Source organism: Arthrobacter sp. Y3221048, assembly GCF_059092685.1.
The window spans coordinates 114,030-170,356 of record NZ_JBNHHX010000006.1 but is presented as its reverse complement, the minus strand read 5'-3'; the positions used below and the strand labels follow the sequence as shown (position 1 = coordinate 170,356).

The following is a 56,327-nucleotide window of genomic DNA, read 5'->3' as shown; positions in this document are numbered from 1 at the left end:
GCATGCTCCATCCTAGGCAGAGCAGCACCCAGCTCGGCCGATTGGCTCCGGCCTGCTGGTGAGACTAGGCTCACAGACGTGCGATCTGAAGACATTGCTTTATTTAATTCCGTGTCCGCCCCCACGCTCCACCCGGACGGCGGCCGCGCCGCAGTATCGGCAACGCATCCCGACTTCGCGTCGGACAGCTACGTGGGGCAATTGTGGGAAGTCCCGCTGGACGACGGCGGTGCCCCGCCACGCCGCCTCACGCGCGGTTTCAGGGACACCGAGCCTGCCTATTCGCCCGACGGACTCTCCTTGGCGTTCCTGCGGGCGGCCGGCCCGGGGGAACGGGCGCAGCTGATGGTGGTGGACAGCCGGGGCGGGGAGCCGGTCGCCGTCACCGACCAGAAACTGGGTGTTTCCTCCTTCGTCTGGTCCCCGGACGCACGCCGCCTGGTCTTCGCGGCCCGGGTCCCCGCCGAGGGGCGCTACGGCACGGTGGACGGCGTCGGCCCCGGTGCCGAGGACGCCCGGCTGGTCACCGGCTACAAGTACCGCCTGAACGGGATCGGCTACACCGGCGACAAGCGCGCCCAGCTGTTCGTGGTGGACGCACCGGATCTGCAGGCCGAACCGCCGGTCGCCCCGGTGGGCCGCGCCGCCCAGAAGGCGGGCGGCGACGCCGAAGCCGCCTTTTCTGCCGTGCCCGAAGCTCGCCGGCTGACGTTCGCGGACGCCGACCACGACAGCCCGGCTTTCAGCCCGGACGGCCGCACGCTCTACTTCACGGCCGCCCTCCACGAGGGAGCCGACGAGGACCTGCGCCGGGATGTGTACGCGCTGGAGCCCGACGCCGTCGCCGGCAGCCCGCGGCTGATGTCCAACCTTTCGGGCCCGCTCCTGGCCGCCGCCTCGCCGCAACCCAGCGCCGACGGCAGCTGGCTGTTCTACCTGGGCGGCCTGATCGGCGGCGGGAGGGACTTCGTCGCCCAAAATACCGCGCTGTACGCGGCTCCGGTCTCCGCCCCCCACGAGGCGCGCCGCCTGACCGATCCGGAGGCGATGGACCTGGCCGACGGCACGCTGGCGACCGCCGGTCCGGATGCGGTGCTGGCCCTGAACCGGCACCGCGGCGCCGCGCAACTGGTGGAGGTCTCGGCAACCGGCAGCATGACGGTCCTGGTCGACGGTCCGCTGAACGCAGCGGCGGCCGCCCGGGCGGCGGGTCGCACCGTTCTCAGTTTCTCCGACGCGTCGACCGCCGGCGACCTGGGGCTCGTGGCCGGCGGCGGACTGACCCGCCTGACGGACTTCTCCGCGGCGCTGCGGGACTCCGGCATCATCCAGCCGCGGGAAGAGACCTTCGCTTCGGCGGACGGGTACTCGGTGCACGGCTGGGTGCTGCTGCCCGAGGGCCAGGGGCCGCATCCCGTGCTGCTGAACATCCACGGCGGGCCGTTCGCGCAGTACGGCTGGGAGCTATTCGACGAGGCACAGGTCTATGCCAAGGCCGGCTACGCCGTCGTCATGTGCAACCCGCGGGGTTCCGCCGGCTACGGGCAGGCCCACGGCCGCGCCGTCAAGGGCGCGATGGGAACCCTCGCCATGGCCGATGTCCTGGCGTTCCTGGAGGGTGCCATCGACAAATACCCCCAGCTGGACGGTGAGCGGCAGGGCATCATGGGCGGATCCTACGGCGGCTACCTGACCGCCTGGACGGTGTCCCGGGACCACCGGTTCACGGCGGCGATCGTGGAGCGGGGCTACCTGGATCCGCCGTCGTTCGTCGGCTCCTCGGACATCGGTTGGTTCTTCTCCGACGAATACACCGGCACGGATCCGGAGCAGGTCCGCGGCCAGAACCCGTTCGCCCAGCTGGATTCCGTTCGCACGCCGGTATTCGTCATCCACTCCGAAGACGACCTGCGCTGCCCGCTGGAACAGGCCCAGCGCTACTACGTGGGCCTCAAGCAGCGCGGCGTCCCCACGCAATTGCTGATCTTCCCCGGGGAGAACCATGAGCTGTCCCGCACCGGCACGCCGTGGCACCGGAAGCAGCGCTTCGACGAGATCCTGCGCTGGTGGGCGGCGCACCTTCCCACGGCACGGAACAACGACGGCGAACCCGCCGCAGCGGCAGAAGCGGACACCGCAGCCCGGGCGTAGTCCGGGTGCCGGCTAAAAGGCCAGGCCGGCGCGTGCCCGGTCAATTGTCGGCTGCGCCCAGTACCGGGTGTACTCGTCATTGCCGCACAGGGACCGGGGATGCATCTTGTCCACATAGATCGTGCCGGAGAGGTGGTCGGTTTCGTGCTGCACGATTCTGGCCTGCCAGCCCGAGAACGTCTCGCGTGCCCGGCCGCCATCGGGCCGTTCGAAGTCGAGGTCGACGCTGCGGGGACGCTCCACCACCGCCTGGTAGCCCGCGAAGGACAGGCACCCCTCATAGAACGCGGCTGTCTCGTCGCCGCGGGCACGGTAGGACGGATTGATGATGGCGAAGTAGGGGAGCGGGGCTCGTTCCCGGGTTGCGGCCACCTCGGGCGCCGCTTCGAATGTATCCTCGAGGACCGCTATGCGCAGCGGGATGCCGATCTGCGGCGCCGCCAGTCCGACTCCGGGCGCCGCGTGCATGGTCCGGCGCAGGAGCGCCAGCAGGGCGTTCAGCTCCGTGTGGTCCAATTGCCCGTCGAACGTCGCGGCGGGCTGCCTCAGCACGGGCTCGCCCACCTGCAGGATCGGGGCCGGGCCGCCGGAGGCGGCCAGCGAATGGACCAGATCGCGCAGGTGTTCTGCAGAGTAGTCGGTCACAGCTGCCAGTGTAGGGCGCGGGCCGGTCCGGCGCCCTAGCCGCTCCGGTCCGCGGAGGAGCAGGCTTCGGTGATAAACCGGTACACCTTCCGCATGAAATCCTGTCCGCCGTCCAGCCGGAGTACGCCGTGTCCGCCGGCGGTCCTGATGGTCACCGGTATCTTGGTGCCCACCTTATCTTCGGCCAGGGCATGGGGATCGCAGCGGGTCGGCACGACATGCAGGGCCAGCCGCGACGCCGGGTCCGTTCCGGCCACGTGGATGTTCCTGGGCCACGGGTGCTCGGCGTCTTCGCTGAGCAAGGTGGTGGTCCCGAAGGACTCGATCACCAGCGACCCATTCCGGCCGGACGGCTGGACATCAATGTCGACGACGGCCGCGTTGTTCCCGGCCAGTACCTCCAGCCCTGCATTGACCCGCAGCTCGGCCACAGAAGCCGCCGCCTGCGCCAGGCAGTCCCCGGAGTAGTTGCGGGAGAGCACACCGTGCGGATCGGCGACGGGGACGTCCACCGTGCCGGGCGCGGGCCCCTCGCCGTCCAGGGTCACCGTGATCCGATGCGCCGCAGCCTCCGGGGAGCTCCCGTCCGAACACCGGGCCGCCGGCAGTTCCGCCGGCAGGCTCACCGTTGCACCGGCAGCAATCCTGGTCCCGCCGGTGCGCGTCGGCTTCCAGTCCGCGGCGCCGTCGTAAAGGGGCGAATGCAGCGCCGCGGACGTGACCAGCAGGGGCTCCTCGGAGGTGTTGGTGATCATGAGGTTGACCACCCGGTCCGTGTAGTGCGCACGGCTCTGGTCCACGGCAGCAGAGACCGATTCCCGGGCGCTCGGGGAGGCGGGGGAGAGGCTCCCGGGAGCGTCCGAACATGCGGACAGCAGGGCTGCCGACACCAGCAGCAGCACCGAGCCGTTGCGGTACCGCAGGGGACCGGGAGCCATGCCACTAAGGTAGTACCAACTTCAGTGGACGTGATCCTCACCTGCAGCGAAAGGGCAACTTGTGGCCGAACGACTGATGCTCCTCGACACCGCGTCGCTGTACTTTCGGGCCTTCCACGCCCTGCCGGACACGATCAAAGCCGAGGACGGCACGCCCGTGAACGCCGTCCGCGGGCTGCTCGACATCATGGCCCGGCTGATCACCGACTACCGTCCGACCCGGCTGGTGGCCTGCTGGGACAACGACTGGCGCCCTGCCTGGCGGGTGGACCTGCTTCCCACCTACAAGAGTCACCGTGTGGCCAGGCTGGTTCCGGACGGCCCAGATATCGAGGAGACCCCACCGGGCCTGGTGGCCCAACTGCCCCTGATCCGCCAGGTGCTCGACGCGCTCAATGTCACCGTCATCGGAGCGGACCACCATGAGGCCGACGACGTCATCGGCAGTCTCGCGGCCCAGGCCGCCGTGCCGGTGGACATCGTCACGGGGGACCGGGACCTGTTCCAGTTGGTGGACGACGACCGCGGGGTGCGGGTGATCTACACGGCACGGGGCATGAGCAACCTCGAGGTCATGACCGACGTGGCGGTGGTGCGTAAGTACAGCGTGCTGCCCAGCCAGTACGCGGACTTCGCCACCTTGCGCGGCGACACGTCCGATGGCTTGCCCGGAGTTGCCGGCATCGGCGACAAGACGGCGGCCGGGCTGCTGAAGGATTACGGCAGCCTCGACGGGATTGTTGCCGCGGCAGCAGATCCGACGGCTTCCATGGCGGCACGGATGCGGGCGAAGATCACGGAGGCCGCCGGTTACCTCAGCGTCGCGCCGGCCGTTGTCGGCGTCGTCCGCGATCTGGATCTCGGGGTATTCGATGCCACCCTCGGGCCGCTGGACACCGAACAGGCAGAGCGGGTCGAACAGCTCGCGACGGACTTGAACCTGGGCGGACCGTCCCGCCGCATCCTGCAAGCGCTCGAGTCGGCTGGCGAGGCGGCGGAGTGACCGCCGGCCGTCCGTGGCCAACAACTTCCAGCGCGGGTTTTGGGCCAGTCCATTAAGGTAAATACGTAATCGATGCCGCGGCGGGGCGAGGGGCGCCCGCAGGGCAGGCACCCCGACGCCGATCGGACGGTCTTCCGGCAGGGTTGGGCGGTGCCGGCGAGGAACCCAAGAGATGGAGACACCATGAGCACGGCCACAACGGGGGACCTGCAGCCCGCGTCGCTGCATTCCGCGGACAGCCATGACCTGATCCGGGTACAGGGCGCGCGGGTGAACAACCTCAGGGACGTCAATGTCGAGATCCCGAAACGACGGCTCACGGTGTTTACCGGGGTCTCGGGATCGGGCAAGAGTTCGCTCGTGTTCGGCACCATCGCCGCAGAGTCGCAGCGCCTGATCAACGAGACCTACAGCGCGTTCGTCCAGGGCTTCATGCCGACATTGGCCCGTCCCGAGGTTGACTTCCTCGCGGGCCTGACGACCGCCATTATCGTGGACCAGGAGCGGATGGGCGCCAATCCGCGCTCCACCGTCGGCACGGCCACCGACGCCAACGCCATGCTGCGGATCCTCTTCAGCAGGCTGGGCGACCCGTACATCGGGTCGCCCAACGCCTTTTCCTTTAACGTCCCGTCGGTGAAGGCCAGCGGGGCCATCACGGTAGAGCGTGGCGGCAAGACCAAGGCGGAGAAAGCGACCTTCAACCGCCTCGGCGGAATGTGCCCGCGTTGCGAGGGCATGGGCTCGGTCAGCGATTTCGACCTGTCCGCGCTCTACGACGACACGAAGTCGCTCTCCGAAGGCGCGCTGACGGTGCCCGGCTACAGCATGGACGGTTGGTACGGCCGCATCTTCAGCGGCGCCGGCCTGCCCATGGAGAAGCCGATTGCGAAGTTCACGAAGAAGGAGCTCCACCAGCTGCTCTATTCGGAACCGACCAAGATCAAGGTGGAGGGGATCAACCTCACCTATGAGGGCTTGATTCCCAAGATCCAGAAGTCGATGCTCTCCAAGGACCGGGAGGCGATGCAGCCGCACATCCGGGCCTTCGTGGACCGGGCAATCACCTTCGCCACCTGTCCCGAGTGCAACGGGACCCGGCTGGCCCAGGAGGCGCTCTCGTCGAAAATCCGCGGCAAGAACATCGCAGACCTTTGCCAGATGCAGATCAGCGACCTGGCCGACTGGATCCGCGGTCTGGACGAGCCGTCGGTCGCCCCGCTGCTCACCGGCCTGCAGCACCTGCTCGACTCGTTTGCGGAGGTCGGGTTGGGTTACCTGTCGCTCGACCGGCCGGCGGGGACGCTGTCCGGGGGAGAGGCGCAGCGCACCAAGATGATCCGCCACCTGGGCTCATCGCTCACCGACGTCACCTATGTCTTTGACGAACCCACCATCGGCTTGCACCCCCATGACATCGAGCGGATGAACCAGCTGCTGCTCCAGTTGCGGGACAAGGGCAACACGGTGCTGGTGGTCGAGCACAAGCCCGAGACGATCGCGATTGCCGACCACGTCGTGGATCTCGGGCCGGGCGCCGGCACGACAGGCGGGACGATCTGCTTCGAAGGCAGCGTGGAAGAACTACGGGGGAGCGACACCACCACCGGCCGCCACTTCGACGACCGGGCGTCCCTCAAGGAGTCGGTCCGCCCGTTCACCGGTGCCTTGGAGGTCCGGGGCGCCTCGACGCATAACCTGCAGGACGTGGACGTCGACGTCCCGCTCGGAGTGCTTGCGGTGATCACCGGCGTCGCCGGCTCCGGCAAGAGCTCGCTGATTAACGGCTCGGTCGCCCGCCGCCCCGGGGTCGTGGTGATAGACCAAGGCGCGATCAAAGGGTCCCGGCGCAGCAATCCGGCCACCTACACCGGATTGCTCGAACCGATCCGCAAGGCATTCGCCAAGGCAAACGGCGTCAAACCGGCTCTTTTCAGCTCCAATTCCGAGGGCGCGTGTCCCGTCTGCAACGGTGCCGGCGTCATCTATACGGAGCTGGGCATCATGGAGACCGTCGAGTCCACCTGCGAGGAATGCGAGGGAAAGCGGTTCCAGGCGGCGGTGCTGGAATACAGGCTCGGCGGCCGGAACATCGCCGAGGTGCTGGCCATGCCGGTCAACGAGGCCGAGGAGTTCCTCGGCACCGGCGACGCGCGCACACCCGCCGCCCACAAGATCCTGGAGCGGCTCGCCGACGTGGGACTCGGCTACATGACGCTCGGCCAACCGCTCACCACGCTGTCCGGCGGCGAGCGGCAACGACTCAAGCTGGCGACCCAAATGGGCGAAAAGGGCGACATCTACGTGCTCGACGAGCCAACGACGGGACTGCACCTGGCCGACGTCGAGCAGCTGCTCGGCCTGCTGGACCGCCTCGTTGACTCCGGCAAGTCGGTCATCGTGATCGAGCATCACCAGGCAGTCATGGCGCATGCCGACTGGATCATCGACATCGGCCCCGGAGCCGGGCACGCCGGCGGCCGCATCGTCTTCGAGGGGACGCCGGCCGAGCTCGTCGCCGATCGTTCCACGCTGACGGGCAAGCACCTCGCGGCGTACGTCGGGGCCTGAGCGGACGTTTCCGCCGGTGTCCGAATCCGGCGGCAACGGGCGGGTGCAGAGTTATGTCAACCTACGCCGCTTACGGGGCCCGCGATCATAGGGGCATGGTTGCGGCTGCAACGGTTCCTCCAGCCTTCAGCCCGCCGCCCCTGAGTGTGTCTCCGAACGGACTGCTGGCTGCCTGCACCCAGCCGACGTGCCGCGTTGAGCCTCTGAGTCAGTCTGCAAACGGATCCGGCAACGGATCAGCCGCACGCAGGTAACCAGCCAATGAGATTCACCAGGGAGGCTGCGCATGTTGCCGAAGACAGCTTGGTGCAGTGCGCAGCCGACGACCCGAGTGGACTCCGCTGCGGCAGGACCAGAACAGTCTCAAATCGGCCCCCCGCTCGAGCCATTTCGTAACGCCGATAATCCACATTATGTCAAGTAGGACAGAGATTGCCCCCTTCCCACATGCGCACAGGCAGCATGATGCCCGGCAAAGTCAAAGAAACTCTACCTACCAAGGCAAGCCGCGCAGATCAATAATCCCTTTGGGCCAGGCCTCTACCGGCTTGGTTCCCGCACAGATTAAGGTCGGGCCACCGCTCTCCATCACACTCATGGCATCGCGCGGCGAAACATCTCGAATGCGAGATTCAATGAGCGTGAAGCGGCATGACTGATAGAAGGCCACGACTTCTTCGCGGCATCCGAGCAAACCGAAGTCGGCAGGGGCCAAACCACGCATGGCTTCTTGCAGCGCGAAAATAACCTTGCGCCCGACACCTTGGCCACGGGAAGCTGCACTCGTCAGGACACCGCCCACGCCTGCGACGACAACCTCATCATTGCCCACGCCTACAAAGCGGCGTGCTGACGCAGCATATCCAACGAGTTCGCCACCGGCACGCGCAAGGCAGTGCAACTCGCCTCTGGCATAACCGTAGCCGTGCTTCGCATTCCAGGAACCCCAGTCTTCCGCGTATTCACTGTCAAAGAGAACGGCGATTTCTCCGTAGTCACAGGCGGAGAGTTCAGTAGTCCACCGAAGTTCAACGGAAGTCATCTGCCCACACTAACAATCGCCCACCACCAGACCTGCCGACTGATGCCAGAGACTCAGCACCTTCATACGCATTGATTAGTCCTCCCCTGTCCAAGGTTCCCGGGGCCTTCCCGGACGGATGCGCTTAGCGGAACTGAGCGAAGACACGAACCGGGCCTGCTTCAAAATCTGATCCCTCGGTCAGTCCCATGGATTGGTAGAAGGCGCGTTGCCGAGGTTCATCATCGGTGATGAGTACCGTTTGCCGAACGTGCTGGTACCGCTCCCTCACGTGATCAAAAAGGGCGCGTCCGACGCCGGTTCCCTGAAACGCCGGGTGCACCAGGATGTCTTGCACATAACAAATTGTCGCATCGTCCGAAACGGCCCGAGCGAGGCCTATTAGCTGGCCGGGTTGAGTCCGAGCCGCTGCTACGAAGGACGAGTTCCTTATCGCACGATAGAGCAGGTCCGGGTTGTTGGTATAGGCCGCCCAACCAACAGACTCATAGAGCGAAAGCAGTTCGGCATCGGATACTGGCAGGGCGGTCGATATCGTGAAAGCAGCCACTGACCTAGTGTTGCACTGGGCCTTCACCTCGCGGTTCGGGACCCGCCTTCGGCAGGTTCTTACCGTTCGCTGGAGGCATCCAAGAATCACTGAAGCGGGCGAGGAGAGGACCGGCGACCGCCAGTATCATCACATATGCTGCAGCGATGGGCCCCACCACGGTGTAGCCTGCCGCAACCGCCAAACCGGCAATGACGACAGAAAACTCACCGCGGGTGACCAGAGCGGCCCCCGCCCGGAGGCGTCCACGCTGCCGCACTCCTTCTTTTCCTGCTGCCCACCAGCCTGTACCCAGTTTCGTAGCAGCGGTCACGACGGACAACAGCAGGGCTGCAGGCAGGATGGGCCACATGTCCGCAGGATCGATGGCCAGGCCAAAGGTCACGAAGAAGATGGCTGCAAAAAGATCGCGCAGCGGGCTCAAAACGCTCCGGGCACGGTCGGCAAAGTGCTGGGGAATGGCTATACCCACCAGGAAGGCGCCCACTGCTGCGCTGGCGCCCATACCTTCGGCCACCCCGGCAACGGCCAATGTAATGCCCAGGAGGCGCAACATGACCTGTTCATTCTGGGGATGAGACAGCAGACGTCCCATCCGGTACCCGGCTTTACGTGCCGCGACCAGGGCGAGCGTCACAGCGCTCGCGGCCAGGGCAACTCCCCCGGCTGCTTGCCAGGCTCCGCCGCCCGCAAGGACGACAACCAAGATTGGAAGGAACAACGCCATGGCGATGTCTTCCAGGACCAGTATCGAAAGCACCGCCGGCGTCTCCCGATTTCCCAAACGGCCCAGGTCGTCCAGCAACCGGGCGATGATGCCTGACGAGGATATCCAGGTGACTCCCCCAAGTGCCAAAGCCGCCTGCCACGGCAGCTGCAGCACCAGTCCCAGCAGGAACCCGGGTACCGCGTTCAGCAGGAAATCGATCAAACCCGAGACACGATGCCGCTTGAGGCTGTACACCAGCTCTGCCGCGGAGAATTCGAGTCCCAACAGGAGCAGCAAAAGGACGACGCCGATCTCCCCCGCGGTTTCCACAAAGGGCCCCGCTGCATGCACCGGCAGCAGCCCGTCCTCGCCGAACGGCAACCCGGAAAGGAGGTAAAACGGGACCGGTGAAAGGCCAAGCCTGTGTGCTAGAAGCCCGAGCCCGGATAGGACGGTGAACAGCACTCCCAGTTCGATCAGGAGGAGCGACAGGTGTGTCACGTTCAGGTGGCGGTCGGCGCATTGATGAGAGCTTCGAGTGCGGCAAGCCCATCGGCCGACCCCAGGGCTATCAGGTCGTCGTCGGCCAGGAGTTGCTCTTGTGGGGTGGGGCCAGTGATCACCCGCTCCCCGCGGATGATCGCCACGATGGAGCACCCCGTCCGGCTGCGGGCCTTGCTCTCACCCAGCGGCCGGCCCGCGTACCGTGAGTTGGGCCGAACTGTGAAGCGGCTGGTTTCCAGTCCCGGGACCTCCCTGGAAAGATCCGCAAAGCGCTGCATGATCCGGGGCGCGCCCAGAAGCTCGGCCAGCTGTAAGGCTTCTTCCGGTTCCAGTTGGAGCTTGCTCACTGCCCGGTCCGGATCGTCCTCGTCAAAGGTGAGGATGTCGGCCCCGCCATTCCGATCTATCACCAGGGAGAAATTGACGTTGGTCCTCGTCTTAAGGTCATATCGCATGCCGACGCCGGGGAGCATGGTTTCGACAATTTCCACAGGACGCTCCTAGGTTGGAGGCCGATATAAGCCGACACAACGGCACAGACCCCGGAGCTGCAAAGCGGCCTTGCCGAGGATCAGGCCGAGAGGTTCTGATCGGTTGCGGGCCCGGGTACGCAATCGTCCCCGTGACGGCAACGGTATCCCGTTTTGCATCCCGGCGGGACCCCTGAATGCAGGCCTCACCGCAGGCGAACCTGATCGACTGGGATGACTTCCCGCAAACGTGCCGCGCCCGCCCCCACGGAATGCCCTGCACGCCGCGACGGTCTTTCGCCAAGCCCGCCTGTGGTGAACACTAAACAGCATGCGAACCTTTGGCGTGGAGGAAGAGCTGCTCCTGGTGGACGCCAAGACCGGCGCCCTGGCCTCCGTCTCGGAACAACTGCTCCGGGATCAGGCCGACTCTGCGACGCTGGATCCAGCCCCCGATACCGCTTCCCACAGCGGTTACAAGGGCAGCCTGATGTCGGAGGTCAAGCAGGAACAGCTCGAAGCAGTGTCGGCCCCGTACAAGGATCTGCAGGACCTGGCCGCGGGTATCAGGGCCGGACGGGCCGAGGCCGACCGGCAGGCGCGGCGCTTTGGCGCCAGGGCTGCAGCTTTGGGCACCTATCCCCTGCCTGCCACTACCAGCATCGTGCCGCGCCCGCGCTACCAGGCAATGGAATCCCGATTCGGGATGACCCTGCGTGAACAACTTACGTGCGGGTTCCACGTGCACGTTTCCGTTGCCTCCGATGAGGAAGCCGTTGCCGTGCTTGATCGGATCCGCGTCTGGCTGCCGGTCCTGCTCGCGCTCAGCACCAACTCCCCCTTCTGGCAAGGCGTGGACAGTGGCTACGCCAGCTTCCGGTACCAGGTCTGGAAACGCTGGCCCACCGCCGGGCCGACCGGCATCTTCGGCTCCCCCGATGCCTACCACCAACTGTTGGGGATGCTGCTCGAGTGCGACGTACTGCTGGATAAGGGGATGATCTATTTCGATGCGCGGCTGGGTCAACAGCATCCCACGGTCGAAATCCGCGTGGCCGATGTCTGCCTCCAAGCAGAACATGCCGCCGCCGTGGCCGCTTTGTGCCGGGCGCTGGTAGAGACGGCGGCCCGCCAATGGAGCGACGGCGGCCCGCCGCCTCCGGTACCGGCAGAACTGCTGCGCCTGGCTTCCTGGCGGGCCAGCAGGTCAGGACTGGAAGAAGAACTGCTCCACCCCTTGAAGAGCGACCGCACCCCGGCCCGAAACGTGGTCGGCGCCCTGCTCGAACACGTCGGCCCCGTGTTGGCGGAAACGGACGATCTGGAATCCATACGGACCGTCGTCGATGGAATCCTTCGGGACGGGACCGGCGCGGCAAGGCAGCGGGGAGTCCTCGCGCGCCAGCACAGACTCACTGACGTCGTCTTTGATGCCGTCAGGAACACGCACCTCCCGGCCGGCATCCTCTGAGCTTCCAGCCGGCGGAACCGCCTGGAAGTGGCAGCCGAAGGCGCTATCCGGCGTCGTAAGCGCGCTGCAGTTCGCCGATGTCGATCTTTTTCATCTGCAGCATGGCTTCCATAGCGCGTTGGGCCTTTTGCGGATCCGGCCCGGCAATCAGCTGCGGCAACACGGAGGGAATGATTTGCCAGGACAATCCGTACTTGTCCTTGAGCCATCCGCATTGGCTCTCGGCACCGCCGTCGGCGGTCAACGCGTCCCACAGCCGGTCGACCTCTGCCTGGTCGTCACAGTCCACCTGCAAGGACACCGCCTCATTGAACGTGAACTGGGCTCCCCCGTTCAGCGCAGTGAAGGACTGGCCGTCCAACTCGAACTCTACGGTCAGCACCTCACCTTCCAATCCGGGACCGCTCTCGCCGTAGTGCGTCACGTCGAGGATCTTGGAGTTGTTGAACAGCTGGACGTAGAACTGTGCTGCTTCTTCGGCCTCGCCGTCAAACCACAGGCACGGTGTGATCTTCTGCATGATGGGCTCCTCCCCTGCGTCAGTCGTACCAGAACCACCCCACGGGTGTGTGAACGGAGCGCCCGCGGCATTCAACGCCACGCAGGCCTCCCTGCTCAGCGCGCGGCGGCCAGCTCCAGGTCCGTGGCGTCCGGGCCATCCGGGTCTATCACCTGCAGGCGGCACCCCACCCCTTCGGGCGCCGCATAGCCGGGAAGCCGCTTGCTCTCACTGCAGCGGTGAAGCTCCTCGAGCGCCGCAACTTCAATCCGTGCATGCTGGAGGTTGATGGTGACACCGCGCCCGGGCGCAAGGGCGCTGGTGCGGCGGACCAGCGAATACAGCGCCACAATGTTTCGGATTGTCACGTGTCCGCGCACTTCGATGTTGGCGGATTCCCTATCGATATCCAACCGGACGACCACTCGCAGTTTGGGATCCATACTTTGTCCCCTCAAGAGTTCCCCATGGCCGCTCCTTGACCGGTGATCATCATAAAAGGACGAATGTGGCGTGGGCAACAAACACCGTGGAATATTTCGCGGGACGGAACGCGGGCTCTGCGCGGGCGGCGGCGGCGGCACCGGGTGGTCCGGTGCTTCATGTTACGGGCCGTGCCCCGCTGGCCGGCCCGCGCCGATTCGCTTCGCCGACTGGAGAGGCGCGCCTGCGCTCAGCGCACGAGCACCGCGATGCCGGTGGCGGCCGCCGCCCACAGCACGCTCGCGAACGTGCCCAGGATAAACCGCTCGGCCGCCCCGGACTGGCCGAGCTCCGAATACCGGCCCAAGCCTTTCACCGCCAGGACAACGGCCAATCCTTCCGGCCAGCCGGCCAGCAGGGTGGCCGCGATGGCCGTCCGCTCTAGCACCCCGATCCAGGCGCCTCCGCGGAGTACCGGGGATGCTTCGGGATCGGTGGTGTTGTCCGGGTGCGAGGCATTGAACGACAACCGCAGGATGGTCACGGTGGCCGGGCCACCGCCGATCGCCGCCGCAGCCACGCCCAACGCATAGGCTGCCGGACCGAGACCGCCCGAACCCAAGACCGCCAACAATCCCGCGATACCCAAGAGCAGCAGCGACACGGCGCTGGCGGCATACAGCCAGCGGTTGCCCCGGCCCTGGAACCGCTCGAAGTACATGGGCGCCGCCACCGCCGCCGCCATGCACAGCGCGACCAGTGCCATGACGCTCATCGGTCGGCCCCTTCCAGCAACGCTTGTGCCGCCAGCCGCGCGCGGCGCCACTCCTGCCAGAGTCCACTATGCAGCCTGCTCGAGACAGCCTGCTGGGTGATGCCGAGCCGGTCGGCGATTTGCTGCTGGGTGAGTCCTTCGTCACTGAGCACCCCGGCTTCGGTCGCCTGCCTGCTGCGCTTCCGTGCGACGGATACCAGCAACTGCAGCACCGCCTCGGCGTGGCCGGCCTCCGCACGGGCCCCGGAGACGGCGACGTTGCCCGGCGACACCTTGGCCGCGGTCACCGCTTCGCGGGCGCGCTCGAATGCCTCGCCGGAGCCCGCCCGCGTAGACTCCGGCAGCGGACTGACGACTCCGCCCACACCTATTCCCACACTCCAGCGGTTGCTGACGGCCAAATCCAGGGCAAGATCCGCCGCCACGGCGGCATCGGCGACCACTGCCTGCATCTCGTCGCCGGCGGTGCGTTCGAAACCGCGCACCAGCGGACGGGCAGGGTCATCATTCAAAGTGCCGAGCGCGCCCTCGACGAGGTCCAACTGGCGGCGGGACCGCCGCTGGTCCACCGTTAACACGTACATACAAACCTGCTTCCTTGTTGCTCCGATGACAAGTATGCAGGCTTGTAGGCCGCAACACAACCCTTGCTAGTCCCCCCGGTGGTGGCTCACCAGCCCCAGCAGGTTGCCTTCGGAGTCGCGAATGAAGGCCATCCACTCGTCCATGCCCGCAGGCCCCAAAGCATCGTCGGCATGCCGGAAAATGATGTGTGGTTCTTCGACAATCGGTGTTCCGGCGGCGCGCAGCTCCTCGACCCGGTCCCGGACCGACTCGACCTCCAGGTACAACAGGGCGGCTGGCGCGCCCACCTCCAGCAGGAGGCGCACGCCGTCGAGATCGAAGAACACCAGGCCCGGCGGGTCGAACACCCCGGCCGGCGGATAACCGAGCAGGTCGGTGTAGAAAGCGGTTGCCCGCTCGAGCTCATGCACGCCGAGCGCGACCTGTGCCAACTTCATGAATGCCGTTCCTCCCCCTCGGCCGCGGGCTGCGGCCCCTGCCCGACTGCGCCGAGTTCCAGCCCCTGACCGGCTCGTCCCTCGAATCGTACGCCCGCCCGCGCCCGATAGTGTGGAGGGGTGACTGAAACATCGCCCCGGCTCCGCACCGGCATCCCGTTGGCGGCAGCATCGCTGGACCTGGCCGCCGTCGTCATTTTTGCGGCAGCGGGCCGAAACACGCACGAACACGGACTGGCCCTGGCCGGAATCCTGATCACCGCGAGCCCGTTCCTGGCCGGCGCGCTCGTCGGCTGGCTGGCCTCGCGGGGCTGGCGCCGCCCGGCCGCCCTCTGGCCGACCGGAGTCGCCGTCTGGCTGGCCGCAGTGGTCTTGGGACTCGCCCTGCGCGGCCTCGCCGGGGGCGGGCTGGCCCTGTCCTTCCAGATCGTCGCCCTCCTGGTGCTCGGCGCCCTCCTGCTGGGTTGGCGGGCGGCGGCCGCGCTGTTCATCAAACTACGTTTCGCCCGGCGGGTGGAATAACCTCGGTTATAGGGAAGAACACCCAGTTCCAGCAGAAAGGCAGTGCAGTGGCTACAGCATTCGTTCTCATCCGGACCGATGCGACCCGGATTCCGGAGTGCGCCCAGGAGATCTCCGAGATCGAGGGCATCAGCGAGGTCTATTCGGTCACCGGCGAATGGGACTTGATCGCTGTGGCCCGCGTCGCCAAGCACGACGAGCTGGCCGATGTCATTGCCGACCGGCTCTCGAAGGTCCAAGGCGTGCAGGCAACGACGACCCACATCGCCTTCCGCGCCTATTCGAAGCACGACCTGGACGCGGCCTTCTCGCTCGGATTCGAGCACTAGGCTTCACAACCGTGCAGGAGTGCCCCGGACATCCTGTCCGGGGCACTCCTGGTTAAGCTGCGCCGTCCGAAGGCGGGCCCTGGGTCAGCGGGTGGCGTCGATCCAGCGCTGCAGCGCCTCGGCGGCCGCACCGCTGTCGATGGCTTCCTCGGCCCGTCCCAAACCTACGGCCAGCCGTTCCAGCAACGGCGCGTCGGCTGTTGTGTCGTTGGCCACCAGGGCTGCGGCTGCATTGAGGACGACGGCGTCGCGCACCGGTCCCTTGTCCCCCGCGAGCACGCGGCGCACGACGTCGGCATTCGCGGCGGCGTCGCCGCCGCGCAGGTCGTCCAGCGTGGCCCGGGGGATGCCGAGGTCCAGCGGGTCCAGCTCGTGTTCCGTCACGCCGCCGTCACGCACCTCCCAGACCGACGAGGGGCCCGTGGTGGTCAGCTCATCCAGGCCGTCCCCGCCGCGGAAAACGAGCGCGCGGATCCCCCGGGTAGCCAGCACGCCGGCGATCAGCGGCGCCAGCCGGGCATCGGCAACGCCGATGGCCGCCGCCGTGGGATTCGCCGGGTTGGTCATCGGACCCATGAAATTGAAAGCGGTGGCCACACCGAGTTCCGCGCGCACCGCGCCCGCATAGCGCATGGACGGGTGGAACACCTGGGCGAAACAGAACGTGATCCCCGCTTCGACGGCGGTCTGAGCCACCCGCTCCACCGGGAGGTCAAGGCGCACCCCGAGGGCTTCGATCACATCGGCCGAACCGGACGACGACGACGCGGCGCGGTTTCCGTGCTTGACGATCCGGGCGCCGGCCCCCGCGCAGACCAGGGCGGCCATGGACGAGATGTTCACGGTATTCTGCCGGTCCCCGCCGGTACCGACGATGTCCAGCTTCTCCCCCGGAATGTCGATCGGCCGGGCGTTGCCGACCATGGCCGCCACCAAGCCGGTCAGCTCATCGACCGTCTCCCCCTTGGCCCGCAGCGCGACCAGGAAGCCGGCCATCTGCGCGTCGGAGGCCCCGCCGGACATGATGGTGTTCATCGCCCACTGGGTTTGGGCCGTCGTGAGGTCCTGCTGCGAGATCAGGGCCGAGATCAGTTCGGGCCAGGTGGGTGTGTTCTGAGCGTTGGGTTCGGTCGTCACTTCACTAGGTTATCTACGTTTTGTAGAAACTTCCGGATTGTTAACTTCCGCGCCGTTCCGCGGAATCCAGCGGTTCAGGAACCGAAACGCGGCGCCACGCGTTCAAATGCATTGGTGAAGTGGGCAGATTTATAGACATAATGGCCTTGTGACAACTGCAACCCATGCCCCCAGTACCCCGGCGCATCCAACGCTGAACCGCCCCAATCTGGTTTCCGTCGGAACCGTTGTGTGGCTCTCCAGCGAGCTGATGTTCTTCGCCGGCCTTTTCGCTATGTACTTCACGCTCCGCGCCACCTCAGGCGACATGTGGGCGATGGAAACCGCGAAGTTGAATGTCCCGTTTGCGCTGGCCAACACCATCATCCTGGTGTCCAGCTCCTTCACCTGCCAGTACGGCGTCTTCGCCGCAGAGCGCTTGCAGGCCCGCCGTTCCGGCGGGCTCTTCAATGTCGCCAAGTGGGGCATGGTCGAATGGTTCCTGCTGACATTCCTCCTCGGCGCCATCTTCGTCTCCGTCCAGGCTTACGAATATGCGGTGCTCGTCTCCGAAGGCGTCTCGCTGTCCTCCAATTCCTATGGTTCGGCGTTCTACATCACCACCGGCTTCCACGGCCTCCACGTCACAGGCGGCCTCATCGCTTTCCTGCTGATCATCGGCCGCGCCTACGTCGCCAAGAAGTTCGGCCATTTCGAAGCCACATCGGCCATCGTCACGTCGTACTACTGGCACTTCGTCGACGTCGTGTGGATCGCTCTCTTCATCATCATCTACTTCCTCAAGTAGACGGCAGAAAGGTCCGCGCCTCGCTGCGGACCCAGCCGGCCGAACATCTACACAAACGCACCGCAAAGTTAGGAACCAACAAGTGAAGGCACTCTCCCAGAGGCGACGACATCCCCTGGCGGCCGTTGCCCTGCTGCTCATGGGACTGCTCGTCACCGGCGGACTGTACGCCGTTGCCGGCAACGTCAACGAGGCCAAGGCCCAAACCACCACCTTTTCCGCGCAGGACATCGAAGAGGGCGAGAAGCTCTTCGTGGCCAACTGCGCAACTTGTCACGGAATCGGTGCTGTCGGGGCCCCGGAGGGTGCGCACGGCAACCAGGCCGGTCCGTCGCTGATTGGCGTCGGCGCGGCCGCCGTCGACTTCCAGGTAGGAACCGGCCGCATGCCCATGCAGATGTCCGGCCCCCAGGCAATGGAAAAGCCGAACCAGTTCAACGAAGAGCAGACCATGCAGCTGGCGGCATACGTAGCCTCCCTCGGCGCCGGTCCCGCGATTCCGGCGGACGAATTCCTCGACGTCTCCCAGGGTGATCCTGCCGCCGGCGGCGAGATCTTCCGGGTCAACTGCGCCATGTGCCACAACGCTGCCGCAGCGGGTGGGGCCCTGACGCGCGGCAAGTTCGCGCCGGCGCTGAGCGGCGTCAGCGAAGCGCACATCTACGAGGCCATGGCCACCGGTCCGCAGAACATGCCGGTATTCAGCGACGCGAACATCTCCCCCGAGGAGAAGCGCGACGTCATCGCCTTCCTGAAGACCATCGAAGAGCAGCCCTCCCCCGGCGGGTTCGCGCTTGGGGGGCTCGGCCCCGTGTCCGAGGGCCTGCTGATGTGGACGCTTGGATTGGGCGTGGTCATCGCGTTCACCATCTGGCTGACCCAGCGGTCGTCCTAACCTTCGCTTCCGGCGGCCCCAGCGGGCCGCCGGAGAAGCGCCAACAGTCATTATGAGTTTTGAACTATTTAGAGAAGGATGAGAGGGATCATGGGCGACCATAGTCACGGCAGTCCGAACACCTCGGGCACCGTTGCTACGGCTGGTCAGAGCGACGTGGAGAAGTTTCAGGATCCTGGACTCCCCCCGCACCGCCCGCGCCTTGCCGACAAAGATCCCCGGGCGGAAAAGCGAGCCGAACGCCAGGTTGCGATACTCTTCGTAATCTCCATCATCGGCACCGTGCTTTTCTTCGTCGGGTACTTTGGCATCCGCTTGGATGACACCACCGCAACGCTGCGACTGCAGAACTTCACCCTCGGCATGGGCACCGCCTTTGCCATGCTGGGCATTGGCGTGGGCATTGTCCACTGGGCCAAGACCCTCATGCCGGACCACGAAATCGTGGAAGAGCGCCACGAGGTCCGCACCGAGGAAGACCGCAAGGACGCCGAGCAGATCATCGGCCAGGTCCTCGACGAGTCGGGCATCTCCCGCCGTCCGTTGATCCGCAACACCCTGATCGGCGCCGGCGTGCTGGCGATCCTGCCGGCCATCGGCATCTTCCGCGACCTGTCCAAGGACCTCAACCCGGACGTGCTGCGGCACACCATGTGGGACGCAGGCGTCCGGTTGACCCGCGACCCGAGCGGCACCCCGATCAAGGCCTCGGATGTCACCATTGGTTCGGCGTTCCACGTCATCCCCGAGGGGCTCAACGAGGCCGAGCACAAGCTCGAGGAGAAGGCCAAGGCCGTCGTCCTCTTGATGCGCCTGAATCCCGACGTGCTCCAGGTCTCCCCAGGCCGTGAAGACTGGAACTACAATGGCATCGTTGCGTACTCCAAGATCTGTACCCACGTTGGCTGCCCGGTGGCGCTGTACGAACAGCACACGCACCACCTGCTCTGCCCTTGCCACCAGTCGACCTTCGATGCAGCCCAGGAATGCAAGGTTGTGTTCGGCCCGGCCGCACACGCCCTTCCCCAGCTGCCGATCAGCGTCGACGACGAGGGCTACCTGATCGCCACCAGCGATTTCCATGAACCTGTTGGACCGAGCTACTGGGAGCGTGGCTAAGCATGAGCGCTTCAACTGATACCTACGTACCCAAGACGCGGGCCGGACGGATCACCAACTTCGTCGACACCCGCGTCGGCGGTTCAGGGATCGTCAAGGAATTCGGCCGGAAGATCTTCCCGGACCACTGGTCCTTCATGTTCGGCGAAGTGGCGCTGTACTCCTTCGTCATCCTGCTGCTCACCGGAACGTTCCTGACGTTCTTCTTCGATCCTTCGATGGCTCATACGCACTACGCCGGACCGTATGTGCCGCTCAAGGGCGTCGAAATGTCCGTCGCCTACCAGTCCACCCTGGAGATCTCGTTCGAGATCCGCGGCGGCCTGTTCATGCGCCAGCTGCACCACTGGTCTGCGCTGCTGTTCGTTGCCTCGGTTTCGTTCCACATGCTTCGGGTGTTCTTCACCGGTGCGTTCCGCCGCCCGCGTGAGCTGAACTGGGTTGTCGGCTGTGTCCTGTTGATCCTGGCCCTGGCTGCCGGCTTCACCGGCTACTCCCTGCCGGACGACCTGCTTTCCGGCAACGGCCTGCGCATCATCGACGGCGTGATCAAGGCAATCCCGCTGGTCGGTACCTACATTTCGCTGCTGCTCTTTGGCGGCGAGTTCCCCGGTACGGACATCGTGGGTCGCCTGTACGTGCTTCACATCCTGCTGGTCCCGGCCTTGATCCTCCTGATGATCGCCATCCACCTGTTCATGGTTGTCGTGCACAAGCACACCCAGTACCCCGGCCCCGGCCGTTCCGAGACCAACGTCGTCGGCTTCCCGATCGGCCCGGTCTATGCGGCCAAGGCAGGCGGCTTCTTCTTCGTTGTCTTCGGAATCCTGGCCGTCATTGCGGCGAACTTCCAGATCCTGGCGATCTGGGACTACGGGCCCTACGACCCCTCCCCCGTCTCGGCCGGTACCCAGCCTGACTGGTACATCGGCTGGGTGGACGGCGCGCTGCGCCTGATGCCCGGTGTCGGCGAGTTCGTGATCTTCGGCCGGACCATTTCGCTCAACGTGCTCCTCCCGGCCCTCGGCCCGGCGGCCCTGCTGTTCACGGTGATGTTCGCATGGCCGTGGATCGAGAGCTGGATCACCAAGGACACCCGCGAGCACCACATCCTGGACCGCCCGCGCAACGTTCCGTTCCGCACCGCCACCGGCGTCGCCGGCATCGTCTTCTACTCGGTGATGTGGGCAGCTGCCAGCTCCGACTTGATCGCCACGCACTTCCACGTGTCGCTCAACGACGTGACGTACTGGCTGCGCGCGCTGTTCTTCCTGGGCCCGATCCTCGGCTTCATCGTCACGCGCCGCATTTGCCTGGCGCTGCAGCGCAAGGACCGCGAGATCGCCCTCCATGGCCGGGAGACCGGACGCATTGTCCGCCTGCCGCATGGAGAGTTCATCGAGGTCCACGAGCCGCTGAACGAGTACAAGCAGTACCGGCTGGTCAGCTACGAGTCGCCCGAAGTGATCCCGGCGCAGCCGAACCGGGCCGGGCACATCAAGCGCTCCGAGAAACTGCGTGGCGCCCTGTCGCGGTTCTTCTTCGAAGACCGTGTGGCACCGGTTACCCCGGCCGAGCTGGAGGCTGCGCACAGCCACCACGCTGAGGTTGAGGCACCTGCCGAGAAGGCGGAAGTCAGCGCCCGCTAAGGCAACGACTGCAAAAAGAATGGCCCCGGACCTGGTCCGGGGCCATTCTTTTGCCTGCACCCGCCCGTTAGCCCCTGCCCGGGCTGAGCCACGGCGACGGGCGGCCGCGCCGCCGCGCCGCTGGCGCGCTCCCCCGGTTGCGCAGGGGGTTCAACATGCTGACCGGTGTTGCAGCCGGGTACCGCGGGCCACGGGTGATGTCCGACGCTGCTTCGGCCGGTCACTGGGGCAGGTGCGGCACGGGCGGGCAGGGTGCGCGGGCGGGCTAGTGCGGCCGGCCACAGGCGAGTCTTGCGGCCGCAGACCTGCATTGCCCAACTGCCGGCGTCCTCGGCCGGCGGTACCATAGCGGCCAGACAGCCTGCAGCGGCGCCGTGGCGCCCCTAAAAACGCTTGACGTTGTAGGAACGCGGGACGCGTCCCCCGGGCCGCTGCAGGGGGACCCACAGCTTGTAGCGGTCCGCGCGGTAATAAGAGATCGAGAAGTCAACCATGGTCTTGGAGACGTAGGCATGCCGCTGGATCTTCAGCAGCGGCGATCCAATGTCCACACTCAGGAGCCGCGCGATCGAGGGCTGGGCAGCGGTTGCCTCGATGGTGTCCTCTCCCCACTCCATGATCAGTCCGTAGCGTTCGCTCAGGACGTTGTACAGCGACGACGGCGGTCCCTCGTCGAGGATCCCCGGCACCCGCTGCGCCGGGATGAAGTTCTCGTCCACGCTCATCGGTTCGGCGTCCGCCAGCAGCAGGCGGCGGAAGCGCACGACCGGCTGGCCCTCCTCGATCTGCAGCTCGCGGGCCACCAGCGGAGTCGCGCCGATCTGCTCGAAGCTGAGGACACGGGCATCGGGAACCATGCCGCGGCGTTGCATCTCTTCGCTGTAGGAGGTGAGCTTGACCTGCAGGTCCAGCTTGGGCTGCCGCACAAACGTTCCCAGACCGACAATGCGTTCGAGCACCTGCTCGGCGACGAGTGAGTCGATCGCCTGGCGCACGGTCATCCTCGCCACCCCGAAGCGTTCTGTCAGTTCCCTCTCCGAGGGAAAAGCCGCTCCGGGTTCGCAGCGCTCCTGGGCATGCCTCCGCAATATGTCCCTGAGCTGGACGTGTTTCGCGGTGCGGGAGGAGCCGTCGAGCTCACCCTCGATCGCGGCGGCGTTCACGGACATGCGGCCTCCTGCTCAGCCGGTTGAATTCCTCCCATTCTAGCGGTCTAGACCAGCGAGCCCGCCCACGGCCGGTGCGCGGGGACACGGAAAGGGTCCGGAACCATTGCGGTTCCGGACCCTTTTCGCTTGCAGCTGCGGGAATTAGTGCGCGTGGTCTCCGCGGCTGTATTCGTAGACCCATCCGATGATGGCCACCGTGGTGAGGCCGGCTGCGATGTAGACGATCCACCAGCCAACCGCCAGGCCCATGAAGCCGGTGGCGGCACCGAGGCCCAGCACGATCGGCCACCAGCTCCACGGGCTGAACATGCCCTGCTCGCCGGCACCCTCATGGATTTCCGCGTCGACCCGGTCCTCAGGACGGGCACCGATGCGCCGCGCCGTGAACCAGAGGTAACCGCCGATCATCACGGACAGTCCGGCCGTCAGATACAGTGCCAGCCAACCGACGGGCTCTTCCCAGTTGCCCATGAACCCGTAGACGGTGGCAACGAGGGCGAAGAACGGCGCAAGCGCAATGAATAGCCAGGCTTCAATCTTCACAGTTATGCGTCCTTCTGGTCAGCGGGACCGGCCAACTGGGCCACCGGCGCCGGAGTCGTCGGGGTGTGCCGCGGTGCCAGCTCCGGGTGGTGCAGGTCCAGCGCAGGACGCTCCGACCGGATGCGGGGCAGCGAGGTGAAGTTGTGCCGCGGCGGCGGGCAGGAGGTCGCCCACTCAAGCGAACCACCGAAGCCCCAGGGGTCGTCTACCTCCACCTTCTTGCCGTTGCGCCAGGTGATGTACACGTTCCAGAAGAACGGGATCATCGAGGCGCCGAGCACAAAGGATGCAACGGTGGAGAACTGGTTCATCGCAGTGAACCCGTCTTCCGGCATGTAGTCCGCGTAGCGGCGGGGCATGCCCTCGACGCCGAGCCAGTGCTGGATGAGGAAGGTCCCGTGGAAGCCCAGGAACAGCATCCAGAAATGGATCTTACCGAGGCGCTCGTTGAGCATCTTGCCGGTCCACTTGGGCCACCAGAAGTAGAAGCCCGCGAACATCGCGAACACGACGGTACCGAAGACCACGTAGTGGAAGTGCGCCACCACGAAGTAGGTGTCGGAGACGTGGAAGTCCAGCGGGGGCGAAGCCAGGATGATGCCGGTCAGGCCGCCGAACAGGAAGGTGGCCAGGAAGCCCAGGCTCCACAGCATTGGCGTCTCGAAGGTGATCGATCCGCGCCACATGGTGCCGATCCAGTTGAAGAACTTCACGCCGGTGGGCACCGCGATGAGCATCGTCATGAAGGCGAAGAACGGCAGCAGCACGGAGCCGGTGACGTACATGTGGTGGGCCCAGACCGTCACGGACAGCGCGGCGATGGCGATGGTGGCGTAGACCAGGCCCTTGTATCCGAAGATCGGCTTGCGGCTGAACACCGGGAAGATCTCGGAAACGATGCCGAAGAACGGCAGGGCGATGATGTAGACCTCGGGATGGCCGAAGAACCAGAACAGGTGCTGCCAGAGGATGGCGCCGCCGTTCTCCGGGTTGAAGATGTGCGCACCGAAGCGCCGGTCGGCACCCAGAGCGAACAGCGCCGCGGCCAGGGGCGGGAAGGCCATCATGACGAGGATGGCGGTGACCAGCGTGTTCCAGGTGAAGATCGGCATCCGCCACATCGTCAGGCCGGGAGCGCGCATGGTGATGATCGTGGTGATGAAGTTGACCGAACCGAGGATGGTGCCGAAGCCGGACAGCGCCAGGCCAAAGACCCACAAGTCCCCGCCCACTCCCGGGGAGAAGGTGGTGTTGGACAACGGCGCATAGGCGAACCAGCCGAAGGACGCTGCGCCCTGCGGCGTGATGAACCCGGCCACGGCAATCATGCTGCCGAACAGGAAGAACCAGAAAGCCAGCGCATTCAGGCGCGGGAACGCAACGTCGGGTGCGCCGATCTGCAGCGGCATGATGACGTTTGCGAAGCCGGCGAACAGCGGCGTGGCGAACATCAGCAGCATGACCGTGCCGTGCATGGTGAACAGCTGGTTGTACTGTTCCTTGGTCTGCAGGATCTGCATACCGGGCTCGAACAGTTCGGCGCGGATGACCAGGGCCATCACGCCGCCGAGGCAGAAGAAGATGAACGACGTGATCAGGTACATGTACCCGATGGTCTTGTGGTCCGTGGAGGTGATCCAGTTGACGACGATGCGCCCCTTGGATACCGGCACGACGCGCGGAGCTACCGTGGTAGCCCGGTCGTCAGCTGTGTATTCGTACGTTGACACTTGTGGCCCTCGCTCCTTTACTCAGACGCTTCAGCGTAGGGGTTGCGGTCGTACTCTTCGCCGAGCTGGCCGTCCTTGAGCCGCGCCATCTGAGCGTCGAATTCAGCCTCGGAGACCACCGCGACACGGAAGAGCATTTCGGAGTGGTACTCGCCACAAAGCTCGGCGCACTTGCCGTCGTAGATGCCCTCACGGGTGGGGGTGAAGTTCAGGAAGTTGGTCTTGCCCGGGATCATGTCCACCTTCTGCAGGAAGGCGGGGACCCAGAACGAGTGGATGACGTCGCGGGAGTTGATCTGCAGCTCCACGCTCTGGTTGACCGGCAGGTACAGCGTAGGCAGCGTCTCCGGGACGCCGGTCTCGCCGGTCAGGTGGGCCTGCACGCCGGCAAAGTACTTGTCCTGCTTGACGTAGTTGAAGTCCCAGGCCCACTGCTTGCCGCGCACGTCGACGACGACGTCGGGGTTGTCCACGCGCTCGGTGATGTTGGAGGTGGTCTTGTCCGTGAAGTAGAAGAAGACCATGACCATGACGACCGGAATCGCCGTGTAGAAGATCTCCAGCGGCAGGTTGTAGCTCAGCTGGCGCGGGTAGCCCGTCTCCCCCTTGCGGCGGCGGTAGGCGATGATGCACCAGAGGATCAAGCCCCAGGTCAGGACACCGACGGCCAGCGCGGCGATCCATCCGTTAACCCACAAATCAATGATTTCGGGCGTGTGGTTGGTAACGTCCCGCTCGGTGGGCAACCAACCCAAACGGACTTCTTCTGAACATCCCGTCAACAACAACGCACCGAGTGCACCCAGACCTGTAGCCTTGGCGATTCTGGCGCGTCGACTGCCGGTTCGAACCTGCGAACTCACAGACGGCCCTTCCTCTTTGTTTCGTGCAAGTGATGCGGCCATGGCAGAGCTGAGCCTGGCCGCATATCCAGTTTTACTACTCACTGTAGAGCTTACCCGCACACATGACTTTCATGTGACAGGCTCCCCCGTGCGTCGGCCGTTCCGGCGGCCGGAGAGCGCCCTGCAGGCCCTTAGTGGAAGGAGTCTCCACAGGCGCAGGAGCCACCGGCATTCGGGTTGTCGATGGTGAAGCCCTGCTTGGAAATCGTGTCCTCGAAGTCGATCGAGGCGCCCGAGAGGTAAGGAACGCTCATCTTGTCGACGACGACCTCGACCCCGTCGAAATCACGGACAGCGTCCCCGTCGAGCATCCGCTCGTCAAAGTACAGCTGGTAGATCAGGCCGGAGCATCCGCCCGGCTGTACGGCAACGCGCAGGCGCAGATCCGTGCGGCCTTCCTGTTCCAGGAGGCTGCGGACCTTTCCGGCGGCGACGTCGGTCAAGGCCACTTCATGCGTGGGCAGTTCTGCCGCTTCGGGTGCCGTGGTGGGGGCGGACGAGTTGGTCGTTGCGCTCATTGCACTTCCTTATCTATTTCGGGCCGTCCGGTGACCTGCTGCTATTACTCAGTGGTGCGTCGGGCTTCCCATCCATCGTACGTCTGGTCAGCCGAAATGGGATAACTCTCCCCCGCCTCGGCATAGCCCCGAACAAGCCTCAGAGTCCCTCGGTGTTCAGCCGTGCCAGCAGCAGGGCCTGGGCCAGGACCGCGTTGCGGAAGTCCCCCAGATGCAGCGACTCATTGGCCGAATGTGCCCGCGAGTCTGGGTCTTCGACGCCGGTGATCAGGATCTGGGCCTCCGGATAGATCTCCGTGAGGTCGGCGATGAACGGGATGGACCCGCCCATGCCCGCCTCCACCGGGCGCGTGCCCCAGGCCTGTTCCAGTGCCCACAACGCCGCCTGGGCCGCCGGCGCGGAGGTGTCGGTGGCGAACGCGTGGCCGCGTTCGCCCGGCACGAAGGTGGCGGCGGCGCCGAAGGGCGCGTGGGCGGCCACGTGCGCGGCCACCGCTTCCATCGCCTGGTCCGGGTCCTGTCCCGGCGCCAGCCGCAGGCTGATCTTCGCGCGGGCGGCGGGGATCAAGGTGTTGGACGCGAGTTCAACGCTGGGAGCGTCGAAGCCGATCACCGATAGGGCCGGCTTGTTCCAGAGCCGGTCGGCAATGCTGCCGGTGCCGGCAAGCTGCACGGACTCGAGCACCGACGAATCGCGGCGGAAGTCCGCTTCCGGATAGTCCACTGCGGCGGCCGGAGCCGAAACGAGGCCCTTGATGGCGACGGACCCGTCGTCGTCATGGAAGGTGGCGATCAGCCGGGAAAGCAGCGTGGGGGCATCCAGCAGCGGCCCGCCGAACATGCCCGAATGGACGGCGTGTTCCAGCACGCGCAGCTCCACGGTGCCGTCCACCAGGCCCCGCAGGCTCGTGGTCAGGGCCGGGATCCCGACCTTCCAGTTGCTGGAGTCGGCAACGATGATGGCGTCTGCCCGCAGCAGTTCGCGGTGTGTTTCAAGGAACGGGCGGAAGCTGGGCGAACCGGCCTCCTCCTCCCCCTCGATGAACAACGTGATGCCGACCCCGAAATCGTCACCGACGACCTCCAGCAACGCCCGCAACGAGGCCAGATGGACCATGATCCCGGCCTTGTCGTCCGCAGTTCCGCGTCCATAGAGGCGGCCGTCGATCTCCGTGGCCTTGAACGGTTCCGTCCGCCAGAGCGCCGGGTCTCCCGGCGGCTGCACGTCGTGGTGGGCATACAGCAGGACGGTCGGCTTGCCGGCGGCGGCCGGGCGGCGGGCCACGACCGCGGGGCCCCCGTTGGCCTCGCCGTTTGCCACGCTGAGGATCTGCACGTCCTCCAGGCCCAGCTCCCGGACCATGCCGGCCACGGCGTCCGCGCTGCGCGCCAGGTCATCCGGATCAAAGGCCGGCCAGGCGATCCCCGGAATGGCAACCAGCTGTTCCAACGAGGAGATGGTGCGCCCCATGCCGACGTCTACCGCGGCCGCAAGTTCGTCTACGTTCACATTGGTCATAGTCGACACCCTATCGCCCGGGCTCCGCCGCGACGATGCCGCAATGGCTGCCCCCGCGGCGCGGGTCCAAACGGGGACAATGGCCGCACGCCGTCCGGTATTCTTGACTGGTGTTCGGACGTAAAAAAGAGGCTCCCACGCCCCAGGAAATCATCGACCAGGCCAACGACGCCCAGCAGCCGCGGAACGGCAAAGGCTCGCCCACGCCCCGGCGAAAGGACCAGGAAGCCGCGCGCAAGCGCCCCCTGGTCCCGAACGACCGCAAGGCCGCCAAAGAGGCCAACCGCACCGCCATGGCGGATCAGCGGCTGAAGATGCGCGAGGCCATGAACACCGGCGACGAGCGCTATCTGCCGCTGCGCGACAAGGGCCCACAGAAGAGATTCGTCCGCGACTTCGTGGACGCCCGCTGGGTGCTGGGCGAATTCCTGATCGTCTTCGCCCTCATCTTCGTGCTCCTCAGCTTTGTCCGCGACCTCAACGTCCAGGCCTTCATCCTGGTCGGCTTTTGGGTGCTGCTGGCGCTGGTGGCCATCGACGCCTTCATCCTCGGCCGGCAGCTCAAGAAGCGCCTGGCCGCCAAGTTTGGCGACGTGGAGCGCGGGGCAGTCTGGTACGGCGTCATGCGCGGGCTGCAGCTGCGCCGGATGCGCCTGCCGAAGCCGCAGGTCAAGCGCGGCGAATACCCCGGCTGATTCCGCCGGGACGGGAGCGTCCGAAGGGTCGGGAGCAACGCGGCTCCCGGCCCTTTTGCATGCCCGCCGGCCCCGGCCGGGGCCGCGCACGGCGCCCGGGCCGGGCGGTTCAGCGCCGGCGCTTGGCCAGGTCGCGGTTGATGCGGCCGGCCCAAAAGGGTCCCTCGTAGAGGAAGGCCGTGTAGCCCTGCACCAGGGTGGCGCCGGCGTCCAGCCGCCGCTGCACCTCGTCGGCCGTCTCGACACCGCCGACGGATACCAGCGCCAGGTCGTCCCCGACGGCGTTGCGCAACCGGCGCAGCACGTCGAGGGAGCGCTCCTTCAACGGGGCACCGGAGAGGCCGCCTTCACCGCAGGCCGCGATCTTGGTTTCGTCCGAGACCAGGCCGTCGCGGGAAACCGTCGTGTTGGTGGCGATGATGCCGTCCAGGTTCAGTTCCAGCGCCAGCCGGGCGACGTCGTCGATGTCCTCGTCGCTGAGGTCCGGGGCGATCTTCACCAGCAACGGGACGTGGCGGCCGGCCACGGAATCGGCGGTCTCCCCCACTGCCTGCAGCAGCGGACGCAGCGTGTCCACGTTCTGCAGCAGCCGCAGCCCGGGCGTGTTCGGCGACGACACGTTGACCACGAGGTAGTCCGCGGACCGGGCCAACAGCCGGGTGCTCTTCAGGTAGTCCTCGGTGGCGTCGTCCAGTTCCACCACCTTGGTCTTGCCGATGTTGACGCCGATGACGGGCCGGAGCGTGCCGTATTTGGCGGCGAGGCCGCGCCGGGCCGCGGCGATCCGGGGCGCGACGGCCGCTGCGCCGTCGTTATTGAAGCCCATCCGGTTGATCACGGCGCGGTCCTCGATCAGCCGGAACAGCCGGGGCTGCGCGTTGCCCGGCTGCGCGCTCCCGGTGATGGTGCCGACCTCCACCGCGCCGAAGCCCAGGTCGGCCAGCGCTTCGATGCCGTGACCTTCCTTGTCGAAGCCGGCTGCCAGGCCGAACGGTGAGGGAAAGGTCAGGCCGAGTGCCTCGGTCGCCAGCGACGGATCCGGGCGGGTGACGCGGCGCAGCACTGCCCCGGCCCCACACCTGTGCGCGGCGCGGATGAGCTGGAAACCGATTCGGTGTGCACGCTCGGCGTCCATCCAGGAGAACGCGGCGCGGAAGAAGGCTGGGTAGAGGCGCATGGTCCTAGTTTTCCGTGCGGAGGCCGCCGCACCAAACCGTGTCCACCCGGCGATAACATGGGGGCAGCGACCGGACAGAGAGGAAGGACCACCGTGGCGATGGCAGCCGACTGGCAGGAAGACATACTCGGTCCGGAGTTCGAGTCCACGGTCCTGCAGGTGCCGGCCCCCGGCGGGCGGGAGCAGCGGGCGACGCTGATCCGCTACCTGCCCCACTCCCCGCAGCGCTCCCCCGGCGGGCACGCCGTCCTGTACGTGCACGGTTGGAGCGACTATTTCTTCAATACGGAACTGGCGGAGTTCTGGCACCGCCAGGGTGTGGCGTTCTTTGCGCTGGACTTGCACCACCACGGACGCAGCCTGCAAAAGGGCGACCCGGCCGGCTTTGTGACCGACCTGCGCCAGTACGAGGACGAGATTTCGCTGGCGCTGGACCTGATCCGTGAGGAACGGGGGCAGGAGGAAACGAAGGTCACGCTGATGGGACACTCCACCGGCGGACTGGTGGCGTCCCTGTGGGCGGCGGAACATCCGGGCGAGCTGCGCGCCCTGGTCCTGAACAGTCCCTGGCTGGAAATGCACGGCAGCTCCCTGGTCCGCCGCGCCGCGGGCGCGGTGCTGGAGCCGTTGTCCCGGCTGAAGCCGGAAACCGAGATCAAGTTGCCGGTCCGCGGCTTTTACTACCGCAGCATCAGCAGCACCGCCGACGGCGAATGGGACCTGGACCCGAAGCTGCGGCCGCCGGAGTCCTTCCCCGTGCGCGCCGGGTGGCTCAGCGCCATCTGGGACGGACAGTCGAAGGTCGCCAAGGGCCTCAAGCTCGAGATCCCGGTACTGGTGATGTCTTCGACGCGCAGTATGAACGGCTCGGTCTGGCACGAGGACATGAGGAGCACGGACGTGGTGCTGGACATCCGCACCATGACCGAGCGGGCGGTCCGGCTGGGATACAGCGTGTCCATCGAGCAGGTGCAGGACGCCCTGCACGATGTGTTCCTGTCCCGGGCAGACGTGCGCCGGGACGCCTACGCCCGGCTGCAGCGCTGGGCCCAGGCGTACGTGTTGCAGGACGACCGGACCGAGGACCTCACGGGCACTCAGCAACCTTAGGGCTAGGCCCCGCCGACCGCGGCGGCGTCCACCGCGCCCCCGTACCGCCGGTCGCGGCGGGCATAGATGTCGATGGCTTCCCAGAGCGTGCGGCGGTCCACGTCCGGCCAGAGGGTATCCATGAACACCATCTCCGCGTACGCGGACTGCCAGAGCATGAAGTTGGAGAAGCGCTGCTCCCCCGACGTGCGCAGGAACAGGTCGACGTCGGGCAGGTCCGGCTCGTCAAGGTAGCGCTGCACGGTCTTCTCCGAGACCGACGACGCCCGCAGCCGGCCGGCGGCGACGTCGGCGGCGATGGCGGCGGCGGCGTCGGCAATTTCCGCCCTCCCCCCGTAGTTCACGCACATGGTCAGCGTGCAGGTGGCGTTGCCGGCCGTCTGGCGCTCGGCGACCTCCAGTTCGTTGACCACCGACTTCCACAGCCGGGGCCGGCGGCCGGACCAACGGATGCGCACGCCCCATTCGTCCAGCTGGTCGCGCTGGCGGCGCAGCACATCCCGGCTGAAGCCCATCAGGAAGCGGACCTCTTCCGGGGACCGCTTCCAGTTCTCGGTGGAAAAGGCGTACACGCTCACGTGTTTGACGCCGATTTCGATCGCACCGGCCATCACGTCCAGCAGCGCCGCTTCCCCGGCACGGTGCCCCTCGGTGCGCGGCAGCCCGCGCTGGTTCGCCCAGCGGCCGTTGCCATCCATCACGATGGCCACGTGTTCCGGGACCAGCGCCGGCGGAAGGGCGGGCGGTCTGGCGCCGGAGGGGTGCGGCCATGGCTGCTGCGGTTGCCGGGAATTAGGGGTCACACTCGCTCCACGTGCTTGAGGGATTTCAGGGTTCGTTCAAGGTGCCACTGCAGGTAACTGGCCACCAGGCCGGCGGCCTCACGGCGCGGACCGGCGGCGGAGGCGTCCGCTGCCGGCCAGTCGCCCGAGAGCAGGGCCGCCAGCAACTGCATCGTCTCCGGTGCGGGCGAGGCCGATCCGGGCGGACGGCAGTCGTGGCACACCGCGCCGCCCAGCGGGGCCGCGAAGGCGGTATGCGGGCCCTGCGCGCCGCACCGGGCGCACTCGTCGAAGCTGGCGGCCCAGCCCGCCGTCGCCAAGGCCCGCAGCAGGTAGGAATCAAGGATCAGCTCGGGCGCGTGCACGCTGCGGCTGAGCGCCGAGAGCGCGCCGATGACCAGCCCGTACTGCGCTCCTGCTGATTCGCCGTCGACGTCGGTGAGTTTTTCCGCCGTCTCGCAGATGGCGGCGGCGGAGGTGTACTTGGTGTAGTCGGCGGCGATGTCCCGGCCGTACGGCCCGATCATCTGGGCCTGCGTGACGATGTCCAGGCTCCGGCCGGAGACCAGCTGCAGATCCGCGACCATGAAGGGTTCCAGCACGGCGCCGAACTTGCTGCTGGTGCGGCGGACGCCCTTGGCAACCGCCCGGATCTGGCCGTGCTGTTTGGTCAGCAGCGTGATGATCCGGTCGGCCTCGCCGAGTTTGTGGGTCCGCAGGATGACGCCCTGGTCCCGGTACGTGCGGGAGGCGAAGGATCTGTTGGACACCGTTCCATTCTCCCACTAAAGCGGGCTTCCCTCCGCGTACGGCAGGGAAGCCCGCTGAACGGTTTCCTAGAGCGAACCTGCGTTCTTGGCGCCCTCGTCGCGAATGGCGCGGTTCACCGCAGACACCACGGCCTTCAGGGAGGCCATGGTGGTGTTGGTGTCGATGCCTATGCCCCACAGCACCCGGTCGCCCACGGCGCACTCGACGTAGGCCGCGGCCCGGGCGTTGCCGCCCTCGGAGAGCGCGTGCTCGGTGTAGTCCAGTACCCGGACATCCACGCCGTCCTGCCGGAAGATCTCCAGCAGCGCGGCGATGGGGCCGTTGCCTTCGGCCGTGCGGCGGCTCTGGACGCCGTCCACGCCCATGGTGGCCGTCAGTTGGAAGGAACCGTCGTCGGCGCTGTCGGTCTTGACCGATCCCAGGGTGTAGTGGCCCCACCGGTTGTCCGGGGTCGGCAGGTACTCGTCGTTGAAGGTTTCCCACAGCTGCGCCGGGCTGACCTCGCCGCCCACGGTGTCCGTGCGGCGCTGGATCACGCCCGAGAACTCGATCTGGGCGCGACGCGGCAGGTCCAGGTTGTGCTCATGCTTGAGCAGGTAGGCCACGCCGCCCTTGCCGGACTGCGAGTTCACCCGGATGACGGCTTCGTAGCTGCGGCCCAGGTCCTTGGGATCGACCGGCAGGTAGGGCACCGCCCAGACCAGGTCGTCCACCGTCTTGCCCTGGGCGGCCGCGTCGGCCTCCATGGCCTCGAAGCCCTTCTTGATGGCGTCCTGGTGGGAGCCGGAGAACGCGGTGAAAACCAGGTCGCCGCCGTACGGCGAGCGTTCGGGCACCGGCAGCTGGTTGCAGTATTCGACGGTGCGGCGCACTTCGTCGATGTTGGAGAAATCGATCATCGGATCGATACCCTGGCTGAACAGGTTCAGCCCCAGCGTCACCAGGTCCACGTTGCCGGTCCGCTCCCCGTTGCCGAACAGGCAGCCCTCGATCCGGTCGGCGCCGGCCAGGTAGCCCAGTTCCGCCGCTGCCACCCCGGTACCGCGGTCGTTGTGCGGGTGCAGCGAGAGGATCACGTTCTCACGGTTGTTCAGGTTCCGCGACATCCACTCGATGGAATCGGCGTAGACATTCGGGGTCGCCATCTCCACCGTGGCCGGCAGGTTCAAGATGACGTTCCGGTCCGCGGAGATCTCGAAGACGTCGGTGACGGCGTTGCAGATGCGGGCGGCGAATTCCAGCTCCGTGCCGGTGTAGGACTCGGGCGAGTATTCGTAGGTGATCTCGGTGCCCTTCAGGCCCTCTTCGTACTTTCGGCACAAGCGGGCGCCCTGCAGGGCGATGTCCACGATGCCGTCCTGGTCCTCGCGGAACACCACCCGCCGCTGCAGCACGGAGGTGGAGTTGTACAGGTGCACGATGGCGCGGCCGGCGCCGGTGATGGACTCGTAGGTGCGCTCGATCAGGTGCTCGCGGGACTGCGTGAGAACCTGGATCGTCACATCATCGGGGATCCGGTCGCCCTCGATCAGCTGGCGGACAAAGTCGAAGTCGGTCTGCGACGCGGACGGGAAACCGACTTCGATCTCCTTGTAGCCCATTTTCACCAGCAGGTCGAACATCTTGTGCTTGCGTTCCGGGCTCATCGGATCGATCAGCGCCTGGTTGCCGTCGCGCAGGTCCACGGCGCACCAGCGCGGGGCCTTCGTCATCACCTTGTCCGGCCAGGTGCGGTCGGGCAGTTCTACGGCGATCTGGTCCTGGAAGGGAATGTACTTATGGATGGGCATTCCGGAGGACTTCTGTGCGTTTCGCATTTTGGTGTGTGGCCTTTTCTCATGAGAGCTAATCGAAAAATTTTGGCCGGGCAACACAAACTCCGCAGCGAGGGTTCGGCCTGTCAAACAGAAGTTCGCGTGGCCTCGCCGCGGCAGCTAAGAAGGAGCATTCCTGCGCGCACAATTTCACACTAGCACGGTGCGTAGGATGTGAGGGAAAAGATGAATGCAACTATGAAATGAGGCGCCCATGAGCCGCTCCGGCATCGTTTTGTCCAACGTCGACCCGGCCGTCCGCCCGCAGGACGACCTCTTCCGGCACGTGAACGGGAAGTGGCTTGCGGAGACCGCCATCCCCGACGACCGGGCGCTGGAAGGCTCCTTCACCGCCCTGCGCGACGCCTCCGAAGAATCCGTTCGGGCCATCATCGAAGACGCCGCCACACACCCGGATCCCACCAGTCCGGCGGGAAAGATCGGCGTACTCTACGCCGGTTTCATGGACACCGACGCGGCCGAGGCCAAGGGCTTCTCGCCGCTGGCGGAGCAGTTCGCGGCGATCGCGAAGATCTCCGACCGGGACGGGCTGCGCGAGGTCATCGGAGCCTTCAGCCGCAGCGGCGCCGCGTATCCGCTCGCGTTCTTCGTTAACAACGACGCCGGCGACCCCACCCGCTACTTGATCTACCTGTACCAGGCGGGGCTGGGCCTGCCGGACGAGGCGTACTACCGCGAAGACGATTTCGGCCCCATCCGCGAGGCCTACCGGGAATACGCCGGGAAGATGCTGCGGCTGGCCGGCTTCGATCCGGTGCAGGCGGACGCCGCACTGGACCTGGAGCACAAGCTGGCGGCCGGGCACCTGGACAAGGTCTCCTGCCGCGACCCGCAGCAGACCTACAACCTGCGCACCGCCGGGCAGGTGGCAGCCATCGCGGACTGGATGCCGGAATGGCTCGCCGCGCTGGGTCCCGAAGCCGGCGGCGCGGCCGAGATGGTGGTCTGCCAGCCCGGGTTCCTCAGCACGCTGGACGCCCTGCTGGAGAGCGAGCCGCTGGAGGCCTGGCAGGCCTGGCTGCGGCTCCAGGTGCTGACGACGGCGGCGCCCTATCTTCACGACGAAGCGGTCCAGACCCACTTCGGCTTCTACGGCCGCACCCTCAGCGGCACCCCGGAACTCAAGGAGCGGTGGAAGCGCGGCGTCGCCCTGGTGGAGGGCGCCCTCGGGGAAGCCATCGGACAGGAATACGTGGCGCGCCACTTTCCGCCGGCGCACAAGGAACGGATGGAGGAACTGGTCGCCAACCTGCTGGCCGCCTACCGGGAGAGCATTTCGGCCCTGCCTTGGCTCAGCAGCGCCACGATCGGGAAAGCCCTGGAGAAGCTGGCCGCGTTCCGCACCAAGATCGGCTACCCGGAGAAGTGGATCGACTACTCCAGCTTCGTGCCCGGGGACGATGTCTGGTCCAACGTCCTGGCCGCCAACGAGTTCGAGGTCCGCCGGAACCTCTCGAAGCTGGGCGGACCCATCGACGAGGCCGAATGGCACATGACGCCGCAGACGGTCAACGCCTACTACATGCCGACCATGAACGAGATCGTCTTCCCCGCAGCGATCCTGCAGCCGCCCTTCTTCGACGCCGACGCCGACGCCGCGGCCAACTACGGCGCCATCGGGGCGGTCATCGGCCACGAGATCGGCCACGGCTTCGACGACAAGGGATCGCAGTACGACGGCACCGGTGCGCTGCGGAACTGGTGGTCCGACGAAGACCGGGCCGCCTTCGAGCAGCTCACCGGCCAACTGGTGGCCCAGTACGCCGCGCTCAGCCCCGCGGAGGCTCCCGGCAACACGGTCAACGGCGAACTCACCCTGGGCGAGAACATCGGCGACTTGGGCGGGCTGGCCATCGCGTACCGTGCGTACCAGCTGAGCCTGGCGGGCCGGGAGGCCCCGGTGGTCGACGGGCTGAGCGGCAGCCAGCGGTTCTTCTACTCTTGGGCCGAATGCTGGCGCCAGAAAATCCGTTCCGAGGAGGCGGCGCGCCGGCTGGCTATCGACCCGCATGCCCCGAACGAATTCCGCTGCAACCAGGTGGTGCGCAACCTGGACGCGTTCCACGAGGCGTTCGGTACCGCTCCCGGCGACGGGCTGTGGCTTTCCCCGGCCGAGCGCGTCAGGATCTGGTAGCGGCCGCTAGAAGGCGCCGGGCTGCTGGCAGGTGACCTGGTCGGCGGTCTGGCCCTTGAAGCCGCCGGCCACACCGCCGGTCTCCGCCAGCTGCGCGCCGCTGGTGAAGTCCCGGCCGACCGAAAGCGCGACGCCGTAGTGGTCGCCGGAGGCGAGGACGTTGGCCCGGGGAACGTTCAGCTCTTCCGCAAGGGCGAGGGCCACGTGTTCGAATCCGGCCGAATAGTACAGCTGCGTGGTGGTGCGTTCGGATCCGGCGTCGCCCGGGGCCGCCAGCAGGTAGCCCAGCGCCTGCAGTTGTTCGGAGAGCTCCTCGTCGCGGCCGGCCGCACCGGAGGCGTTGATCACCTTGACGGGCTGCTCGGCCGGGTCGAAGGACGGCACGCCGGCCGTCGGGTCCTCGCCGGGCGCCTTCGTCGCGCCGGCCGTCGCCCCGCCGTCGTCGGTTTCCTTCGGGGACGGGGTCCCGCCCTCTCCGGCACCGGCCGTGGGCTCCCCGCCGGCTTCGCCGGTGGCCGTCGGGTCGGGCGGCGTCCCCGCGGTGTTGACCTCCGGTGCGGTGACGTCGCCGTCCTCGCGCAGGATCTGGAACAGGGCCTGGCCCGGCTCCTCGTCCAGGACCAGGCGGTTCTCGTCCATCGGGGCGCTCTGCGTGGGCAGCGCGACGAACGCGACCTTCCCCAGGTCCACGCCCTTGACCCGGTCCGCCAGGGCCAGCAGCCGGGGAACCTCCGCCAGGCCTTCGTCCACCGTGAGGTTGTTGACCACGGCCTCGGCAATGGAGTAGAGGCGGGGCACGTTGGTCAGCGTGCCTTCGGACTGGACCTTGCGGGCCATGGAGGCCAGGAAGCTCTGTTGCGCACGGATCCGGCCGCGGTCTCCGCCGTCGCCGAAGGAGTGCCGGGTGCGCAGGAACGCCAGCGCCTGCTCGCCCTGCACGGTGCTCACACCGGCCGGCAGCCGCAGCTTCGAGTAGCTGTCGTTGATGGGCTCGTTGACGCAGACTTCCACTCCGCCGATCACCGTGGAGAGCTCCTTGACCGCGTTGAAGTCGGCCATCATGAAGTGGTCGATCTCCAGGCCGGTCATCTCGTTGACGGCTGCCACGGTGCAGCCGGGGCCGCCATAGGTCAGGGCGGCATTGAGCTGGGCATCCTGCTGCTCCGGATAGACCTCGCCGGTCTCCGGATCGGTGCAGGTGGGGATGGTGGTGAGCAGGTCGCGCGGCAGGCTGACCACGGTGACCCGCTCGCGGTCCGCGGACATGTTCATCAGCATCATCACGTCCGATTTGCCGAAGCCGGCGGAGGGGCCGTCCGAGCCGTAGCGGCCGTCGCTGCCCACCCGCGTGTCGGTTCCCAGGATGAGGATCTGCACCGGATCGCGGCTCAGGTCCACCGGAAGCCCCGGGGCGCCGGTGCCCAGGTTCAGCGGCGAGGTGGCGATGCTGTCGCGCAGGCCCACGATTTTGTACACGACGACGCCGACACCCGCCGCCAGGGCCAGCGCCAGGGCGCCGGCCACGACCTTGAGCCACAGCAGCCTGGGTCCCCGGCCCATGTGCCTGGGGTTGGGTTGCCGCCGCGGCGTGCCCGGACCGGCCGGGGATTGCCCCGCGCGAGCCTGCCCGGCCGGCGGCTGTTCCGTCGGGGTCTGCGGGTCATCACCGAAACTGCCGCGATGAGCCACGGGATACCCCTCTGCACGGTTGTAAGTCAGATGAAAAGACGCGGCCAGCCCAATCACTGGCCGCTAAGTATTCTACGGGTTGCAGCCGGGGAAAGTTCCCTGCTGCCCCCGCGGCTCAGAAACCGAGCCGCACCAGTTGCTTGGGGTCGCGTTGCCAGTCCTTGGCGATTTTCACGTGCAGATCCAGGTAGACGCGGGTGCCCAGCAGGCCCTCGATCCCCTTGCGTGCACGGGTGCCGACGTCACGGAGCCTCTCCCCGCCCTTGCCGATGATGATGGCCTTCTGCGACGGACGTTCCACGAAGAGGTTCACCCGGACATCCAGCAGCGGGTTGTCGGCGCTGCGGCCTTCGCGCGGCACGATCTCCTCGACCACCACGGCCAACGAGTGGGGCAGTTCGTCGCGCACGCCCTCCAGCGCCGCCTCCCGGACCAGTTCGGCCACCATGACGGCTTCCGGCTCGTCCGTGAGCTCGCCGTCGGGATAGAGCGGCGGCGACAGCGGCATCTGCTGGACCAGCACATCGGCGACGGTCTGTACCTGGTCCCCCTTGGCGGCGGAGACCGGCACGATGTCGGCGAAACCGTCCGGGCCGAAAATCTCCTCGCCCAGCGCCGCCACCGCCAGCAGCTGCTCGGCCAGCGCCTGCTTGTCCATCAGGTCGGTCTTGGTCACCAGTGCCACCACGGGCTTGCCGGACAGGGCGGCCAGCTGGTTGGCAATGAAGCGGTCGCCGGGGCCGATCTTCTCGTTGGCCGGCAGGCAGAAGCCGATCGCGTCCACTTCCGAAAGCGTGTCCGCCACCAGGTCGTTCAGCCGTTGCCCCAGCAGGGTCCGGGGCCGGTGCAGGCCGGGCGTGTCCACCAGCACCAGCTGGGCGTCCGGCCGGTGCACGATGCCGCGGATGGTATGCCGGGTGGTCTGCGGTTTGGCGGAGGTGATGGCCACCTTCTGCCCGACCAGCGCGTTGGTCAGGGTCGACTTGCCCGCGTTCGGGCGGCCGACCAGCGACACGAAACCGGCGCGGTAGTCCTCCGGCCAGCCGCTGGAGGGCATGGCCATGGCCTTGTCGGTGCTGTTTTCGCCGGTGGCGTTTTCGGGGTTGGTCATCGTTCCCTCTCCGTCCCGGGCATGCGGGCGGGGTCATCGGCGGCGGCAGCGCCGTCGTCGTCGTTAGCGTATTGGTCCCGGGCGGGCGTTTCATACCAGGCCAGGACGTGGCTGACGCGGTTGCGCCGCCCCTCCAGCCGTTCGGCACGCAGATGCAGGCCGTCCAGCACTACTTCGCTGCCGACGATCGGCACCCGGCCGAGGCTCTTCGCCAGCAGTCCGCCGACGGTGTCCACCTCTTCGTCGTCCAGCTCCAAGTTGAACAGCTCGCCGACGTCGTCGATGCCGGTGCGGGCGCTGACCCGGTACAGGCCGTCCGGCAGCGCCTCGATTTCCGGGCGCTCGGTGTCGTATTCGTCGACGATCTCGCCGACAATCTCCTCGATGAGGTCCTCCAGCGTGACCAAGCCGGCGGTGCCGCCGTATTCGTCGATCACGATGGCCACGTGCGTGGACTCGCGCTGCATCTCCTGCAGCAGCTCGCCGACCGACTTGGACTCGGGAACGTAGCGGACCTCGCGGCAGATCTGGTCCACCAGCATGCCGGCGCCGTGGTCGGCCCGGCCGTGGAGCCGGGCGGCCACGTCCTTCAGGTAGACGATGCCGCGGATCTGGTCCGCGGTGTCCATGATCACCGGGATCCGCGAATAGCCGGACTGCAGGAACAGCGTCATGGCCTCCTGCAGCGTGGAGCCGGAGTCGATGCTGAGCATATCCGTGCGCGGCACCATCACCGACCGGACCTTGGTGTCGCCCAGCTCGAAGACCGAGTGGATCAGTTCCGCCTCGGTGTCCTCGATCATGTCTGATTCGTTGGCCCGGTCCACCAGTTCGCGGAACTCCTCCTCGGTGAAGAAGGCTGCGTCGGCGCGCGGCGCGTTCGGGGCCACCGCGCTGCCCACCCGGACCAGCCATTGGGGCACGGGACCGAGCACCGAGCACAGCAGCCGGACCGGCAATGCGGTGGACAGCACGACGGCGCTGGCGTGCATCCGGCCCAGTTGCCGCGGAGAAACCCCGACCAGCACGAACCCGACGGCGGCCATGGTGACGGTGGCGAGCAGGCCGGCCAGCCAGATGTTGTCGAGCAGATCGTGGAACAGCAGCGCGATGGCGACGGCGGCGGCCATCTCGAACCAGACGCGCCAGAACCGCAGCCCGTGCATGTGTGCCGCCGGCGAGGCCAGGATGAGGCGCAGGCTGCGGCTCCGCCCGGAACGCAGCAGGTTTTCGGCGTCGTGCCGCGGCAGGTAGGTGAAGGCGGCCTCGGCGGCGGTCAGCACCCCGGCGAAGAGCGTGAAAGCCAGCGTCATGCCGGCCAGTATCCAGAGCATCGCCGGTCTCTACAGGGTGGTTTCGGTGGGGGCTGCCTTGCCCGTGAAGGACGACAGCAGCTGGCGCTGCAGGCCGAACATTTCTTCCTTCTCGGCCGGCTCGGCGTGGTCGAAGCCGAGCAGATGCAGGATGCCGTGCGTGGTCAGCAGCAGCATTTCGTCCAAGAGGCCGTGCCCGGCCTTCTTCGCCTGCTCCTGCGCTACCTGCGGGCAGATCACGATGTCGCCCAGCACACCGGGCGGGCCCGGCTTCATCGCGGTACCGGGACGCAGCTCGTCCATCGGGAAGGACAGCACGTCGGTAGCGCCCGGCTCGTCCATCCACTCAATGTGCAGCCGTTCCATCGCTTCGGTGTCCACCATGATGATGGACAGTTCCGCTTCGGGATGGACGTAGAGCGAATCCAGCACGAACCGTGCCAGCCGCACCAACTCTTCCTCGTTGGCGGGGACGGCTGATTCGTTGTTGACCTCGATGCTCATGCTCCACCCTCCGGGCCGGCTTCCGCTTCCGTCTTCCGCCTGGCCGCGGGCGAGCGGCGCGGCCCGCGGGCGCCATCGCCGCGGCCGCCACCGCCATGTCCGGCATCGCCGCGGCGGGACTCGTCCCAGCGGCTGTATGCCGTCACAATGTCGCTGACCAGCCGGTGGCGGACCACGTCCGTGGCGTCCAGCTGGGAGAAGCGGACATCCTCCACGCCGTCGAGTATCTCGCTGACGATCTTCAGGCCCGAGCTGGTGCCGCCGGGCAGGTCGATCTGCGTCACGTCGCCGGTCACCACCATCTTGGAACCGAAACCCAGCCGGGTGAGGAACATCTTCATCTGTTCGGGAGTGGTGTTCTGCGCCTCGTCCAAGATGATGAACGCATCGTTGAGCGTGCGCCCGCGCATGTAGGCCAGCGGCGCCACCTCAATGGTGCCCGCGGCCATCAGGCGCGGAATCGACTCCGGGTCCATCATGTCGTGCAGGGCGTCGTAGAGCGGGCGCAGGTACGGGTCGATCTTGTCGCTGAGCGTGCCCGGCAGGAAGCCCAGCCGCTCCCCCGCCTCGACGGCGGGACGGGTCAGGATGATGCGGTTGACCTCTTTGTGCTGCAGGGCCTGGACCGCCTTGGCCATCGCCAGGTAGGTCTTGCCGGTGCCCGCCGGGCCGATGCCGAACACCACGGTGTGGTTGTCGATGGCTTCGACGTAGTTCTTCTGGTTCAGGGTTTTCGGCCTGATGTTGCGGCCGCGCGAGGAGAGGATGTTCAGCGTCAGGACCTCGGCCGGCCGCTGCGCCGACTGTTCGCCGAGCATGCGCAGCAGCTGGGCGACCACCTGCGCGGTGATCCTCGTATCCTTCGCTGCCAGGGCGCGGATCTCTTCCACCACATTGAGCGTGAGCTGCACCGCGTCGGCGGGGCCGGAGATGGAAAGCTCGTTGCCGCGTACATGCAGGTCCACATCGCTGAACTCCGACTCGATGACCCGCAGCACCTCGTCGTGGGCACCGAGCGCCCTGACCATGTGTTCCGACGAATCGAAATGGACGGAACGGCTGCTTGATCCCAGCGGATCGACATCCAGGCGTGATTGGGACATAGTCCGGCCGATATGGCCTTTCATCGCTCCTTCGGTGGGCGCTTGCTAGCGGTAAGCCGGAACGGATCCGGTGCTGACGGTACACGTCCATGCTACGGCACGAGCCGCCGCACAGTCCTCTGCGGGGACGAAAAACGCCTTGGTATCGATCCTGCATCAATCGTGCATCAGTCCGGTTGAGCGCTGGTTAAAGCAGCCATCAGCCCCCCCACCGTGTGCCAAGCTAGTGGGGCAGGAAGGGCGGCAGCCGCCCGTTCCCGCCCCACCTCCGCCCAGTCATTCCGCACGCCAGAAGGGATCGAAAGCATCACCAGCAACCAGCTCCGGCAGCCTGCAGGCCCGGTCCCAACACGCCGCTTCGGTGCGTGGTTGGCCCTGGTCACTGCCTCGTCGCTGGTGCTGCTCGGATGTTCGCCGCAGGCCGCCGGCGGTGGCGGCGGCGGACAGACCTCAATGCCCAATCCCACCGACCCCGGTTCGGCCAGCAGCCCCCTGGTCTCCAGCGTGCCGGTCGAGACCCTGCGCTCCTCGGAGCTCTCCCCCATCTATTGGCTGGGCACCAACGCCGAGAACGTGTTCCTGTACCGCGAGTACCGCCAGGCGGAAAACCTGGGTGACCCCATTACGACGGCGGTGGCCGCGCTGACGCGGCTGCAGCCCCTCGATCCGGACTACTTCAATCCGCTCAGCCCCGCGGGCAAGGTGGGCGCTTCCATCACCAACGGTTCGGTCATCACGCTGGACATCTCCTCGGACGCCTTCAGCCGCCGCGTGGACGCCGGCATCGCCGAACGGGCCGTGCAGCAACTGGTCTACACCGCCACGGCCGCGGCGGCGAACGCCGGGCTGAGCACGTCGGACAATCCCCTGGAAGTGGTCATCCTCGTGGACGGGCACCACGGGTATGAAGCCTTTGGCCATGTGCCGCTGGGCGAGCCGATGGTCCGGAACAGCAGCCTGGCGGCCCCGGTGTGGATCATCGATCCGGCCGAAGGTGCCACCTCCGCCGGACGCGTGGAGGTGTTCGGCCGCGGCGTCGCCTTTGAATCGGAGCTGAGCTGGCAGATCTACCGCATTGCCGACTCCGCGGACACGTCCGAAGGCGAACTGGTCAAGGACGGCACGGCCCGCGTTGATGCAGACGCCGGCCAGATCGGCGAGTTCAGGTTCAGCCAGAAGCTGGATCCGGGCACCTACCGGCTGTACGTGTTCCAGAAGGACCAGGGTGGGCGGACCGAAGAACGGCAGAATGTGGACAGCAAGGTCTTCACCGTCACCTAGGCAGTTCTGCCCGCCCGGTCAGCGCCAGCGGCCCAGCAACTCGCTGAGCAAGGTCAAGGCCGCGGGTCCGGCCGTGGAGGAACGCAGGACGTGCGGACCCAGCCGAACGGCCACCGCCCCGGCGTCGAGCATCGCGTCCACTTCGGCCCGGCTCATCCCGCCTTCCGGACCCACAATCATCAGCACGCGCGCCGCGCCGCCGGTACGCCCTTCGGGTGAGGCACCGCCGTCGTCGATTCCGCCGCGCTCCCCGGGGGATGGGCCCGCACGCAACCCTGCGCCGTCCAGGGCGTCGGCCACGCTGCGCTCGGCGTCCTCCTGCAGCAGCAGCGACAGCCGGCTGTCCCGGATCAGGGCACAGAGCCCGGCCCGTTCCACCAGCGGCTCCACCTCCGGAACACGCGCCCGCCGCGACTGCTTGGCGGCCGCCCGGACCGCCAGCTGCCATTTCGCCGCGCCCTTGGCCGCCTTGTCCGCCTTCCAGCGCACGATGCTGCGTTCGGCCTGCCACGGCACCACGGCATCGACGCCCAGTTCGGTGGCTGCCTCGATGGCAAGTTCGTCGCGGTTCCCCTTGGCCAGGGCCTGCACCAGCACCAACTCCGGGTCGGGGCTGGGCTCGTGCAGGACCTGCAGTGCCCGGACGGTGAGCTGTCCGGAGGTGCCGGCGACGGCCTCGCCGACCAGCCGGCGGCCCCGCCCGTCGGCCAGATCGACGGCTTCGCCGGGCTCGATACGCTTGACAGTGACGGCGTGCCGCGCCTCGTCGCCGCCCAGGGTGAAGCTGTCGCCCGGGCCGACTGCGTCGAGCTCGCCGGGAGCGGTGAAGAACAGGTGGCTGGTCACGCCTAAAGGTTACCGAGCCGGTCCCGCAGGCGGGCGAAGACGCCCGTGCCGGAGGACGCCAGCTTGCCCTCGGTGTATTCCTCGCCGCGGGCCCGGGCCAGCCGGCGCAGCAGGTCCTCCTGCTCCGCATCCAGCTTGCTGGGGGTCTCCACATGCACGTGCACCTGCAGGTCGCCGCGACCGTAGCCGCGCAGGTGGGTCACGCCCAGGCCGCGCAGGGTGAGGGTCTCGCCCGCCTGCGTGCCGGGCTTGATGCTGATTTCCTGTTCACCGTCGAAGGTGTCCAGGGTCAGGTCGGTGCCCAGCGCGGCAGCGGTCATCGGCACCGAGAGAGTGACGTGCAGGTCGTCGCCCTCGCGGAGGAAATTCTTGTCCGGATTCACCCGGATTTCCACGTACAGGTCACCCTGCGGGCCGCCCGCCGGGCCGGCTTCGCCCTGGCCCGCCAGCTGGATCCGCGTTCCGGTCCCGACACCCGCCGGGAGCTTGATGGTCAGCGAACGGCGGCTGCGGACGCGGCCCTCGCCGTTGCACTCGTTGCAGGGGTCGGGAATGATCGTGCCGAAGCCCTGGCAGCTGCCGCACGCGGCAGTGGTCATGACCTGGCCCAGGATGGACCGCACCGCACGTTGGACCTGGCCGGAGCCGCCGCAGATGTCGCACGTGCGCGGGCTGGTACCGGGGCGGCAGCAGCTGCCGTCGCAGGTGGGGCAGACGACGGCGGTGTCCACCTCGATCTTCTTGTTGACCCCGAAGACCGCGTCCTTGAGGTCGATCCGCACGTTGATCAGGGCGTCCTGGCCCCGGCGGGTCCGGGAGGCCGGGCCGGCGCCGCCTGCTCCGGCGCCGCCGAAGAAGCTTTCGAAGATGTCCTGGAAGGCGAAGCCGGACCCGGAGAAGCCGCCGCCGAAGCCGTTGTCGGTGCCGTTCTCGTTGCCGGTGGTGTCGTAGATGCGCCGCTTCTGCGGGTCCGACAGCACCTCGTAGGCGTGGCTGACCTGCTTGAACTGTTCGGCTGCCTCCGGGCCGGGGTTCACGTCCGGGTGCAGTTTGCGGGCCAGTTTGCGGTAGGCCTTCTTGATTTCCTCGGTCGAGGCGTCTTGGCTGACACCGAGGGCGTCGTAGTGGTTACTCACCTTAGTAGTACTTCACTTCCTGGGGATCGGTTCACCGGCGACGACGGCCGGTGCGGACACTGCGCGGCGTGTGGCTAGCCGGCGAGGATCCGTGACAAATAACGTGCGACGGCGCGCACTGCGGCCATGGTGGTGGGATAGTCCATCCGGGTGGGGCCGAGGATGCCGACCTTCGCCGTCGCGCCCGGGCCGTACCCGGTGGCCACCACGGAGGTTTCGGCCAGCGAACCGTAGGGGTTTTCACTGCCGATGCTCACCGACATGCCTCGGGCGTCCTGGTGCAGCTCGGAGAGCAACTGCAGCAGCACCACCTGTTCTTCGAGGGCCTCGAGGATGGGGCCGATGCTCAGCTGGAAGTCGACGGTGGAACGGGCCAGGTTGGCCGTGCCGGCCATCAGGATCCGCTCCTCGTTCGTGGCCGCGGCAAGCTGTGCAAGCTGCGACGCCAAGGCCTCGGCCGTGCCCGCGGGCGCGGCCTCCGCCGGCACCGGGAAGGTCTTCAGCAGGCCCGGCACTGCCGCCAGCGGTTTGCCGGACAGCGCGGACAGGAACGCGGCGCGCAGCGTGGCCAGCGCATCCTCGGTGACGTCCGCGGGAAGCGCCGCGACATGCTGTTCCACTTTGCCGTTGTCCGCGATCAGCACCGCCAGGACCCTGCGCGGACCCAGCAAGATGAACTCGATGTGCCGCACCCTGGCGGCACCCAGCTGCGGATACTGGATCACGGCCACCTGATTGGTCAGCTGGGACAGCAAACGCACGGTGCGTTCCATGACATCGTCGAGGTCGTCGGCGCCGTCCAGCAGTTTCTGGATGGCGCGGCGCTCGGGAGCAGAGAGCGGCTTGACGTCCGAAATCCGGTCCACGAACAGGCGGTAGCCCTTGTCCGTGGGAATCCGGCCGGCACTGGTGTGCGGGGCAACGATCAACCCGTCTTCTTCCAGCGCCGCCATGTCGTTGCGGATGGTGGCTGACGACACGCCCAGGCTGTGCCGGTCGACCAGTGCCTTGGAGCCCACCGGCTCGCGCGAGTGCACATAGTCTTCGACAATGGCGCGGAGCACTTCCAGCCTCCGGACCTCGCTCACTGCACTCCTCCTGTCTCCAACTCGTCTGCGGACAGACTGTTAGCACTCAACACGTCCAAGTGCTAAGTCTAATACGTCGCCGCCGTTGTTAGCATTGTCGGGCGGCCGTGCCGTGAGGACGACAACCAGCAGAGGACTTAAAGCTTATGAGCAGCTACGGCTGGGGCCCCCAGGATCTCACCGCCCCCAAGGCCCGGGCACTGCGCGAAATCGGCGCCGAACCGGGCCTGGTGCTGGAGGACGCACAGAGCGGCTGGGTCGGCGCCGTCGTCCGGGTGGAAAAGTCCGGCGGCGTGCATCTGGTTTCGCTGGAAGACCGCCGGGGCAAAGTCCGCTCGTTCCCGCTGGGCTTCGGCTTCCTGTTCGAGGGCGAGCCGGTGAAGGTGGTGCCGGCGGCGCCCGCCGCGAAGGCTCCCGTCCGGCAACGGACGGCATCCGGTTCGGTCAAGGTCGAGGGACAGCGGGCCAGGGTGGCGCGGGCCAGCCGGATCTGGGTCGAAGGCAAGCATGACGCGGAGCTCGTGGAGAAGGTCTGGGGAGACGACCTCCGGGTGGAGGGCATCGTGGTCGAGCCCCTGCACGGCGTCGACGATCTGGCGGCGGCAGTGGCGGACTTCTCCCCCGGGCCGCAGCGCAGGCTCGGCATCCTGGTGGACCACCTGGTCCCCAATTCCAAGGAGTGGCGGATTGCCGAGGCCGCCATGGCCGTGCCCGCAGCCTCGGGCAACGTACTGATTGTGGGCCACCCCTATGTCGATGTCTGGCAGGCGATCAAACCCTCCGTGATCGGACGGACCCAGTGGCCGGTGGTGCCGCGCGGCACCGATTGGAAGACCGGCATCCTCGCCGGCCTCGGCTGGCCGCACCGGACCCAGATCGACATCGCCGACGGCTGGAAGAGGCTGCTGGGCAGTGTCAACACCTATGCCGACCTGGAGCCCAGCCTCCTGGGCCGGGTGGAAGAAGTCATCGATTTCCTGACGGTTTGAGCCGGTTCCGACCGGCGCCGGCGCCCGCGGAATGCACCGGACGGCGGGGTGGAACGGCTAGGCTAGGAACAGAAGTGAGCCATCAGCAGATTTTCCGAAGGTAGGTCCAGTGTCCGATAACTCTGCTCGTAAGCAGCAGCCGGAGCGCAAGTCCGCTCCGCGCCAGCAGTACCAGAGCGCGTCGGCGTCCGCTTTGCCCCTGACCCCTTCGGAGGACCGGCAATGGGCCACCATGGCGCACTTCGGCGGCATCCTGGGCTGCTTCCCGTCGCTGGCGATCTACCTGATCTTCAAGGACCGTGGACCGTTTACCGCCCAGGAGTCCAAGGAAGCCCTGAACTTCACCGTTCCGCCCACGGTGGTGGCCATCATTGCGAACCTGCTGATCGTCATCCCGGCGGTCAGCGGACTCTTTGCCGTCATCGCGGCCGCCATCTGGGTCTTCCTGACGGTCAATTCCGTCATTGCCGGCGTCAAGTGCAACCGCGGCGTTCCGTACCGGTACGCCTACAACCTGCGCCTGTTCCGGTAGCGCCTGTTCCGGTAGCGCTGCTGATCCGGTAGCGCAGCCGCCCTCCTAGCCTGCCTGCCGGGAGAACCGCTGCCGGGCGGTGTTCATCCCCGCCGCGATCGGCACGTGGGCGGTCGCCGCCGCCAGACCGAAGCGCGGCATGTCGCTGTAGATAGACTCCCGGCCCCCCCGGCACCGTCTCGTAGGTTTCGTGCCAGACGCCGACGTCCCCGCTGCCGGCCGATTCCCGCATGAATCGACGCCAGGGTTCCAGGTGCGGCGCCGAGCGGTCGGACGCGAACCGCTGCAAGTGTTCCGGGCTCTTCCAGTAGCTGACCAGGATCGTGGTGCGCCCGAACCATTGGTGGAAGCCGAGCAGCCCGGCCTCCGGTGATGCCGCCAGGTGTGCCAGCATCCCCGGCATCGCCGACGCGGTGCGTGCCACCTTACCGATCTTCCACCAGCGGTTGGCGCGCATCCCGATAAGGAAGACCGTGACCCGTTCGCTGCCCGGATCGGCTGTGAACCGTCCTGTGTGTACGTGTTCCGACATGAGCCGATTCCTTTCGTAACAGTGTTACAGAACAGTGTTATGGAATACTGGGGTTATGGCAAGACCCATAGTCCACGATGATTCGCTGCGTCGCAGGCTCCTCGACACCGCCGCGGCCCTGATAGCCCGCGACGGCGCGGCCGCGGTGTCGCTCCGGGCGATCGCGGCGGCGGCCGGGACGTCGACGACGGCGGTGTACTCGCTCTTCGGCGGGAAGGCGGAATTGCTGACCGCCATTCTCGACGACGGCTTTGCCTCCTTTGCGGCCGCCCAGCAGCGGGCCGCTCCCGATGGACTGGAAGCGCTGGGCCGGGCCTATCGGGCGTGGGCCTTGGAGCATCCGGTCCTGTACGGCCTCATGTTCGGCGGTTCATTGGCCAGCCAGGTGCCGTGCCGGCCGACGCCCGGCGCGGCGGAACCGGCGATCGCGCCGCTGTTCGCCGCCGTTGCCGCCGCCCTTCCCGGGGCTTCGGACGACGACGTCGCGTCCATGGTTGGCGTGGTGTGGGGCCAGGTCCACGGGCTCGTCTCGCTGGAGCTGGCGGGCGCGCCGGCGGCGGGGTGGAGCTGGGACTCAGCCTACGAGGCGGCCCTCCACCGGGTGGGCCGGTCGCTGGAGGCCGGCGCGGTCAGTCCTCGAGCAACCGCCGCACCACGGCGTCGGCCAGCAGCCGGCCCTTGAGGGTGAGCCGGATGGTGCCGGCGAACGCCGCGGCAGGGTCCACCAGGGCATCGGCGATCAGTCCGGCCACGGCCTTCCGGCCGTTCGGCCCCAGGTCCCGGGTGTGCAGCCCGTCGACGATGCGGGTCTGCAGCATCACGTGTTCCAGCTGACGGGTGCCGGTGTCCAGCGTTTCCCGGCCGGCTGCCGGCGAGACCCCCGTGGCCAGGCGCTGGGCGTACGCCGCGGGGTGCTTCACGTTCCACCAGCGGACGCCACCCATGTGCGAATGAGCGCCGGGGCCGGCTCCCCACCAGTCGTCCCCGCGCCAGTAGGCCAGGTTGTGCCGGCAGCGGTCCCCGGGAGTGCGGGCCCAGTTGCTGACCTCGTACCATCCGAAGCCTGCGGCGCCGAGGCGCGCGTCGGCGATCTCATACTTCGCGGCGTGGTCGTCGTCGTCGATGCCGGGTACTTCGCCGCGGCGGATCTGGGCGGCAAGTTTGGTGCCTTCCTCGACGATCAGGGCGTACGCGGAGATATGGTCCGGCGTGCAGCTGATCGCGGAGTCGAGGCTGGCTTCCCAGTCCGCGATGGATTCGCCGGGCGTGCCGTAGATCAGGTCAAGGCTGACGTTCAGCCCGGCGTCGCGTGCCCACTGCACCGCCTGCGGCACCCGTTCCGGGTCGTGCGTGCGGTCGAGCACCTTCAGCACATGCGGCACGGCCGACTGCATGCCGAAGGACACCCGGGTGAAACCGGCGTCGGCCAGGATCTGCAGCGACTGCGGCGTGACCGAGTCCGGGTTGGCTTCGGTGGTGACTTCGGCGCCCGATTCCAAACCCCACAGGCCCGTCGCCTGGCCGAGCATGGACGCCAGGTCCGCCGCCGGCAACAGGGTGGGCGTGCCGCCCCCAAAGAACACAGTGGACAGCGGCCGTTCCGGCACGCCGGAACCGCGCAGTACCCGCGCGGCCAGCTCCAGCTCCGCGTTCACCGTGCCCGAGTACTCATCCTGCGACGCCCCCGAACCCAGTTCCTTGGCGGTATAGGTGTTGAAATCGCAGTAGCCGCAGCGCACCCGGCAGAACGGAATGTGCACATACAGGCAGAACGCGCGGTCTTCCGCACCTTCCGCCGCCTGGGCGGGCAGCAGGCCGTCGGCCGGCGCCGGGTCCCCCACGGGCAGGACGCTAGGCACTGAGGCGGGCCTCCGCCGTCGTTGTTGTTACATGCACAGCCGAACTACTTCTTTGCCTTGTCCTTGGAGTCATCCGACGACAGCGCGGCGATGAAGGCCTCCTGTGGGACTTCCACGCGGCCGACCATCTTCATCCGCTTCTTGCCTTCCTTCTGCTTCTCCAGCAGCTTGCGCTTGCGGGAGATGTCGCCGCCGTAGCACTTGGCGAGCACGTCCTTGCGGATGGCGCGGATGTTTTCGCGCGCGATGATGCGGGATCCGATGGCGGCCTGGATGGGCACCTCGAACTGCTGGCGCGGGATGAGTTCGCGCAGCTTGGAGGTCATCATCACGCCGTAGCTGTAGGCTTTCTCGCGGTGCGTGATGGCGCTGAACGCGTCCACCTGTTCGCCCTGCAGCAGGATGTCCACCTTGACCAGATCGGCCACCTGTTCGCCGTCGGCCTTCCAGTCCAGCGAGGCATAGCCGCGGGTGCGCGACTTGAGGTTGTCGAAGAAGTCGAAGACGATTTCCGCCAGCGGCAGCCGGTAACGCAGCTCCACGCGGTCCTCGGAGAGGTAGTCCATCCCCTTCATTTCACCGCGGCGGCCTTGGCAGAGCTCCATAATGGTGCCGACGAACTCGTTGGGCGCGAGGATGGTGGCGGAGACCATCGGCTCGCGGACCTCGGAAACCTTCCCGTCCGGATATTCGCTCGGGTTGGTGACCGTCAGGATCTTCTTGTCCTCCAGCGTGACCTCGTAGACCACGTTGGGGGCCGTGGAGATCAGGTCCAGGTTGAACTCGGCCTCAAGCCGTTCCCGGGTGATTTCCAGGTGCAGCAGCCCGAGGAAGCCGACCCGGAAGCCGAAGCCGAGGGCCGCTGAGGTCTCCGGCTCGTAGATCAGCGCCGCGTCGTTGAGCTTGAGCTTGTCCAGCGCGTCGCGCAGTACCGGGTAGTCCGTGCCGTCTATCGGGTAGAGCCCGGAAAAGACCATGGGCTTGGGGTCTGCGTAGCCGCCGAGGGACTCCGCTGCCGGCTTGAGCAGGTTGGTGACGGTGTCGCCGACCTTGGACTGGCGGACGTCCTTCACGCCGGTGATCAGGTAGCCGACCTCCCCGACGCCCAGGCCGTTGGACGGGGTGGGTTCGGGCGAGCTGACCCCGATCTCGAGCAGCTCGTGGCTGGCCCGGGTGGACATCATCTGGATGCGTTCGCGCGGCGAGAGCTTTCCGTCGACCACCCGGACATACGTGACCACACCGCGGTAGGTGTCGTAGACCGAGTCGAAGATCATCGCACGGGCCGGTGCGTCCGCGTCGCCCGTGGGGGCCGGCAGGTCGCGCACGATCTTGTCCAGCAGCGCTTCGACGCCCACGCCGGTCTTGCCGGAGACCTTCAGCACGTCTTCGGGGTCGCCGCCGATCAGGTTCGCCAGCTCGGCCGCGTACTTTTCCGGCTGCGCGGCCGGCAGGTCGATCTTGTTCAGGACCGGGATGATGGTGAGGTCGTTCTCCATCGCCAGGTAGAGGTTGGCCAGCGTCTGGGCCTCGATGCCCTGGGCCGCGTCCACCAGCAGGACCGCGCCTTCGCAGGCTGCCAGTGACCGGGAAACTTCATAGGTGAAGTCCACGTGGCCCGGGGTGTCGATCATGTTCAGGGCGTAACTGACGTCGTCAAGCTCCCATGGCATGCGCACGGCCTGGGACTTAATGGTGATGCCGCGTTCCCGCTCGATGTCCATCCGGTCCAGGTACTGGGCCTTCATGTCGCGCGGCTGGACCACGCCGGTGAGCTGGAGCATCCGGTCGGCAAGAGTGGACTTGCCGTGGTCGATGTGGGCGATGATGCAAAAGTTCCTGATGATCGCCGGATCGGTGGCGGCAGGCACCGGCGCGGTGCGGGCCATCGGTGACACAGATGGTTCCTTACTCTCAGACAAGCGGGCTACGGCAATGCGGCCGGGTCGACCAGCACGCTGAATTTGCTCAACTATAAGTGTCCCACGCCGGCCCGTGATCCGCGCACCCGGGCGCGTAGCTGGCGAGATCGCTCATGTGCCGGATCGACGGACCCGCCGCTCTCGCGCAGGTGCCGAAACGGCAGACCCGCCCATATCGCGGCCTTGCCGAAACGGCAGACGCGTCGATTTCCCGCCCGTGCCGCCATCGGTAGCCTAGGGCCATGGCATTTTCCCAGCACGGCTTCAACCGTCTCCTTCGCTCCGCCGTCCGGGTCGTCCGCGGGCTGTCCGGCGCCGGACACTCCGGAGGTTCCACGCCGCGGCGCGGTCCGGTGGCCGGCAGGCAGGGCCGGCCTCCCGGAGGTGTGGCCGGTCCCCGGGGCACGGAAACCGGTCCGGGCTCGGCGTATCCGGGCGACTACCGGGGCACGGGTTCCATCAGCTACTCCCCCGAGGCCGACGGCGCGCCGGACCCCGGCGAGATCGTCTGGACGTGGGTGCCGTATGAAGAGGACCACACGCGGGGCAAGGACAGGCCCGTCCTTGTCATCGGCTACCACCGCGGCCGCTTACTGGCGCTCATGCTGACCACACGGGACCGGAACAACGACGGCCGGCGCGACGGCGACTACCTGGATCTGGGCTCCGGTGCCTGGGATGTCCGGGGCCGCCCGAGTGAAGTCAAGCTCGACCGCGTGCTGCAACTGGAGCCGGATCGGGTCCGGCGCGAAGGAGCGGTGCTGCCGCGGGCCTCGTTCGACGAGGTTGCCCGGGCCATGCGCCGCCGCGGCTGGAGTTGATCGGAGGGGTGGCCGGCGGTCCCGGGCTGTGCATCGGCCGGGCCGCGGCGTGTCGCCCGCCCGCAGGCCCGCCGCCGGGGCGCGGCGTGTCGGTCGCGCTCAGATCCGCCGCCCTGAGCGCGGATCTGCTAACATTTATAGCTGTGTGTCCGCGCAGGTCGACGGGCACCTCGGGCCGGTTGCCATTACGGTACCCCACGCCGCTCAGTCAATGACCGGACCGACTGCCCTCAAAAGACCAAGTTCCTCAACAAAGAGAGTTATTTCGTGGCCAATATCAAGTCCCAGAAGAAGCGCATCCTCACCAACGAGAAGGCACGCCAGCGCAACATCTCGGTTCGGTCCGAGCTGAAGACCGCCATCCGCGCCGTGACCGGTGCCGTCCAGTCCGCTGACCAGGACGCCGCCGCCACCGCCCTGGTTGCCGCTAGCCGGAAGCTCGACAAGGCCGTCAGCAAGGGTGTCATCCACAAGAACAACGCCGCGAACCACAAGTCTTCGCTGGCCAAGAAGGTCAACGCGCTCTAAGCAGCGTGTTCCGGCCGAAAGGCCGACCTAAGCCAAGGCCGGAGGCCGCCACCCGTTCGGGGTGGCGGCCTCCGGCTTTTGTGCGTCCGGCCGTCCGGCTGCAGACGACGGCCCGCCCGGAGGGTACCTTTGGTTGTGTCCCGCTGGGCTGGTTGTGTTCCGCGGGGCGCTGCCGGGCTGCCCGCCGCTTGGTGGGCTTGGGCGTTCTGGCCGCCCTGCCCACCGCAGTGGCCGGCCTGGCCGAGTGGACCACGGCGGACCGGGCCACGCGGCGCATCGGCGTCTTGCATTCCTCCGCGACCACGGCAGCCACCCTGGTGTTCGCGGGCTCGTGGCTCGCCCGCCGGAGGGGCAGCCAGGGGCTGGGGATCGGTCTGGCCCGGGCCGGCTCAGCGGTTGCGATTACCGGGGGCTTCCTCGGCGGCTACATGGGCAGCCGGGTCCGGGGTCGCGGCGGAAGTGCCAGCGGCACCTGAGGCCGGGAACCCTGCTGTTTCGGCCTAAGGGCAGGGCGGAAAGTTCCCGGAACCGTTGGCGTCGGCGTTCAACGGCGCGCGCTGGTGGCGATGAAGGTGACGGCCCGCTCCACGGCATATTCCGGGTCCCGGCCCTCGCCTTTGACCTGGGCGTCGGTCTCGGCCAAGACCTGGATGCAGCGGGCCAGGGCCTCTGATTCCCACAGCCGGGCGTCCCTGCGGGCCTGGTCGAACTGCCACGGCGCCATGCCCAGGTCACGTGCATTGGCCGACGCGCTCTTGACCTTGGCAATCTGGCGCAGCTTCATGGCCAGCACGGCAACAATCGGCACGGGATCCACGCCGGTGGCCAGGGCGTGCCGGAGGGACGACAGCGCCGCTGCGCCGCGGCCGGAAACGGCCGCATCCGCGACTTTGAATCCGGTGGCCTCGACCCGTCCGCCGTAGTACTTCTCGACCGTCTCTTCGGTGACCGCGCTGTCGGCGTCGGAAATCAACTGGGAGCAGGCGGCGGCCAGGTCCGGCAGCGACGAGCCGACGGCGGCCACGAGGGCCTGGGCAGCGGCAGGGTCGATGGCCCGGCGCGCCGACTTGAACTCCTGCCTGACGAAGTCCAGTTTGTCCGAGTCCTTCTTCATGGCCTGGCAGTCGACCACGGGTGCCCCGGAAGCCTTTACCGCGTCCAGCAGTTTCTTGCCGCGGGTTCCGCCCCCGTGGTGGAGGACGAGCCAGACGTCGTCGCCCGGGGCCGCCACATAGGCCAGCAGGTCCGTGAGGAACTCGTCGGTCATCTGCGCCAGGGACGACGCCTCAATGAGTTTGGCTTCGCCGAAGAGGCTGGGGCTGGCCAGCATCGTGAGCTCGCCGGCGGTGTAGGCGGAGGCATCAAGCTGGACCAGCTCGAGGTCCGGGTGCCGGCCCCGCAGGAGGCCCCGTATTCGTTCCTTGGCCCGGTGCGCCAAGTACTCTTCCGGACCGCTGACGAGCACGACGGCGGCCGGCTCGACGTCACGCCAGGAGACGGTGACGGCGCTCTTCTTGGCGGCCGAAGAGCGGGATCCGGGTGGCGGGTTCACGGCAGATTCCTCCTTGTTCAGGTCAAGAGTTTCACGATCCAGCCCTTTTGCCCAAAGCAGTTCCCCGCCTCCCGCCGGGCCAAGGTCTCCGCTACCCGCCTAGCTGTTGGCGCGGACGGACAATTCCCGGTCGCGGACGTCCACGAGGACCGTTCCCAGCTCGTCGGTCCTGAGGACGTGCACGCCGGCCGCTTGGAGCGCCGCCAGGATTTCAACCGCTGGATGGCCGTAATCGTTGCTGGCGCCCACGGAGATCAGCGCCGCCGCCGGCCGCAGCGCGGTGATGAGTGCGGTTCCCCCGTTCCGTGCGCCGTGATGGCTGACCTTGAGCACGTCGACCGCGAAGTCCGGGCCCAACCGGCGCATCAGGGCCGGCAGCTGCTCCTCCTCCAGGTCGCCGGTCAGCAGCATCCGAGTCGATCCCCCGGCCGGGGAGGGCAGGGTGATGTCGACGACGAGGCTCGCGTCGTTTTCGGACAGGCCGCCGCTGCCCTCCACCGGCCAGTGCACCGCCCAGCCAACGGCTCCCGACGAGCCGGACAGGCCCGCAAAGGCGCGCTCTGCCTGCAGCCCCCGATCCTCAAGCGTGGCCAGCACGGAAGCCGGCGGCGCTGCCCCGGCACTTGAGTACAGCACCCGCGCCGTCTCCCGTCCGGCCACGGCTCCCGCGAATCCGCCATAGTGGTCCAGGTGCATGTGCGTCAGCACCAGCAGGTCGATCCGTTCCACGCCGAGTCCGTCAAGGCACCGATCCATCGCCTCCGGGTCGGGTCCGGTATCCACCACGATCGCGCTGCCCTCGCCTGTCCGCACCACCATGCCGTCACCCTGTCCCACATCGCAGGCCGCCACGTCCCACTCCCCCGCCGGTGCCGGCGGCAGCAGCATCCCGGCCAGCGCTCCTCCCGCGAGCCCGGGCAGGGCCGTCCAGCAGGCCAGCTTGAGCAACCCCGCGCGCGCGCCGGAAGCGAAGCCGCCACCCCGCAGCGCCGGCTCGCCGACGTCGTCGGGCCCAAGGCGCTGCTCCTGCGAAGCCCGCCGCCTGTCCGCGGCCCGCAGCCCCCAGAGGAGCACCAAGCCGGCGCCGGCCGCTCCCGCGGCGCCGAGCGGGCCACGCGCCCACGGCAGCGCGGCCATGGGCAGTGCGGAAAACCAGCGGGCGACCCCTGCAATCCACAAGGTCATCCAGCCCGCGGCATGCAGCACCACGGCGGCCGGTCCGGGGAACAGCGGCAGCAGTGCCGTCCCCATCATGCCGGCGACCGTGATGAAGGGGACCAGCGGTCCCGCCGCCACATTGGCGGGGACTGCGTACAGGGCCAGTTCGGGCTGGAGCTGGACAATGACCGGGGCGCAGAAGACCTGCGCGGCCAGCGGCATGGCCACCGCGTGGGCCAGCGGGACCGGCAGGAAACGCTGCAG

55 protein-coding genes and 1 pseudogene (2 of these 56 cut by a window edge) are annotated in these 56,327 nt (G+C 67.2%); 20 read left to right on the top strand and 36 right to left on the bottom strand.

The annotated features are described in order from the left end of the window. Positions 1 to 4: the start of a methyltransferase domain-containing protein gene (locus tag AC5RVS_RS16665; RefSeq protein ID WP_493987201.1), read on the bottom strand. The gene continues 908 nt to the left of window position 1, outside the view; only the first 4 of its 912 coding nucleotides appear in the window; it begins with the start codon at positions 2 to 4; the stop codon falls past the left edge of the window. Positions 5 to 78: 74 nt separating this feature from the next. On the opposite strand from AC5RVS_RS16665, the gene AC5RVS_RS16660 reads away from it, so the two are divergent. Continuing rightward, positions 79 to 2,151 carry a S9 family peptidase gene (locus tag AC5RVS_RS16660; protein WP_494108958.1) on the top strand — a complete coding sequence of 691 codons (2,073 nt, stop codon included), beginning with the start codon at positions 79 to 81 and terminating at the stop codon, positions 2,149 to 2,151. A 12-nt stretch (positions 2,152 to 2,163) separates the two neighbouring features. Here AC5RVS_RS16660 and AC5RVS_RS16655 read toward each other — a convergent pair whose 3' ends face one another. Both AC5RVS_RS16655 and AC5RVS_RS16650 read right to left on the bottom strand, forming a co-directional pair. Continuing rightward, the gene (locus AC5RVS_RS16655; protein ID WP_494108957.1) at positions 2,164 to 2,796 is read right to left on the bottom strand and encodes a peptide deformylase; all 633 of its coding nucleotides are present in this window, start codon (positions 2,794 to 2,796) and stop codon (positions 2,164 to 2,166) included. Positions 2,797 to 2,831: 35 nt separating this feature from the next. Beyond that, the gene (locus AC5RVS_RS16650; protein ID WP_493987198.1) at positions 2,832 to 3,734 is read right to left on the bottom strand and encodes a hypothetical protein; all 903 of its coding nucleotides are present in this window, start codon (positions 3,732 to 3,734) and stop codon (positions 2,832 to 2,834) included. A gap of 61 nt (positions 3,735 to 3,795) precedes the next feature. Here AC5RVS_RS16650 and AC5RVS_RS16645 point away from each other — a divergent pair, with 61 nt between their 5' ends. Both AC5RVS_RS16645 and AC5RVS_RS16640 read left to right on the top strand, forming a co-directional pair. Next, complete coding sequence (locus AC5RVS_RS16645; RefSeq protein ID WP_494108956.1) at positions 3,796 to 4,737, top strand: 5'-3' exonuclease; 942 nt, start codon at positions 3,796 to 3,798, stop codon at positions 4,735 to 4,737. Positions 4,738 to 4,920: 183 nt separating this feature from the next. Next, positions 4,921 to 7,308: an ATP-binding cassette domain-containing protein gene (locus AC5RVS_RS16640; protein WP_494108955.1), complete on the top strand. Its 2,388-nt coding sequence runs from the start codon at positions 4,921 to 4,923 to the stop codon at positions 7,306 to 7,308. A 493-nt stretch (positions 7,309 to 7,801) separates the two neighbouring features. Here the strand turns inward: AC5RVS_RS16640 and AC5RVS_RS16635 are convergent, their stop codons facing one another. The 4 genes from AC5RVS_RS16635 to AC5RVS_RS16620 form a co-directional block, all read right to left on the bottom strand. Beyond that, positions 7,802 to 8,350, bottom strand: coding sequence for a GNAT family N-acetyltransferase (locus AC5RVS_RS16635; protein ID WP_494108954.1), 549 nt, complete (start codon positions 8,348 to 8,350; stop codon positions 7,802 to 7,804). Between the two features lie 124 nt (positions 8,351 to 8,474). Then, a complete protein-coding gene (locus AC5RVS_RS16630; protein ID WP_494108953.1) occupies positions 8,475 to 8,900 on the bottom strand; it encodes a GNAT family N-acetyltransferase in 426 nt (141 codons plus the stop codon). Positions 8,901 to 8,904: 4 nt separating this feature from the next. Then, a complete protein-coding gene (locus AC5RVS_RS16625; RefSeq protein ID WP_494108952.1) occupies positions 8,905 to 10,110 on the bottom strand; it encodes a cation:proton antiporter in 1,206 nt (401 codons plus the stop codon). 2 nt (positions 10,111 to 10,112) lie between these two features. Further along, complete coding sequence (locus AC5RVS_RS16620; RefSeq protein ID WP_493987192.1) at positions 10,113 to 10,604, bottom strand: cation:proton antiporter regulatory subunit; 492 nt, start codon at positions 10,602 to 10,604, stop codon at positions 10,113 to 10,115. A gap of 310 nt (positions 10,605 to 10,914) precedes the next feature. Between AC5RVS_RS16620 and AC5RVS_RS16615 the strand changes: the two genes are divergently transcribed. Further along, positions 10,915 to 12,054: a glutamate--cysteine ligase gene (locus AC5RVS_RS16615; RefSeq protein WP_494108951.1), complete on the top strand. Its 1,140-nt coding sequence runs from the start codon at positions 10,915 to 10,917 to the stop codon at positions 12,052 to 12,054. A 43-nt stretch (positions 12,055 to 12,097) separates the two neighbouring features. On the opposite strand, the gene AC5RVS_RS16610 is transcribed toward AC5RVS_RS16615, so the two are convergent. From AC5RVS_RS16610 to AC5RVS_RS16590, 5 genes are all read right to left on the bottom strand, one after another. Further along, the gene (locus AC5RVS_RS16610) at positions 12,098 to 12,574 is read right to left on the bottom strand and encodes a VOC family protein (protein ID WP_493987190.1); all 477 of its coding nucleotides are present in this window, start codon (positions 12,572 to 12,574) and stop codon (positions 12,098 to 12,100) included. A gap of 95 nt (positions 12,575 to 12,669) precedes the next feature. Next, a complete protein-coding gene (locus AC5RVS_RS16605; protein ID WP_494108950.1) occupies positions 12,670 to 12,996 on the bottom strand; it encodes a hypothetical protein in 327 nt (108 codons plus the stop codon). 230 nt (positions 12,997 to 13,226) lie between these two features. Further along, on the bottom strand, positions 13,227 to 13,751 hold the full coding sequence (locus AC5RVS_RS16600; protein WP_493987188.1) for a hypothetical protein: 525 nt from the start codon (positions 13,749 to 13,751) through the stop codon (positions 13,227 to 13,229). Next, positions 13,748 to 14,335 (bottom strand): sigma factor-like helix-turn-helix DNA-binding protein, encoded by a 588-nt coding sequence (locus tag AC5RVS_RS16595; protein WP_494108949.1) that lies wholly within the window; start codon positions 14,333 to 14,335, stop codon positions 13,748 to 13,750. The genes AC5RVS_RS16600 and AC5RVS_RS16595 overlap by 4 nt, the downstream gene beginning before the upstream one ends. A 66-nt stretch (positions 14,336 to 14,401) precedes the next feature. Beyond that, positions 14,402 to 14,773 carry a VOC family protein gene (locus AC5RVS_RS16590; protein WP_494108948.1) on the bottom strand — a complete coding sequence of 124 codons (372 nt, stop codon included), beginning with the start codon at positions 14,771 to 14,773 and terminating at the stop codon, positions 14,402 to 14,404. A gap of 120 nt (positions 14,774 to 14,893) precedes the next feature. Here AC5RVS_RS16590 and AC5RVS_RS16585 point away from each other — a divergent pair, with 120 nt between their 5' ends. Further along, a complete protein-coding gene (locus AC5RVS_RS16585) occupies positions 14,894 to 15,295 on the top strand; it encodes a DUF3054 domain-containing protein (protein WP_494108947.1) in 402 nt (133 codons plus the stop codon). 47 nt (positions 15,296 to 15,342) lie between these two features. After that, entirely contained in the window at positions 15,343 to 15,624 is a 282-nt protein-coding gene (locus AC5RVS_RS16580; protein ID WP_493978425.1) for an Lrp/AsnC family transcriptional regulator, read from the top strand. Positions 15,625 to 15,708: 84 nt separating this feature from the next. On the opposite strand, the gene trpD is transcribed toward AC5RVS_RS16580, so the two are convergent. Beyond that, entirely contained in the window at positions 15,709 to 16,761 is a 1,053-nt protein-coding gene (gene trpD / locus AC5RVS_RS16575) for an anthranilate phosphoribosyltransferase (protein ID WP_494108946.1), read from the bottom strand. Positions 16,762 to 16,909: 148 nt separating this feature from the next. On the opposite strand from trpD, the gene ctaE reads away from it, so the two are divergent. The 4 genes from ctaE (at position 16,910) to qcrB (ending at position 21,211) form a co-directional block, all read left to right on the top strand. Then, positions 16,910 to 17,548: an aa3-type cytochrome oxidase subunit III gene (gene ctaE, locus AC5RVS_RS16570; RefSeq protein ID WP_493987183.1), complete on the top strand. Its 639-nt coding sequence runs from the start codon at positions 16,910 to 16,912 to the stop codon at positions 17,546 to 17,548. Positions 17,549 to 17,630: 82 nt separating this feature from the next. Further along, the gene (gene qcrC, locus AC5RVS_RS16565) at positions 17,631 to 18,443 is read left to right on the top strand and encodes a cytochrome bc1 complex diheme cytochrome c subunit (protein WP_493987182.1); all 813 of its coding nucleotides are present in this window, start codon (positions 17,631 to 17,633) and stop codon (positions 18,441 to 18,443) included. Between the two features lie 90 nt (positions 18,444 to 18,533). Beyond that, the gene (gene qcrA / locus AC5RVS_RS16560; protein WP_493987181.1) at positions 18,534 to 19,562 is read left to right on the top strand and encodes a cytochrome bc1 complex Rieske iron-sulfur subunit; all 1,029 of its coding nucleotides are present in this window, start codon (positions 18,534 to 18,536) and stop codon (positions 19,560 to 19,562) included. 2 nt (positions 19,563 to 19,564) lie between these two features. After that, the gene (gene qcrB / locus AC5RVS_RS16555) at positions 19,565 to 21,211 is read left to right on the top strand and encodes a cytochrome bc1 complex cytochrome b subunit (protein ID WP_493987180.1); all 1,647 of its coding nucleotides are present in this window, start codon (positions 19,565 to 19,567) and stop codon (positions 21,209 to 21,211) included. Positions 21,212 to 21,594: 383 nt separating this feature from the next. On the opposite strand, the gene AC5RVS_RS16550 is transcribed toward qcrB, so the two are convergent. The 6 genes from AC5RVS_RS16550 to AC5RVS_RS16525 all read right to left on the bottom strand — a co-directional run bounded on the left by AC5RVS_RS16550 (position 21,595) and on the right by AC5RVS_RS16525 (position 27,595). After that, positions 21,595 to 22,380 carry a GntR family transcriptional regulator gene (locus AC5RVS_RS16550; protein ID WP_493987179.1) on the bottom strand — a complete coding sequence of 262 codons (786 nt, stop codon included), beginning with the start codon at positions 22,378 to 22,380 and terminating at the stop codon, positions 21,595 to 21,597. A gap of 141 nt (positions 22,381 to 22,521) precedes the next feature. Next, positions 22,522 to 22,923: a cytochrome c oxidase subunit 4 gene (locus tag AC5RVS_RS16545; protein ID WP_493987178.1), complete on the bottom strand. Its 402-nt coding sequence runs from the start codon at positions 22,921 to 22,923 to the stop codon at positions 22,522 to 22,524. A gap of 2 nt (positions 22,924 to 22,925) precedes the next feature. Next, on the bottom strand, positions 22,926 to 24,653 hold the full coding sequence (ctaD, locus tag AC5RVS_RS16540; protein WP_493987177.1) for an aa3-type cytochrome oxidase subunit I: 1,728 nt from the start codon (positions 24,651 to 24,653) through the stop codon (positions 22,926 to 22,928). A gap of 17 nt (positions 24,654 to 24,670) precedes the next feature. Continuing rightward, the gene (gene ctaC, locus AC5RVS_RS16535) at positions 24,671 to 25,516 is read right to left on the bottom strand and encodes an aa3-type cytochrome oxidase subunit II (RefSeq protein ID WP_493987176.1); all 846 of its coding nucleotides are present in this window, start codon (positions 25,514 to 25,516) and stop codon (positions 24,671 to 24,673) included. A 173-nt stretch (positions 25,517 to 25,689) separates the two neighbouring features. After that, entirely contained in the window at positions 25,690 to 26,076 is a 387-nt protein-coding gene (locus AC5RVS_RS16530; RefSeq protein WP_493978415.1) for a HesB/IscA family protein, read from the bottom strand. 139 nt (positions 26,077 to 26,215) lie between these two features. Beyond that, complete coding sequence (locus tag AC5RVS_RS16525) at positions 26,216 to 27,595, bottom strand: M20/M25/M40 family metallo-hydrolase (protein ID WP_494108945.1); 1,380 nt, start codon at positions 27,593 to 27,595, stop codon at positions 26,216 to 26,218. 110 nt (positions 27,596 to 27,705) lie between these two features. Here AC5RVS_RS16525 and AC5RVS_RS16520 point away from each other — a divergent pair, with 110 nt between their 5' ends. Further along, a complete protein-coding gene (locus tag AC5RVS_RS16520; protein WP_493987174.1) occupies positions 27,706 to 28,290 on the top strand; it encodes a DUF3043 domain-containing protein in 585 nt (194 codons plus the stop codon). Positions 28,291 to 28,399: 109 nt separating this feature from the next. Here the strand turns inward: AC5RVS_RS16520 and AC5RVS_RS16515 are convergent, their stop codons facing one another. Next, positions 28,400 to 29,467 (bottom strand): quinone-dependent dihydroorotate dehydrogenase, encoded by a 1,068-nt coding sequence (locus AC5RVS_RS16515; protein WP_493987173.1) that lies wholly within the window; start codon positions 29,465 to 29,467, stop codon positions 28,400 to 28,402. A gap of 99 nt (positions 29,468 to 29,566) precedes the next feature. On the opposite strand from AC5RVS_RS16515, the gene AC5RVS_RS16510 reads away from it, so the two are divergent. Then, positions 29,567 to 30,577 carry an alpha/beta hydrolase gene (locus AC5RVS_RS16510; protein WP_493987532.1) on the top strand — a complete coding sequence of 337 codons (1,011 nt, stop codon included), beginning with the start codon at positions 29,567 to 29,569 and terminating at the stop codon, positions 30,575 to 30,577. 2 nt (positions 30,578 to 30,579) lie between these two features. Here AC5RVS_RS16510 and AC5RVS_RS16505 read toward each other — a convergent pair whose 3' ends face one another. The 3 genes from AC5RVS_RS16505 to leuA all read right to left on the bottom strand — a co-directional run bounded on the left by AC5RVS_RS16505 (position 30,580) and on the right by leuA (position 33,947). Then, positions 30,580 to 31,380: an isoprenyl transferase gene (locus tag AC5RVS_RS16505; protein WP_493987172.1), complete on the bottom strand. Its 801-nt coding sequence runs from the start codon at positions 31,378 to 31,380 to the stop codon at positions 30,580 to 30,582. Next, positions 31,377 to 32,129, bottom strand: coding sequence for a DNA repair protein RecO (recO, locus tag AC5RVS_RS16500; RefSeq protein ID WP_494108944.1), 753 nt, complete (start codon positions 32,127 to 32,129; stop codon positions 31,377 to 31,379). The genes AC5RVS_RS16505 and recO overlap by 4 nt, the downstream gene beginning before the upstream one ends. Before the next feature lie 66 nt (positions 32,130 to 32,195). Continuing rightward, entirely contained in the window at positions 32,196 to 33,947 is a 1,752-nt protein-coding gene (leuA, locus tag AC5RVS_RS16495) for a 2-isopropylmalate synthase (protein WP_494108943.1), read from the bottom strand. Positions 33,948 to 34,158: 211 nt separating this feature from the next. Between leuA and AC5RVS_RS16490 the strand changes: the two genes are divergently transcribed. Next, complete coding sequence (locus AC5RVS_RS16490; protein WP_494108942.1) at positions 34,159 to 36,099, top strand: M13 family metallopeptidase; 1,941 nt, start codon at positions 34,159 to 34,161, stop codon at positions 36,097 to 36,099. 6 nt (positions 36,100 to 36,105) lie between these two features. Here AC5RVS_RS16490 and AC5RVS_RS16485 read toward each other — a convergent pair whose 3' ends face one another. The 5 genes from AC5RVS_RS16485 to AC5RVS_RS16465 all read right to left on the bottom strand — a co-directional run bounded on the left by AC5RVS_RS16485 (position 36,106) and on the right by AC5RVS_RS16465 (position 41,819). After that, positions 36,106 to 37,659 carry an LCP family protein gene (locus AC5RVS_RS16485; RefSeq protein ID WP_494108941.1) on the bottom strand — a complete coding sequence of 518 codons (1,554 nt, stop codon included), beginning with the start codon at positions 37,657 to 37,659 and terminating at the stop codon, positions 36,106 to 36,108. A 244-nt stretch (positions 37,660 to 37,903) separates the two neighbouring features. Beyond that, the gene (era, locus tag AC5RVS_RS16480; protein WP_493987531.1) at positions 37,904 to 38,851 is read right to left on the bottom strand and encodes a GTPase Era; all 948 of its coding nucleotides are present in this window, start codon (positions 38,849 to 38,851) and stop codon (positions 37,904 to 37,906) included. Between the two features lie 44 nt (positions 38,852 to 38,895). Then, positions 38,896 to 40,233, bottom strand: a complete 1,338-nt coding sequence (locus tag AC5RVS_RS16475) for a hemolysin family protein (RefSeq protein WP_494108940.1) — start codon at positions 40,231 to 40,233, stop codon at positions 38,896 to 38,898. A gap of 9 nt (positions 40,234 to 40,242) precedes the next feature. Continuing rightward, complete coding sequence (gene ybeY / locus AC5RVS_RS16470) at positions 40,243 to 40,716, bottom strand: rRNA maturation RNase YbeY (RefSeq protein WP_494108939.1); 474 nt, start codon at positions 40,714 to 40,716, stop codon at positions 40,243 to 40,245. Next, positions 40,713 to 41,819 (bottom strand): PhoH family protein, encoded by a 1,107-nt coding sequence (locus AC5RVS_RS16465; RefSeq protein ID WP_494108998.1) that lies wholly within the window; start codon positions 41,817 to 41,819, stop codon positions 40,713 to 40,715. The genes ybeY and AC5RVS_RS16465 overlap by 4 nt, the downstream gene beginning before the upstream one ends. A 369-nt stretch (positions 41,820 to 42,188) precedes the next feature. On the opposite strand from AC5RVS_RS16465, the gene AC5RVS_RS16460 reads away from it, so the two are divergent. Continuing rightward, complete coding sequence (locus tag AC5RVS_RS16460; protein ID WP_494108938.1) at positions 42,189 to 43,100, top strand: GerMN domain-containing protein; 912 nt, start codon at positions 42,189 to 42,191, stop codon at positions 43,098 to 43,100. Between the two features lie 18 nt (positions 43,101 to 43,118). On the opposite strand, the gene AC5RVS_RS16455 is transcribed toward AC5RVS_RS16460, so the two are convergent. From AC5RVS_RS16455 to hrcA, 3 genes are all read right to left on the bottom strand, one after another. After that, on the bottom strand, positions 43,119 to 43,946 hold the full coding sequence (locus tag AC5RVS_RS16455) for a 16S rRNA (uracil(1498)-N(3))-methyltransferase (RefSeq protein ID WP_494108937.1): 828 nt from the start codon (positions 43,944 to 43,946) through the stop codon (positions 43,119 to 43,121). A 2-nt stretch (positions 43,947 to 43,948) separates the two neighbouring features. Beyond that, positions 43,949 to 45,082, bottom strand: a complete 1,134-nt coding sequence (gene dnaJ / locus AC5RVS_RS16450) for a molecular chaperone DnaJ (protein WP_493987162.1) — start codon at positions 45,080 to 45,082, stop codon at positions 43,949 to 43,951. Positions 45,083 to 45,156: 74 nt separating this feature from the next. After that, positions 45,157 to 46,170 carry a heat-inducible transcriptional repressor HrcA gene (gene hrcA, locus AC5RVS_RS16445; protein ID WP_494108936.1) on the bottom strand — a complete coding sequence of 338 codons (1,014 nt, stop codon included), beginning with the start codon at positions 46,168 to 46,170 and terminating at the stop codon, positions 45,157 to 45,159. Between the two features lie 146 nt (positions 46,171 to 46,316). On the opposite strand from hrcA, the gene AC5RVS_RS16440 reads away from it, so the two are divergent. Both AC5RVS_RS16440 and AC5RVS_RS16435 read left to right on the top strand, forming a co-directional pair. Next, positions 46,317 to 47,159: a DUF3097 family protein gene (locus AC5RVS_RS16440; protein ID WP_494108935.1), complete on the top strand. Its 843-nt coding sequence runs from the start codon at positions 46,317 to 46,319 to the stop codon at positions 47,157 to 47,159. Between the two features lie 109 nt (positions 47,160 to 47,268). Further along, complete coding sequence (locus AC5RVS_RS16435) at positions 47,269 to 47,691, top strand: DUF4870 domain-containing protein (protein ID WP_493987159.1); 423 nt, start codon at positions 47,269 to 47,271, stop codon at positions 47,689 to 47,691. Positions 47,692 to 47,926: 235 nt separating this feature from the next. Here the strand turns inward: AC5RVS_RS16435 and AC5RVS_RS16430 are convergent. Continuing rightward, positions 47,927 to 48,148: pseudogene (locus AC5RVS_RS16430) on the bottom strand (monooxygenase family protein); the annotation flags it as partial. A 130-nt stretch (positions 48,149 to 48,278) separates the two neighbouring features. On the opposite strand from AC5RVS_RS16430, the gene AC5RVS_RS16425 reads away from it, so the two are divergent. Beyond that, positions 48,279 to 48,905, top strand: a complete 627-nt coding sequence (locus AC5RVS_RS16425) for a TetR-like C-terminal domain-containing protein (protein WP_494108934.1) — start codon at positions 48,279 to 48,281, stop codon at positions 48,903 to 48,905. Here the strand turns inward: AC5RVS_RS16425 and hemW are convergent. Beyond that, positions 48,853 to 50,082: a radical SAM family heme chaperone HemW gene (gene hemW, locus AC5RVS_RS16420; RefSeq protein WP_494108933.1), complete on the bottom strand. Its 1,230-nt coding sequence runs from the start codon at positions 50,080 to 50,082 to the stop codon at positions 48,853 to 48,855. The genes AC5RVS_RS16425 and hemW overlap by 53 nt on opposite strands. Positions 50,083 to 50,126: 44 nt before the next feature. Next, positions 50,127 to 51,980 (bottom strand): translation elongation factor 4, encoded by a 1,854-nt coding sequence (gene lepA, locus AC5RVS_RS16415; protein WP_493978550.1) that lies wholly within the window; start codon positions 51,978 to 51,980, stop codon positions 50,127 to 50,129. Positions 51,981 to 52,246: 266 nt separating this feature from the next. On the opposite strand from lepA, the gene AC5RVS_RS16410 reads away from it, so the two are divergent. The 3 genes from AC5RVS_RS16410 (at position 52,247) to AC5RVS_RS16400 (ending at position 53,829) form a co-directional block, all read left to right on the top strand. Further along, positions 52,247 to 52,825 (top strand): type II toxin-antitoxin system PemK/MazF family toxin, encoded by a 579-nt coding sequence (locus AC5RVS_RS16410; RefSeq protein WP_494108932.1) that lies wholly within the window; start codon positions 52,247 to 52,249, stop codon positions 52,823 to 52,825. Positions 52,826 to 53,092: 267 nt separating this feature from the next. After that, complete coding sequence (gene rpsT / locus AC5RVS_RS16405; protein WP_493978395.1) at positions 53,093 to 53,353, top strand: 30S ribosomal protein S20; 261 nt, start codon at positions 53,093 to 53,095, stop codon at positions 53,351 to 53,353. Positions 53,354 to 53,550: 197 nt separating this feature from the next. After that, positions 53,551 to 53,829 (top strand): hypothetical protein, encoded by a 279-nt coding sequence (locus AC5RVS_RS16400; protein WP_494108931.1) that lies wholly within the window; start codon positions 53,551 to 53,553, stop codon positions 53,827 to 53,829. A 68-nt stretch (positions 53,830 to 53,897) separates the two neighbouring features. Here AC5RVS_RS16400 and holA read toward each other — a convergent pair whose 3' ends face one another. Continuing rightward, complete coding sequence (gene holA / locus AC5RVS_RS16395; protein WP_494108930.1) at positions 53,898 to 54,905, bottom strand: DNA polymerase III subunit delta; 1,008 nt, start codon at positions 54,903 to 54,905, stop codon at positions 53,898 to 53,900. Between the two features lie 99 nt (positions 54,906 to 55,004). Next, positions 55,005 to 56,327, bottom strand: the 3' portion of a protein-coding gene (locus AC5RVS_RS16390; RefSeq protein ID WP_494108929.1) for a ComEC/Rec2 family competence protein. 903 nt of this gene lie beyond the right edge of the window; 1,323 of the gene's 2,226 nt are visible here — the last part of the coding sequence; the start codon falls outside the window, past its right edge — the gene reads right to left on this strand; its stop codon occupies positions 55,005 to 55,007.

Coding starts and splice junctions, on each gene's coding strand:
- qcrA (WP_493987181.1), top strand. CDS start 18,534: ATGGGCGACCATAGTCACGGCAGTCCGAACACCTCGGGCACCGTTGCT.
- AC5RVS_RS16475 (WP_494108940.1), bottom strand. CDS start 40,233: ATGCTCTGGATACTGGCCGGCATGACGCTGGCTTTCACGCTCTTCGCC.
- AC5RVS_RS16595 (WP_494108949.1), bottom strand. CDS start 14,335: ATGTACGTGTTAACGGTGGACCAGCGGCGGTCCCGCCGCCAGTTGGAC.
- AC5RVS_RS16515 (WP_493987173.1), bottom strand. CDS start 29,467: ATGCGCCTCTACCCAGCCTTCTTCCGCGCCGCGTTCTCCTGGATGGAC.
- AC5RVS_RS16610 (WP_493987190.1), bottom strand. CDS start 12,574: ATGCAGAAGATCACACCGTGCCTGTGGTTTGACGGCGAGGCCGAAGAA.
- AC5RVS_RS16615 (WP_494108951.1), top strand. CDS start 10,915: ATGCGAACCTTTGGCGTGGAGGAAGAGCTGCTCCTGGTGGACGCCAAG.
- AC5RVS_RS16550 (WP_493987179.1), bottom strand. CDS start 22,380: ATGTCCGTGAACGCCGCCGCGATCGAGGGTGAGCTCGACGGCTCCTCC.
- AC5RVS_RS16635 (WP_494108954.1), bottom strand. CDS start 8,350: ATGACTTCCGTTGAACTTCGGTGGACTACTGAACTCTCCGCCTGTGAC.
- AC5RVS_RS16590 (WP_494108948.1), bottom strand. CDS start 14,773: ATGAAGTTGGCACAGGTCGCGCTCGGCGTGCATGAGCTCGAGCGGGCA.
- AC5RVS_RS16510 (WP_493987532.1), top strand. CDS start 29,567: ATGGCAGCCGACTGGCAGGAAGACATACTCGGTCCGGAGTTCGAGTCC.
- AC5RVS_RS16485 (WP_494108941.1), bottom strand. CDS start 37,659: ATGGGCCGGGGACCCAGGCTGCTGTGGCTCAAGGTCGTGGCCGGCGCC.
- AC5RVS_RS16465 (WP_494108998.1), bottom strand. CDS start 41,819: ATGTCCCAATCACGCCTGGATGTCGATCCGCTGGGATCAAGCAGCCGT.
- AC5RVS_RS16530 (WP_493978415.1), bottom strand. CDS start 26,076: ATGAGCGCAACGACCAACTCGTCCGCCCCCACCACGGCACCCGAAGCG.
- AC5RVS_RS16425 (WP_494108934.1), top strand. CDS start 48,279: ATGGCAAGACCCATAGTCCACGATGATTCGCTGCGTCGCAGGCTCCTC.
- AC5RVS_RS16605 (WP_494108950.1), bottom strand. CDS start 12,996: ATGGATCCCAAACTGCGAGTGGTCGTCCGGTTGGATATCGATAGGGAA.
- AC5RVS_RS16650 (WP_493987198.1), bottom strand. CDS start 3,734: ATGGCTCCCGGTCCCCTGCGGTACCGCAACGGCTCGGTGCTGCTGCTG.
- AC5RVS_RS16600 (WP_493987188.1), bottom strand. CDS start 13,751: ATGAGCGTCATGGCACTGGTCGCGCTGTGCATGGCGGCGGCGGTGGCG.
- AC5RVS_RS16490 (WP_494108942.1), top strand. CDS start 34,159: ATGAGCCGCTCCGGCATCGTTTTGTCCAACGTCGACCCGGCCGTCCGC.
- era (WP_493987531.1), bottom strand. CDS start 38,851: ATGGCCATGCCCTCCAGCGGCTGGCCGGAGGACTACCGCGCCGGTTTC.
- AC5RVS_RS16410 (WP_494108932.1), top strand. CDS start 52,247: ATGGCATTTTCCCAGCACGGCTTCAACCGTCTCCTTCGCTCCGCCGTC.
- AC5RVS_RS16440 (WP_494108935.1), top strand. CDS start 46,317: ATGAGCAGCTACGGCTGGGGCCCCCAGGATCTCACCGCCCCCAAGGCC.
- AC5RVS_RS16525 (WP_494108945.1), bottom strand. CDS start 27,595: ATGACCAATGTGAACGTAGACGAACTTGCGGCCGCGGTAGACGTCGGC.
- AC5RVS_RS16640 (WP_494108955.1), top strand. CDS start 4,921: ATGAGCACGGCCACAACGGGGGACCTGCAGCCCGCGTCGCTGCATTCC.
- ybeY (WP_494108939.1), bottom strand. CDS start 40,716: ATGAGCATCGAGGTCAACAACGAATCAGCCGTCCCCGCCAACGAGGAA.
- qcrB (WP_493987180.1), top strand. CDS start 19,565: ATGAGCGCTTCAACTGATACCTACGTACCCAAGACGCGGGCCGGACGG.
- leuA (WP_494108943.1), bottom strand. CDS start 33,947: ATGCGAAACGCACAGAAGTCCTCCGGAATGCCCATCCATAAGTACATT.